Source organism: Corynebacterium variabile (genome assembly GCF_006539825.1).
GTDB lineage: Bacteria > Actinomycetota > Actinomycetes > Mycobacteriales > Mycobacteriaceae > Corynebacterium > Corynebacterium variabile.
In genome coordinates this window covers 1-57,671 of the sequence record NZ_BJNT01000006.1, presented here as the reverse complement: position 1 = coordinate 57,671, position 57,671 = coordinate 1, and the positions used below count along the sequence as shown (strand labels likewise).

General features: G+C 67.3%; 48 protein-coding genes and 1 tRNA gene (1 of these 49 running past the window's edge). 33 read left to right on the top strand and 16 right to left on the bottom strand.

What is annotated here, in order from left to right; translation table 11 throughout:
- On the top strand, positions 1–33 hold the 3' end of the coding sequence (locus CVA01_RS04585; RefSeq protein ID WP_141328990.1) for a patatin-like phospholipase family protein. It extends 891 nt beyond the left edge of the window; only the last 33 of its 924 coding nucleotides appear in the window; its start codon lies beyond the left edge, outside the window; the stop codon is at positions 31–33.
- Here CVA01_RS04585 and CVA01_RS04580 read toward each other — a convergent pair.
- Together CVA01_RS04580 and CVA01_RS04575 are read right to left on the bottom strand one after the other, a co-directional pair.
- Positions 15–1,250, bottom strand: coding sequence for an amidohydrolase (locus tag CVA01_RS04580; protein WP_141328988.1), 1,236 nt, complete (start codon positions 1,248–1,250; stop codon positions 15–17). The two genes, CVA01_RS04585 and CVA01_RS04580, sit on opposite strands and share 19 nt — an antisense overlap.
- Before the next feature lie 21 nt (positions 1,251–1,271).
- Positions 1,272–2,636: a DUF4921 family protein gene (locus tag CVA01_RS04575; protein ID WP_141328986.1), complete on the bottom strand. Its 1,365-nt coding sequence runs from the start codon at positions 2,634–2,636 to the stop codon at positions 1,272–1,274.
- Between the two features lie 73 nt (positions 2,637–2,709).
- Here CVA01_RS04575 and CVA01_RS04570 point away from each other — a divergent pair, with 73 nt between their 5' ends.
- On the top strand, positions 2,710–3,087 hold the full coding sequence (locus CVA01_RS04570; protein WP_141328984.1) for a hypothetical protein: 378 nt from the start codon (positions 2,710–2,712) through the stop codon (positions 3,085–3,087).
- A gap of 200 nt (positions 3,088–3,287) precedes the next feature.
- Here CVA01_RS04570 and ehuA read toward each other — a convergent pair whose 3' ends face one another.
- The 3 genes from ehuA to CVA01_RS04555 are packed head-to-tail and all read right to left on the bottom strand — an operon-like array spanning position 3,288 to position 5,979.
- On the bottom strand, positions 3,288–4,064 hold the full coding sequence (gene ehuA, locus CVA01_RS04565; RefSeq protein WP_280528062.1) for an ectoine/hydroxyectoine ABC transporter ATP-binding protein EhuA: 777 nt from the start codon (positions 4,062–4,064) through the stop codon (positions 3,288–3,290).
- Positions 4,064–5,035 (bottom strand): amino acid ABC transporter permease, encoded by a 972-nt coding sequence (locus tag CVA01_RS04560; protein ID WP_141328982.1) that lies wholly within the window; start codon positions 5,033–5,035, stop codon positions 4,064–4,066. The genes ehuA and CVA01_RS04560 overlap by 1 nt, the downstream gene beginning before the upstream one ends.
- Complete coding sequence (locus CVA01_RS04555; RefSeq protein WP_014009764.1) at positions 5,032–5,979, bottom strand: ABC transporter substrate-binding protein; 948 nt, start codon at positions 5,977–5,979, stop codon at positions 5,032–5,034. Before CVA01_RS04555 ends, CVA01_RS04560 begins: the two co-directional genes overlap by 4 nt.
- A 44-nt stretch (positions 5,980–6,023) precedes the next feature.
- Here CVA01_RS04555 and CVA01_RS04550 point away from each other — a divergent pair, with 44 nt between their 5' ends.
- Positions 6,024–7,286, top strand: a complete 1,263-nt coding sequence (locus tag CVA01_RS04550) for a glutaminase (protein ID WP_141328980.1) — start codon at positions 6,024–6,026, stop codon at positions 7,284–7,286.
- Between the two features lie 12 nt (positions 7,287–7,298).
- Here CVA01_RS04550 and CVA01_RS04545 read toward each other — a convergent pair.
- A tRNA-Leu gene (locus CVA01_RS04545) sits at positions 7,299–7,375 on the bottom strand.
- Positions 7,376–7,403: 28 nt separating this feature from the next.
- The gene (locus tag CVA01_RS04540) at positions 7,404–8,078 is read right to left on the bottom strand and encodes a TetR/AcrR family transcriptional regulator (protein ID WP_244938152.1); all 675 of its coding nucleotides are present in this window, start codon (positions 8,076–8,078) and stop codon (positions 7,404–7,406) included.
- A 109-nt stretch (positions 8,079–8,187) separates the two neighbouring features.
- Here CVA01_RS04540 and polA point away from each other — a divergent pair, with 109 nt between their 5' ends.
- Positions 8,188–10,893, top strand: a complete 2,706-nt coding sequence (gene polA, locus CVA01_RS04535) for a DNA polymerase I (protein ID WP_141328975.1) — start codon at positions 8,188–8,190, stop codon at positions 10,891–10,893.
- A 24-nt stretch (positions 10,894–10,917) separates the two neighbouring features.
- Here the strand turns inward: polA and CVA01_RS04530 are convergent, their stop codons facing one another.
- Together CVA01_RS04530 and CVA01_RS04525 are read right to left on the bottom strand one after the other, a co-directional pair.
- A complete protein-coding gene (locus CVA01_RS04530; RefSeq protein ID WP_141328973.1) occupies positions 10,918–11,625 on the bottom strand; it encodes an MgtC/SapB family protein in 708 nt (235 codons plus the stop codon).
- Between the two features lie 31 nt (positions 11,626–11,656).
- Positions 11,657–12,670, bottom strand: coding sequence for a DUF368 domain-containing protein (locus CVA01_RS04525; protein ID WP_170209699.1), 1,014 nt, complete (start codon positions 12,668–12,670; stop codon positions 11,657–11,659).
- Positions 12,671–12,721: 51 nt separating this feature from the next.
- Here CVA01_RS04525 and CVA01_RS04520 point away from each other — a divergent pair, with 51 nt between their 5' ends.
- Positions 12,722–13,861, top strand: a complete 1,140-nt coding sequence (locus CVA01_RS04520; RefSeq protein WP_244938151.1) for an isocitrate/isopropylmalate family dehydrogenase — start codon at positions 12,722–12,724, stop codon at positions 13,859–13,861.
- A gap of 150 nt (positions 13,862–14,011) precedes the next feature.
- Entirely contained in the window at positions 14,012–15,472 is a 1,461-nt protein-coding gene (rpsA, locus tag CVA01_RS04515; RefSeq protein WP_014009771.1) for a 30S ribosomal protein S1, read from the top strand.
- A 95-nt stretch (positions 15,473–15,567) separates the two neighbouring features.
- On the opposite strand, the gene CVA01_RS04510 is transcribed toward rpsA, so the two are convergent.
- On the bottom strand, positions 15,568–16,344 hold the full coding sequence (locus CVA01_RS04510) for an SDR family NAD(P)-dependent oxidoreductase (protein ID WP_141328969.1): 777 nt from the start codon (positions 16,342–16,344) through the stop codon (positions 15,568–15,570).
- 159 nt (positions 16,345–16,503) lie between these two features.
- On the opposite strand from CVA01_RS04510, the gene CVA01_RS04505 reads away from it, so the two are divergent.
- Positions 16,504–18,531, top strand: a complete 2,028-nt coding sequence (locus CVA01_RS04505) for a glucose PTS transporter subunit IIA (protein ID WP_141328967.1) — start codon at positions 16,504–16,506, stop codon at positions 18,529–18,531.
- Between the two features lie 165 nt (positions 18,532–18,696).
- On the opposite strand, the gene CVA01_RS04500 is transcribed toward CVA01_RS04505, so the two are convergent.
- A complete protein-coding gene (locus CVA01_RS04500) occupies positions 18,697–19,626 on the bottom strand; it encodes a MaoC/PaaZ C-terminal domain-containing protein (RefSeq protein WP_174775603.1) in 930 nt (309 codons plus the stop codon).
- A 9-nt stretch (positions 19,627–19,635) separates the two neighbouring features.
- Positions 19,636–20,970, bottom strand: coding sequence for a 3-oxoacyl-ACP reductase (locus tag CVA01_RS04495; protein ID WP_014009775.1), 1,335 nt, complete (start codon positions 20,968–20,970; stop codon positions 19,636–19,638).
- Between the two features lie 252 nt (positions 20,971–21,222).
- Here CVA01_RS04495 and CVA01_RS04490 point away from each other — a divergent pair, with 252 nt between their 5' ends.
- The 4 genes from CVA01_RS04490 to CVA01_RS04475 are packed head-to-tail and all read left to right on the top strand — an operon-like array spanning position 21,223 to position 25,806.
- On the top strand, positions 21,223–22,539 hold the full coding sequence (locus CVA01_RS04490) for an acetyl-CoA C-acetyltransferase (protein WP_141328965.1): 1,317 nt from the start codon (positions 21,223–21,225) through the stop codon (positions 22,537–22,539).
- Between the two features lie 42 nt (positions 22,540–22,581).
- Positions 22,582–23,178 carry a dephospho-CoA kinase gene (gene coaE / locus CVA01_RS04485; protein ID WP_014009777.1) on the top strand — a complete coding sequence of 199 codons (597 nt, stop codon included), beginning with the start codon at positions 22,582–22,584 and terminating at the stop codon, positions 23,176–23,178.
- Between the two features lie 9 nt (positions 23,179–23,187).
- Entirely contained in the window at positions 23,188–25,353 is a 2,166-nt protein-coding gene (uvrB, locus tag CVA01_RS04480) for an excinuclease ABC subunit UvrB (protein WP_141328963.1), read from the top strand.
- A gap of 18 nt (positions 25,354–25,371) precedes the next feature.
- Positions 25,372–25,806, top strand: coding sequence for a universal stress protein (locus CVA01_RS04475; RefSeq protein ID WP_014009779.1), 435 nt, complete (start codon positions 25,372–25,374; stop codon positions 25,804–25,806).
- A gap of 2 nt (positions 25,807–25,808) precedes the next feature.
- On the opposite strand, the gene CVA01_RS04470 is transcribed toward CVA01_RS04475, so the two are convergent.
- The 3 genes from CVA01_RS04470 to CVA01_RS04460 are packed head-to-tail and all read right to left on the bottom strand — an operon-like array spanning position 25,809 to position 30,569.
- On the bottom strand, positions 25,809–27,389 hold the full coding sequence (locus CVA01_RS04470) for an alpha/beta fold hydrolase (protein WP_170209698.1): 1,581 nt from the start codon (positions 27,387–27,389) through the stop codon (positions 25,809–25,811).
- Positions 27,390–27,438: 49 nt separating this feature from the next.
- Positions 27,439–29,799 (bottom strand): HelD family protein, encoded by a 2,361-nt coding sequence (locus tag CVA01_RS04465; protein ID WP_141328959.1) that lies wholly within the window; start codon positions 29,797–29,799, stop codon positions 27,439–27,441.
- 32 nt (positions 29,800–29,831) lie between these two features.
- On the bottom strand, positions 29,832–30,569 hold the full coding sequence (locus CVA01_RS04460) for an MBL fold metallo-hydrolase (RefSeq protein ID WP_014009782.1): 738 nt from the start codon (positions 30,567–30,569) through the stop codon (positions 29,832–29,834).
- Between the two features lie 123 nt (positions 30,570–30,692).
- Here CVA01_RS04460 and uvrA point away from each other — a divergent pair, with 123 nt between their 5' ends.
- Positions 30,693–33,539 (top strand): excinuclease ABC subunit UvrA, encoded by a 2,847-nt coding sequence (gene uvrA / locus CVA01_RS04455; RefSeq protein ID WP_014009783.1) that lies wholly within the window; start codon positions 30,693–30,695, stop codon positions 33,537–33,539.
- Here uvrA and CVA01_RS04450 read toward each other — a convergent pair.
- Positions 33,536–35,107, bottom strand: coding sequence for a hypothetical protein (locus tag CVA01_RS04450; protein WP_170209697.1), 1,572 nt, complete (start codon positions 35,105–35,107; stop codon positions 33,536–33,538). The genes uvrA and CVA01_RS04450 overlap by 4 nt on opposite strands.
- Positions 35,108–35,807: 700 nt before the next feature.
- Here CVA01_RS04450 and infC point away from each other — a divergent pair.
- The 21 genes from infC (at position 35,808) to galK (ending at position 57,587) form a co-directional block, all read left to right on the top strand.
- Positions 35,808–36,329, top strand: a complete 522-nt coding sequence (gene infC / locus CVA01_RS04445; protein ID WP_073883590.1) for a translation initiation factor IF-3 — start codon at positions 35,808–35,810, stop codon at positions 36,327–36,329.
- A gap of 60 nt (positions 36,330–36,389) precedes the next feature.
- Positions 36,390–36,584 carry a 50S ribosomal protein L35 gene (gene rpmI / locus CVA01_RS04440; protein ID WP_014009786.1) on the top strand — a complete coding sequence of 65 codons (195 nt, stop codon included), beginning with the start codon at positions 36,390–36,392 and terminating at the stop codon, positions 36,582–36,584.
- 57 nt (positions 36,585–36,641) lie between these two features.
- On the top strand, positions 36,642–37,025 hold the full coding sequence (gene rplT / locus CVA01_RS04435) for a 50S ribosomal protein L20 (protein WP_014009787.1): 384 nt from the start codon (positions 36,642–36,644) through the stop codon (positions 37,023–37,025).
- A 147-nt stretch (positions 37,026–37,172) separates the two neighbouring features.
- Complete coding sequence (locus tag CVA01_RS04430) at positions 37,173–38,072, top strand: TrmH family RNA methyltransferase (RefSeq protein ID WP_244938150.1); 900 nt, start codon at positions 37,173–37,175, stop codon at positions 38,070–38,072.
- 100 nt (positions 38,073–38,172) lie between these two features.
- Entirely contained in the window at positions 38,173–39,195 is a 1,023-nt protein-coding gene (pheS, locus tag CVA01_RS04425) for a phenylalanine--tRNA ligase subunit alpha (RefSeq protein WP_141328955.1), read from the top strand.
- A 60-nt stretch (positions 39,196–39,255) separates the two neighbouring features.
- Positions 39,256–41,832 (top strand): phenylalanine--tRNA ligase subunit beta, encoded by a 2,577-nt coding sequence (gene pheT / locus CVA01_RS04420; protein ID WP_141328953.1) that lies wholly within the window; start codon positions 39,256–39,258, stop codon positions 41,830–41,832.
- 144 nt (positions 41,833–41,976) lie between these two features.
- Complete coding sequence (gene argC, locus CVA01_RS04415) at positions 41,977–42,996, top strand: N-acetyl-gamma-glutamyl-phosphate reductase (RefSeq protein ID WP_041629952.1); 1,020 nt, start codon at positions 41,977–41,979, stop codon at positions 42,994–42,996.
- A 51-nt stretch (positions 42,997–43,047) separates the two neighbouring features.
- Positions 43,048–44,226, top strand: coding sequence for a bifunctional glutamate N-acetyltransferase/amino-acid acetyltransferase ArgJ (gene argJ, locus CVA01_RS04410; protein WP_141328951.1), 1,179 nt, complete (start codon positions 43,048–43,050; stop codon positions 44,224–44,226).
- Positions 44,227–44,314: 88 nt separating this feature from the next.
- A complete protein-coding gene (gene argB, locus CVA01_RS04405; protein ID WP_174775605.1) occupies positions 44,315–45,178 on the top strand; it encodes an acetylglutamate kinase in 864 nt (287 codons plus the stop codon).
- Positions 45,171–46,352 carry an acetylornithine transaminase gene (locus CVA01_RS04400; RefSeq protein ID WP_141328947.1) on the top strand — a complete coding sequence of 394 codons (1,182 nt, stop codon included), beginning with the start codon at positions 45,171–45,173 and terminating at the stop codon, positions 46,350–46,352. Before argB ends, CVA01_RS04400 begins: the two co-directional genes overlap by 8 nt.
- A complete protein-coding gene (gene argF, locus CVA01_RS04395; RefSeq protein WP_141328945.1) occupies positions 46,349–47,257 on the top strand; it encodes an ornithine carbamoyltransferase in 909 nt (302 codons plus the stop codon). The genes CVA01_RS04400 and argF overlap by 4 nt, the downstream gene beginning before the upstream one ends.
- Positions 47,233–47,742: an arginine repressor gene (gene argR / locus CVA01_RS04390; RefSeq protein WP_041629955.1), complete on the top strand. Its 510-nt coding sequence runs from the start codon at positions 47,233–47,235 to the stop codon at positions 47,740–47,742. The genes argF and argR overlap by 25 nt, the downstream gene beginning before the upstream one ends.
- Before the next feature lie 41 nt (positions 47,743–47,783).
- The gene (locus CVA01_RS04385; RefSeq protein ID WP_014009797.1) at positions 47,784–48,986 is read left to right on the top strand and encodes an argininosuccinate synthase; all 1,203 of its coding nucleotides are present in this window, start codon (positions 47,784–47,786) and stop codon (positions 48,984–48,986) included.
- Positions 48,987–49,001: 15 nt separating this feature from the next.
- Positions 49,002–50,444, top strand: a complete 1,443-nt coding sequence (argH, locus tag CVA01_RS04380; RefSeq protein WP_141328943.1) for an argininosuccinate lyase — start codon at positions 49,002–49,004, stop codon at positions 50,442–50,444.
- Positions 50,445–50,551: 107 nt separating this feature from the next.
- Positions 50,552–50,719 carry a Trm112 family protein gene (locus CVA01_RS04375; protein WP_041629956.1) on the top strand — a complete coding sequence of 56 codons (168 nt, stop codon included), beginning with the start codon at positions 50,552–50,554 and terminating at the stop codon, positions 50,717–50,719.
- Positions 50,720–50,754: 35 nt separating this feature from the next.
- Positions 50,755–52,014 carry a tyrosine--tRNA ligase gene (gene tyrS / locus CVA01_RS04370; RefSeq protein WP_014009800.1) on the top strand — a complete coding sequence of 420 codons (1,260 nt, stop codon included), beginning with the start codon at positions 50,755–50,757 and terminating at the stop codon, positions 52,012–52,014.
- A 76-nt stretch (positions 52,015–52,090) separates the two neighbouring features.
- Positions 52,091–53,032 carry an aldose epimerase family protein gene (locus tag CVA01_RS04365; protein ID WP_141328941.1) on the top strand — a complete coding sequence of 314 codons (942 nt, stop codon included), beginning with the start codon at positions 52,091–52,093 and terminating at the stop codon, positions 53,030–53,032.
- 65 nt (positions 53,033–53,097) lie between these two features.
- Complete coding sequence (locus CVA01_RS04360; protein WP_141328938.1) at positions 53,098–54,759, top strand: sodium:solute symporter family protein; 1,662 nt, start codon at positions 53,098–53,100, stop codon at positions 54,757–54,759.
- A 28-nt stretch (positions 54,760–54,787) separates the two neighbouring features.
- The gene (locus tag CVA01_RS04355; RefSeq protein WP_014009803.1) at positions 54,788–55,078 is read left to right on the top strand and encodes a hypothetical protein; all 291 of its coding nucleotides are present in this window, start codon (positions 54,788–54,790) and stop codon (positions 55,076–55,078) included.
- Between the two features lie 11 nt (positions 55,079–55,089).
- Positions 55,090–56,250, top strand: a complete 1,161-nt coding sequence (gene galT / locus CVA01_RS04350; RefSeq protein WP_141329115.1) for a galactose-1-phosphate uridylyltransferase — start codon at positions 55,090–55,092, stop codon at positions 56,248–56,250.
- Positions 56,247–57,587, top strand: a complete 1,341-nt coding sequence (gene galK, locus CVA01_RS04345) for a galactokinase (protein WP_373862659.1) — start codon at positions 56,247–56,249, stop codon at positions 57,585–57,587. The genes galT and galK overlap by 4 nt, the downstream gene beginning before the upstream one ends.
- Positions 57,588–57,671 lie beyond the last annotated feature (84 nt).

Genomic DNA, 57,671 nt, shown 5'->3' with positions numbered 1-57,671 from the left:
GCCGAGGCTCCCGCTCACTCCCTCCAGAGGTAGGCCAGCAGCGCGGCGGTGGCGGCGTCCGCGGTGGTGCGCACCGACTCCTTCGTCGGCAGGAAATTGCCGGAGTGGTTGGTGGGGACATCCTGGTTGACCCGGTCGGCCTCCACCGCGGCGTCCCAGACGGCGCGGTCGGTGCAGCCGACGAGCAGGAACTCATAGGGCACTCCGAAGTGCCGGGGGATCTCCGAGAAGTCCTCGGAGGCGGTCCAGCGGGGTGCATCGGCGGAATCCTCGCCGAAGACGGCGTCCAGCACGGGGCGGACCGCGTCATGGACCTCGGCGTCATTGTCGGTGAGTTCGCCGTGGGCAGAGTAGACGATGTCTGCCGGGGCCGGTGTGCCGGAGGCCACGCACTCGGCCTGGACGATGCGCTCGATGGCGGCGTAGGTCCGGTCGCGGACCTTCGTGTCGTAGAACCGGCAGTTGAGTACCAGGGTGGCTACGTCGGGGATGGTGTTGTTCGTGTGGCCGGAGCTCAGCGTCCCCACGGAGACCACGCCGAAGTCCTCTGCGGCGATCTCGCGGCCGACGATACCCTGCAGTCGTACCACGATCATCGCCGCGAGATACGTCGGGTCGATCGAGTTGTGCGGGGAGGAGGCGTGCGCCGAGATGCCGTGGAGGGTGACCGTGATCGTGTCGCAGGCCGCCATCACGGGTCCGGCAGCCGAGTACACCGTGCCCGAAGGACCGGGGTAGACGTGCGCGCCGAGGCAGACATCCGGGGCGGGGATCTTCTCGGCCAGACCGTCGTCGATCATCGACGAGGCACCCCGGGTGACCTCCTCGGCCGGCTGGAACAGGGCGATGAAGGTGCCGGACCAGACGTCCCGGCGGGCATCGAGGATCTCACAGGCGGCCATCAGGCCCGTGGTGTGGACATCATGCCCGCAGGCGTGCATCACTCCCGGCTTCTTCGAGGCGTAGGACGCCCCGGTGGTCTCGGTGACGGGCAGGGCGTCGAAGTCCGCCCGGTAGAGCACCGTGGGGCCCTCGCCGTTGCGCCAGACGGCGGTGATGCCGTGACCACCGATGTCATGGGTGACCTCGCAGTCCATCGTCGCCAGACGGGACAGGATGTGCTTCGCGGTCTGCTCCTCCTGCTCGGACAGTTCAGGATGCTCGTGCATCCAGGTGTAGAAACTGTCCGTCCAGGACTGGTCGACGCCGGGATCGGCGATGAACTCGGCGATATCGGGGAGGGTGCTCATGGCCTCCACTCTATCCCCGGGTCAGCGCACGGCCGGGTTGTACTTCAACGTGTTGCGCTGGAAGACGCACTCATTGCCCAGCCGGAGGTCCGGGGCGAGGCGTCCCTCCTCCCGGGCGGTGAGCAGCGCAGCCAGGACCTGCTCCTTGAGCGCCTTCGGGGAGATCGTGTTGATGAAGATCTTTGTGCCGCCCTCGAAGCCGGCCAGGGTGGAGGTGCGCCACTTGATGACGATGCGCCACGGCATGGGCACGTCGACGTCCAGCGGGCGGTGCAGCCACTCCTCGTTGGACGGTGTCTCTGTCCCGGCGGCGACATGGCAGGCGTGGACCAGGTCGGAGACGGCGTCGCGCTCCTCGTCCTTCATCAGCCACGGCTCGGTGGTCGCCGACTTGGAGAAGACCTCCAGCGTCGGACCACGGTGGCCGAAACCGGCGAAGGCGATGGCGTGGTCGTTCTCCGCGAAGATGAGGTTGTGGTGGCCGGCGTAGTCCACCGCCCACTCGTTGTACATGTTCGGGTTACTGCGGACCTGGGCGATCTCCGTCTCGTTCTGCAGGCCGTGCTCGTCGATGGCGACGAGCTGCTTGTGCAGGTGCTCCACGCTCGCACCCGCCGGTGCCAGCCAGTTCTGGAAGGCCGCGACGTAGCGGACGTAGGGGTTGGCGCGGTAGAGCCGGTCCATGGCGTCCACCGTGAAGGCGATGTAAAGGCGGTGGGTCTCCCAGCCGAGGTCACCGGAACCGCAGAGCTGGTCACTGCTGGTGGCGCCCGGGATGTAGTGGTCGCGGGCGAGGATCACGTCGTGGCCACCGCCGAAGAAGGCGCCGCCCTTCTCGTGGACGGTCTGGAACGTCTTCTCGTCGCTGAAAGCGTCGTCGATCTCCTCCGCGGGGACTCCGGCGCGCTCCATCTTGGTGCGCAGCAGGCCGGCGATGTGCTCCACCCCGGCGTCCTCGGCGAGGTACTCGGCCATGTGGCGGGCGGCGGTGGCGTCCATCCGGTGGCCGTAGTTCACCGTCCAGTAGTTGTAGGTGAGGATCTCGTAGAGGTTGGCCACGCGCCGGAACAACGGGTCGGTCTGCTCCAGTTGCGAGACCGTGAGGCCGCGGAGGATGCGGGGTTCGCCGTTGTCGTCGATGACCAGGCGGGCCTTCTCCGGCGTGGTCTTCAGCTTGTTGCCGATGCCGAAGTCGGTCTGCGTGTCCCGGTTGTCCTCCGTGATGGCGAACGCCGCCGGACCGTGGTGGGGGACCGGGCGGTGTGCGCGACCGGGCACGGTCCAGACCTCGGTGCCCGAGAACGGGTTGACCTGCTTGATCGTGCCGTCGGGCAGCGTGGTGAGCGGTGGGACGGGTGCCGGGTTCATCGGGGAGTGACCAATCACACGTACAGGGTAACCCTTCGATGTTCCGGGTGCTTCTGGCAGGCATAGGTGAGGGGGTGCTTTACTGGGTCTCATGCCACAGATCGTGTTCAGCATCCTCGCGACTCCGGAGCAGCGCTCGGAGATCAGTGAAGACTTCCGCCAACTTCTCGCCGTCAACACCGATGTCCTCACCGCGCACCTGGACGTCCGCACTGACATCGCCACAGATCCCAGTCTGGAAGAGGTGTGGAAGGACTACGGTTTCGTGGACCTCACCCAGGACGCCCCTGAACCCGCTGCCCTGGTCATCGACGTCAAGGAGCACAAGGGCAGCATCAGTGGACTGTCCATGCGCCTGTCGGAGGTGCTCACCGAGCGCGAGAAGCAGCCCTCCGAGGCGTTGTACCAGGAGATCCTCGATGACCCGGGTAAGCCCCGGGTGCCCTGGCACGTCGACGTGCGGCCGTAACCGGTCGTAGAACCGGACTCAGCAGGTACCGCATCCCCGCACACCGGTTGTCGGCGTCATGAGTTCAGACCCGGCGTCATGAGAAAATCGCGGTTCATCCAGGTGAACCGCGATTTTCTCATGACACGGGGGCGGTTGTCATGACGTGATGGGCGATCCGGGGACCCCGCCGTAGTCCGTGGCCCGGTAACAGCCGACGATCAGTCGAGGATGCTCGACAGGAATGCCCGGGTGCGCTCCTCCTTCGGGTTGCTGATGACCTCGCGACCCGGACCGTGCTCCACGATGCGGCCGTCGGCCATGAAGGCCACCTGGTCGGCGACCTCCCGGGCGAAGCCCATCTCGTGGGTGACCACGAGCATCGTCATGCCGTCATCGGCCAGCCGGCGCATGACGGCCAGCACCTCGCCGACCAGCTCCGGGTCCAGCGCGGACGTCGGCTCGTCGAAGAGCATGAGCTTCGGACGCATCGCCAGTGCACGGGCGATCGCCACACGCTGCTGCTGACCACCGGAGAGCTGGACCGGCCAGGCGTCCGCCTTGTCTGCCAGACCGACCTGGTCCAGCAGCTCGCGGGCGTAGGCCTCCGCCTCCGCCCTCGACTCACCCTTGACCTTCACCGGGGCCTCGGTGATGTTGGCCAGCACGGTGCGGTGGGGGAAGAGGTTGAAGGACTGGAAGACCATGCCGATATCGGCGCGCTGCTTCGCGGCGTCCCGCTCGGAGATCTCGTGGAGCCGACCGTCCTTCTCCCGGTAGCCGATGAGGTCGCCCTCGACCTCGATGCGTCCGGCGTCGATCTGCTCCAGGTGGTTCACGCACCGCAGCAGGGTGGACTTGCCCGAACCGGACGGGCCGATGAGGCAGGTCACCGATCCGGCGGGCACGTCGAAGTCGATGCCCTTGAGCACATCGAGGGAACCGAAGCGCTTCCAGACGTCACGGAAGGCGATCATCGGGGTGTCTGTGTTGCTCATCAGCGGTTTCCCTTCTTGTCATCGTCGGAGACGCCCGGGGTGCCGGGGCCCACGATCTTCACGTTGGCCGGGGGGATGCCCTCGGCGTCTGTCATGGCGGCGAGCTGACGGCTGGTCAGCGTGCGAGAGGAACCGCGGGAGTAGTACTTCTCCAGGTAGTGCTGGCCGACCATGAGGATCGAGGTGATCGCCAGGTACCAGGTCGCCGCGACGAGCAGCATCGGCACCGGGTCGAACATGGCGTAGGCGATGTCGGTGGACCGGCCGTAGATCTCCCCGGCGTAGGGCACCGCGATGACCAGCGAGGTGGTCTTCAGCATGCTGATCAGCTCATTGCCTGTCGGCGGGATGATGATCCGCATCGCCTGGGGCAGCACCGTGCGGCGCATGGTCTGCCACCAGGTCATGCCCAGGGCCTTCGAGGCCTCGGTCTGCCCTTCGGGAACGGACTGCAGGCCGGCGCGGACGATCTCGGCCATGTAGGCGGACTCGTTGAGTCCCAGACCGACGAAGGCGAGGACGAAGAAGTTCTTCAGGAAGCCCTCGACGCTCACCTCGGCGAACCCGACGCTGATGCTGTGGTAGATCGACCCGAGCAGACCCCAGAACACCAGCTGGACGTAGACCGGCGTCCCGCGGAAAATCCAGAGGTAGACCCAGGAGAAACCGCGCATCACCGGGTTCGGCGACATCCGCAGTACAGCCATGACCGCACCGAGGATGATGCCTATCGCCATGGCCAGCACGGTGAGGGCGAGGGTGTGCAGTGCCGCTTCGGCGATCCGGCTGTCGAAGAGGTAGTCGACGTAGGTGTCCCAGCCGTAGGCGTCCTTGGTCAGGGCGCCGATGATGAACCAGGCCGCGAGCGCCAGCAGGATCACCGCGGCGACGATGCGCCCCGGATGACGCAGCGGGACGACCTCGTTGTCGACCGGACGGGACCCGGCGGGGCGGGTGTCAGGTGTACTCACTGCTCAATCTCCTTGGTGTTCACGGTGGCGGTGTCGATCATCCCGTCGGTCAGACCCCACGGGTTGAGGATGTCCTCGTAGTCACCCGAGTCCATGAGGTACTGGAGGGCCGCGGCGAAGACCGGGACGAGTTCCGAGTTCTTGGCGAAGGCCCAGCCGAAGGGGGTCGTGTCGAAGGCGTCACCGGCGGGGATGAGCTTGCCCTCGGAACGCTGGATGGCGTAGTCGGTGACCGCCGAGTCCGAGCTCATCGCGTCCGCCCTGCCCAGCGCGGTGGCGGTGGACGCCGCATTCGCCGACTCGTAGACCAGTTTCGTCAGCTCAGGTTTGCCTTCCGCCGCACATTCGTCGGCCTTGACCTGCACATCGTCGGTGTCGGAGTAGGTGCCCTTCTGCACCGCGACGGTGAGCCCGCAGGCGTCCTGCGGATCGACGGTCTTACCCGGGGTCGTCGCCCAGGAGATGCCGGAGGTGTAGAAGTCGACGAAGTCGTAGTTCTTCTGCCGTTCCTCGGTGTCCGAGAAGCCGGAGACACCGATGTCCACGGTGCCGCCGTCGATAGACGGGAGGATGAGGTTGAAGTCCTGCTGACGGAAGGTCACGTCGAGGCCCAGCAGTGCGGCGGTGGCGTTGACCAGGTCGACCTCGAAACCGATGATGTTGCCGTCCGGGTCCTTGAACTGGTTCGGCGGGAAGGTCGGATTCGTGCTGGCCCGCAGGGTGCCGCCGTCGCGGTACTGGTCGGGCAGCAGGGCCTGGAGTTCGGGCACCGGGTCGGGCAGGGTGTCCACCCAGCCGTCGGGGTTCGCGGACTCCGTGTTGGTCACGCAGGCGGTGAGACCTGCGACGGACGCCGTCAGGGCGACCGCCGCGATGACCGATCTGGTGGGTCGGTGTCTCCTCCGCCCCGCACGACTCCGTCGGGAGCTTGTGGGGGTTGTCATGGCCCTGATCTTAGGGGACGCGGGGGTCGGTACCCTCGGTCACCATGGAGATCCCGCTGAGAAGTTACCTCGACGACATCCTCGACGACGTCCGCCCGCACGATGACGGCGCCGTCGCCGACTACATCCCCGAACTCGCAGCCGCCGACCCGGAACCCCTGGCGGTTGCCCTCTGCACCTCGGCGGGGCGGGTCTACAGTGCCGGCGGTCCGCACGCAGACGACGAGCGGGAGTTCACCATCCAGTCGATCTCCAAGCCTTTCGCCTATGCGGTGGCGTTGCAGGAGGTGGGGGTCGAGAAGGTCCTCTCCACGGTCGGCATGGAGCCCTCCGGTGAGGCCTTCAACGAACTCTCCCTCGACGGCGGGACGCACCGACCGGTCAACCCCATGATCAACGCCGGTGCGATTGCGGTGAACCAGCTCATCAACGGTGAGGATTCCTCCGTGGCGGCCCGCGTCGAGGTGCTGCTGGACTACTTCTCCCGCCTGGCCGGCAGGGAACTGCGCATCGACGAGCGCGTCACCGGTTCCGAGCTGGCGACCGCCGACCGCAACCTCGCCCTGGCGCACATGCTGCGCAGTTACGGGGTCATCGGGGATTCCGCGCAGGACGCCGTCACCGGCTACATCCGCCAGTGCTCGATCCTCGTCACGGTGAAGGACCTGGCGGTCATGGGCGCGACACTGGCCCTGGGAGGACGCCAGCCGGTCACCGGTGAGCAGGTGCTCGACCCGCGGGTGTGCCGGCAGGTGCAGGCCGTGATGGCGTCGGCGGGTATGTACGACGGGGCAGGGAAGTGGATGGCCGGTGTCGGTATCCCCGCCAAGTCCGGCGTCGCCGGGGGTCTGATGGGCACCCTGCCCGGGCAGCTCGGCATCGCCACCTTCTCGCCCCGGTTGGATGCCTCGGGCAACAGCGTCCGCGGCACGGAGATCTTCCGGAGGATGTCGGAGGACATGGGGCTGCACCTGATGTCCGCGGTGCCGGCCCGGGGCTCGGCGGTGCGCAGTATCCGGCAGCGCGGGCTGGGTACCGTCATCCGGCTGCAGGGCGGTCTGGGATTCGCCGGGGCAGAGGACTTCCTGGCCACCGTCGCCGGTCATGAACTGAAGACGAACCGGGTGGTGGTCGACATGCGCCGGGTCACCGATGTCGACGGCTTCGGCCGCGCCATGGTGCTGGAGGGGCTGCGGCGTATCCGGGAGGACGGTCACCGGATCGGTGTCATCGACCCGGACGGTCTGCTCGGAGACCGGACGATGGATGACGGTACGAGTGTGGAGACCTCCGACGAGGAGGTCTGAGGTGGACTGATGTGGTCCCCCGGGTCGGACTCGAACCGACACTGAACGGGTTTTGAATCCGTTGCCTCTGCCAATTGGGCTACCGGGGGATGCCGCCGTCAGCGACAGCGGTTGATCCTACTGGACAGAACCGGCCTCGCCGTTCAGCGCCCCCTGGATCACGGAACCGTAGTAGTCGACGAAGGCGTCGACCCGGTCGGACACGAAAAAGTCCTCGGTCACCAGGCGGCGCATCAGCGACAGCCCGGCGAGCATGGACATCGCGGCTTCGGCGCGGGTCTCGGCGTCCATCCCGGAATCCGCGGACTCGGCGTCCGGACTGGGGGATTCCTCCTGGATCTTCTTCACCAGCCAGTCGACGACCTGCTCACGGTAGACCCGACCGATGGCGTCGACGATGTGGCGGTTACCGCCGGAATCGGCGAGCCGGTGCACGATCGAGTTCGGGGAATCCGCCGGGGACGTCACCGCGATGCGTGTGAGGTGCTGGCCGAGCTCACCGAAGGGGACCTCGTTGAGGCGGTCCGCCGTCGCGGAGAAGTCCAGCTGGGACTCGAAGAGATTCTCCTTGGTGCCGAAGTACTTGATGATGAGCGGAGCGCTCACCCCGACATCCGCGGCGATCTCCTTGAGGGAGACCTCCGCGTAGGGGCGCTCAGAGAACACCTTGCGAGCCGAGAGGAGGATCTCCCGCCGGGTGTCCACGGACCGGCGACGTGGCGGCAGCTTGTTCTGGATGCCGACGACATTCGTCTGCCGGGGGCCACCGGCCCTCGAAGTCTGGTCAGTCATGGCGACTAGGATAACCCGCAGACACCCCGGCGACGTGATTGCCGGGGTAATGAAGACCACATTCTGTCGCCCACTCCTACCCCGACATGCCCGCATGCAGGAAGGTTCCATGACTGACGCCGCCCCCTCGACCGCTTCCGGACGCCCCACCCTGCTGCTCCTGGACGGCCATTCCCTGGCGTTCCGGGCCTTCTACGCACTGCCCGCACAGAACTTCTCGACGACCGGCGGCCAGCACACCAATGCGGTCTACGGTTTTCTCGGGATGCTTCTCGGTCTCGTCGAGAACGAACATCCCACCCACATCGCCACCGCCTTCGACCTCTCGGGCCCGACGTTTCGCTCGGAGACCTTCCCGGAGTACAAGGCACAGCGTCCCTCTACTCCGCCGGAGTTCCACGGCCAGGTGGAGCTCATCCAGGAGACCCTGCAGGCCCTCGGCGTCACCACGCTGACCAAGGAGGCCTACGAGGCAGACGACATCATCGCCACGCTCGCCACGCGCGGGGCGGCGGCCGGGATGCGGGTGCTGATCTGCACCGGCGACCGGGACAGCTTCCAGCTCGTCACCGAGGACGTCACCGTGCTCTACACCCTCAAGGGGGTCTCCGAGCTCGACCGGTTCACCCCGGCGCGGGTGGAGGAGAAGTACGGCGTCACCCCGACGCAGTACCCCGATCTCGCCGCGCTGCGCGGAGACACCTCCGACAACATGCCCGGTGTGCCCGGCGTGGGCCCGAAGACCGCGCAGAAGTGGATCACCGGCTACGGCAGTCTCGAGGGCGTCGTCGAGCACAAGGACGAAATCGGCGGCAAGGTCGGCCAGAACCTGCGCGACCACCTCGCCGACGTCCTGCTGGCCCGCAACATCACCGAGATGGTCCGCGACCTCGACCTCGGGGAGGCAGGTCAGCTCGAGGCACTGACGCCCGGTACGCCGGACCCCACAGCGTCCCTCGACATGTTCGAGGCCCTCCAGTTCGGTACGACGCTGCGCAACCGCGCCTTCCGGACCTTCGGTGTGGAGTTCGAGGACGGCGAGGCCGCCGCCCTGACCATGGATGCGCCGGCCACCGGAAAGCTCACCACCTGGTTGACGAAGCACGCCGGGTGGAAGGTGAACCGTCCCGCGGGGGATGCTGCGGTGCACCGTCCGCTCGCCGTCACCGTCACAGGTGTGGGGACGCCTGCGGGAGGACGCGCCGACCGGATCGCCCTGCTCGACCCCGTGGTGGGAGAGGACGGTGCGCTGCATGCCGTGGACATCGACCTCACCGACCAGGACCCCGCCGACGAAGCCACCCTGCGGGCCTGGCTGGCTGACCGGGGTGCGCCGAAGTGGGTCCATGACGCCAAGGCGGAGTGGCACAAGCTCAACGGTTCCGGCCTGGTGCTCGCCGGGGTGGAGCAGGATACGGCCCTGGCCGCCTACCTGCTGCGGCCTGACCTGCGGACCGGAGACCTCGCCGACGTCGTGCAACGTCACGTCGGCCACGAGATCACCGCAGACGCGCCGGGTGCGGTGTGTGCCCAGGCGACCGCCGAACTCGTCGCGGCGCTGACCCCCGAACTGGCGGAGATCGGTGCCATGGAGCTCTACCTCGACCTGGAGGTGCCGTTGGCCACCGTGCTGGCGAAGATGGAGGCGACCGGTATCTCGGTGGACGCGGCGTCCCTGCGGGACCTCTCCGACGAGTACGGCGTGCAGATCGAGGCCGAGATCGCCGAGGCCCGCACCATCGCCGGTGACGACACACTGAACCTGTCGAGTCCGAAGCAGCTGCAGAAGGTCCTCTTCGAGACCCTGGAACTGCCGAAGACGAAGAAGACGAAGACCGGGTACTCCACGGCCGCCGGCGAACTCGAGAAGCTCGCCGCGTCCCACCCGCACCCCTTCCTCGGACACCTCATGGCGCACCGTGAGTACCAGAAGATGAAGTCCACCATCGACGGGCTCATCGAGGCCGTCGCCGACGACGGACGCATCCACACCACCTTCAACCAGCGCGGTGCGGCCACCGGACGCCTGTCCTCGTCAGACCCGAACCTGCAGAACATCCCGGTGCGGACCGAGGCCGGACGCCGCATCCGCGGGGCCTTCCGTGTCGGTACCGGCTACGCCACCCTCATCACCGCCGACTACTCGCAGATCGAGATGCGCGTCATGGCGCACCTGTCCCAGGACCCGGGCCTCATCGAGGCGTACCGGGCGGGGGAGGACCTGCACAACTACGTCGGCTCGAAGGTCTTCGATGTGCCGGTCGAGCATGTCACCCCGGAACTGCGTCGGCGGGTCAAGGCGATGAGTTACGGCCTGGTGTACGGACTCAGCGCCTTCGGCCTGTCCCAGCAGCTGCGGATCTCCGCCGGCGAGGCGAAGCAGATCATGGACAACTACTTCGAGCGCTTCGGCGGGGTGAAGCGCTATCTCGACGAGGTGGTCGCCCACGCCAAGGAGACCGGGTACACCGAGACGCTCTACGGACGTCGCCGCTACCTGCCGGAGCTGAACTCCTCGAACCGGGTCGCCGCCGAGGCCGCCGGTCGTGCCGCACTCAATGCGCCGATCCAGGGCACGGCCGCGGACATCATCAAGCGGGCCATGCTGCGGGTGGACGCGGAGTTCACGCGCCGGGACCTGGCGTCCCGCGTCCTGCTGCAGGTCCATGACGAACTCGTCGTCGAGGTCGTGGACGGGGAGCAGGACGTGGTCACGGAGATCCTGCGTGAACAGATGGACGGCGCCGCGGACCTGCGGGTGCCGCTGGACGTCTCCACCGGCGTCGGGTCCGACTGGGACACCGCGGGGCACTGATCCGGCGACGGGCCGGTTTTCGGCTCAGTCGTCGTCTTCCTCGGTGAGGACACGGACCGACTGCACCCCGGGCATGCCGGACAGGGAGGCGACCAGGTCATCGGGGGAGTGACGGCCGGTGAGACCCAGATGCAGACCGGTCCGGTCGTCGTCGAGGTCGGTGCGTTGGCCGGCCTCCTGTACCGACCAGCCGTGATCGGTGATGGTGGTGAGAATGCCACGCAGCAGTCCACGGCCGTCGTCGTAGACCACGCTGATCTGGACGCGGGTGTCGCCGCCGGGGAGGATGCGGGACAGGGCCCGGAGGCCGTAGGTGATGACGAAGTGCAGCACGGTGACGGTCAGGGCGAGCAGCCAGAGTCCGGCACCGGCGGCGGTACCGATCGCCGCGGTCTCCCACACGCTCGCGGCGGTGGTCAGTCCGAGGACGGTGTTGCGCCGGGTGAGGATCAGTCCGGCGCCGAGGAAGCTGATGCCCGAGACGATGCCGGCGGCGACGCGGGATGGGTCGAAACTGACGTGGTCTCCGATGACGTCGCTGAAGCCGTACTTGCTCACCAGCACGAACAGTGCGGAGGCGGTTCCGACGATCGCCTGGGTGCGCAGGCCGGCGTTGCGTCCGCGGAGGCGTCGTTCCAGCCCGATGAGGGTGCTGAGGACGAACGCCAGCAGGAGCAGGGCGATCTGCTCGGTGCCCTGCCCCGCGAAGGTGTCGGTCGCCAAGTGAACCATGACGACAGGTTACGCGAGAGTCACCGCGTGTTCACCCCTCAGTGACGGTGCTCCGGCCGGCCTGTGCGGCCTCGCGCCGACGCTTCATGACCTGCTCGACGGCGACCATTGCGCCGACGACGGCGGCGCCGAGGAGGAAGAGGAGGATGGCGAGGCCGGCCTGCTCCCCAGGGGCGTGCAGAGTGACAGTCTCGCCTTCCTCACCCTCCTGCCAGGGCCACAGGGCCCGCAGTGAACCGAGCAGCATGCCGGTCATGGTGAACAGGGTGAGGGTGCGGGCGCGGGTCAGCAGGGTCTCCATGACCCGGACGAACAGCACGAGGCCGGTGAGGGCGCCGAGGCCGAAGACGGCGATATAGCCGAGGTCGAGGTCGCTGACGGCGTCCAGTGTGGCAGTGTAGATGCCGATCGCGTAGAGGAAGAAGGAACCTGAGACTCCGGGCAGGATCAGTGCACACACGGCGACGGCGGCGGCGATGAACACCAGCAGCTTGCCGGGGTTGTCGTTGTCGGAGGCGGAGAAGCCGGTGGCGATGAAGGTGAAGGCGGCGCCGATGAGGAACAGGGGGACCGCGACCGGGAGACGTTTTCTCAGGTCCGTCCAGTTGATCATCAGCAGTGGAACGGCGAGGGAGACAGTGACCATGCCGAGGAACAGGGCACGGGAGGGGACCTCATGGTCCTCGACGACGTCGCCGATGATGCCGGCCAGGGCGAAGACCGTGAGGACCATCCCGATGCCCATGGGCAGCAGCATCGTCCAGTCGACGGCCTTTATCCGGCGCATGCCTTCGGCCCGGTCCTTCGGCCAGATCTTCACGCCGTCGAGCAGACGGTTGGCGTTGTAGAGGACTCGTTCGTAGGCACCGGTCACCAGTGCGACGGTGCCGCCGGAGATGCCGGGGACGAGTTCGGCGGAGCCGATGAGGCCACCGCGTACCGCATTGAAGGCGATGTTCCCGGGGGTGCGGGGAGTGGGCGGGAAAGCGGGCTGCGGGGCACCGGAGTGCGCGCCCGGATCGTTACTCTCGTTCACCTGGGTCATGGTACCGGCCATTGTATCCTCCGCCGGAGCCCGACCACTATGCTGGCCACAATGACCGACCTCACACCGCAGCCTGCGTCCTCTGTCCCCTCCGTGACTCCGCAGACCGTTCGTCTGGGGTACTGGGACGGGGAGGGGATCGGGCCCGAGATCACCCCGCCGACCAGGCGGGCGGTCGAGCTGGCGCTCATGCCGGACGCCGTGACCGTCGACTGGGTGCCGTTGCTGCTCGGTGCGGAGGCCTACGCCACGACCGGGCAGATCGTCCCGGACGCCACCGCGACGACGGTGCAGGGTCTCGACGGCTGGGTCCTCGGACCGCATGACAATGTCTCCTACCCGCCCGAGGCCCGGGCGCAGCGCAATCCTTCCGCTGAGCTGCGGCTGTCGGCCGACCTCTGGGCCAATGTCCGGCCGGTGCAGGCACTGCCGGGATCGGTCACCCCGGAGCTGGATGTGGTGGTCGTCCGGGAGAACACCGAGGGCATGTACGCCGACCGGAACATGTACGCCGGTTCCGGTGACCTGCGCGTCACCGAGGACGTCGCCCTGGCCGTGGGCGTGTTCACCCGCCGGAAAATCCGTCAGATCACGGAGTACGCCGCAGCTGTCGCTCTGGGCCGTGGTGGGGTCCTCACCGTGGCTCACAAGTCGAATGTGCTCACCCGGACCTCGGGGATGTACCTGGAGGAGGCGGAGAGCGTTGCGGCGTCCACCGGAGTGGTGCTGCGTCCGGTCCACATCGACGCCCTGTGCGCCGACCTGGTGACCCGACCGTCCATCCACCGCACGATCGTCGCCGAGAACATGTTCGGTGACATCCTCTCCGACCTCACCGCCGCTCTCGGCGGCTCGCTGGGCACCGCCGGCAGCATCAACGCCGGAGGACGCCGCGCCATGGCCCAGGCCGCACACGGGTCAGCCCCCGACATCGCCGGGGCCGGGGTGGCGAATCCGGCAGGTCTGATGAATTCGGCAGCACAGTTGCTTCGTCACCTGGGGTTCACCGGTGCCGGGGAGTGGCTGTCGGTGGCAGTCCGTGAGGCGATGCTGCGCCGCCCGACGGTTGATGTGGCGTCAGTGGTCGGTGGGGCGGGTGAGGTATCTGCCGAGAAGCTCTCCCCGGCAAGTACCACGGAATACGCGGAAGAGGTGTTTGCACTGCTAGCGAGCCCTCGTGTAGGGTACTGAGCGTTACGCGCCTCTGTATGAACTTCTGAGCACGACCCTGGAGGACGCGGAGCCACGTCGGGGAAGTCGTGCAACCGTGTGATGCGGTGCGGTGGAACCGGCGGAGTCCTGTCCACAACGATAACTATCCGTTTCGGAGCACCTTCACCTATGCCCACCAACAACGTTCCTCAGGTTGCCATCAACGACATCGGCACCGCTGAGGATTTCCTCGCCGCCATCGACCAGACCATCAAGTACTTCAACGATGGCGACATCGTCGAGGGCACCGTCGTCAAGGTCGATCACGACGAGGTTCTCCTGGACATCGGCTACAAGACGGAGGGCGTCATCCCCTCCCGTGAGCTGTCCATCAAGCACGACGTCGATCCCGGCGAGGTCGTCGAGATCGGCGACGAGGTCGACGCTCTCGTCCTCACCAAGGAGGACAAGGACGGTCGTCTGATCCTCTCCAAGAAGCGCGCCCAGTACGAGCGTGCCTGGGGCACCATCGAGGAGCTCAAGGAGAAGGACGAGCCGGTCACCGGTACCGTCATCGAGGTCGTCAAGGGTGGCCTCATCCTCGACATCGGCCTGCGCGGCTTCCTGCCCGCCTCCCTCGTCGAGATGCGTCGTGTCCGCGACCTCCAGCCGTACATCGGCCAGGAGCTCGAGGCCAAGATCATCGAGCTGGACAAGCAGCGCAACAACGTTGTCCTGTCCCGCCGTGCATGGCTCGAGCAGACCCAGTCCGAGGTCCGCTCCGAGTTCCTGCACCAGCTCCAGAAGGGCCAGGTCCGCAAGGGCGTCGTGTCCTCCATCGTCAACTTCGGCGCCTTCGTCGATCTCGGCGGTGTCGACGGCCTGGTTCACGTTTCCGAGCTGTCCTGGAAGCACATCGACCACCCGTCCGAGGTTGTCGCCGTGGGTGACGAGGTCACCGTCGAGGTTCTCGACGTCGACCTGGACCGCGAGCGCGTGTCCCTGTCCCTGAAGGCCACCCAGGAGGATCCGTGGCGCGTCTTCGCCCGGACCCACGCGATCGGTCAGATCGTCCCGGGCAAGGTCACCAAGCTCGTCCCGTTCGGCGCCTTCGTCCGCGTCGAGGAGGGCATCGAGGGCCTGGTCCACATCTCGGAGCTGGCCGAGCGCCACATCGATGTCCCGGACCAGATCGTCACCGTCGGCCAGGACCTCATGGTCAAGGTCATCGACATCGACCTCGAGCGTCGCCGGATCTCCCTGTCCCTCAAGCAGGCTGACGAGGACTTCACCGAGGAGTTCGACCCGTCCAAGTACGGTATGGCCGACTCCTACGACGAGCAGGGCAACTACATCTTCCCGGAGGGCTTCGACGCGGAGACCAACGAGTGGATGGAGGGCTTCGACGCCCAGCGCGAGGCCTGGGAGGCCCGCTACGCCGAGTCCGAGCGTCGTCACAAGCTGCACGCCGCCCAGATCGAGCGTCACCGCGCCCAGGCCGCCGAGGCTGCCGAGGCCGGCGAGTCCGGTTACTCCTCCTCCAGCGATGAGGCCGCCGAGGCGCCCGCTGCCGAGGCTGTCTCCGACTCCGGCTCCCTGGCTTCCGACGAGCAGCTCGCTGCTCTGCGCGAGAAGCTGGCCGGCAACTAGTCTGCCGCAGCGCCGCTGTTCCGTTGCTCCGGAACACTGCTGAAAGCCCCCGTGGATCACTCCACGGGGGCTTTTGCGTGCCCTGGTTCGGGCTTCTAGGGCGTGAGCCTGCCCATCAGCGCCGCCATCGCGGACGCCGTCTTCACCGGCATGATCCGCGACAGGGTGTCCATGAGCCGGGCGTCCTTCCCGATGATGACGTGGGCCTTCCCGGTCTCCACCGCCTTCACGATCTTCGACGCCGCGTCCTGCGGTGAGGTGAGGAACTTCGCGGCCTTGGCACGCTTTTCCGGATCATCGGCACCGTCTACGTCGACCCCCGAGTTCGCCGTGATGTCCGTGTTCACCCCGCCGGGGAACACGACGGACACGCTGACGTCTGTCTTCCGCAGCTCGGTGCGTAGCCCTTCGGTGAACAGTTTCACCGCGGCCTTCGAGGCGCCGTAGGCACTCTGTCCCGGGACCGGGACCAGACCACCCATGCTGGAGACATTGACGACCGCGGCTTCCGGTCGGCTGAGTAGGCAGGGAAGGAATGCCTCGACTGTGTTCACCGTGCCCCAGAAGTTGACGTCCATGACCCTGGTGAAGGTCTCCCGGTCCAGGTCGGCGATGTCGACGAAGTCCTGGACGATCCCGGCGACATTCACCACCGCGTCCACCGGGCCGGTCTGTTCGGCGAGCGCACTGAGGGCGTCGCGGTCGGTGATGTTCAGCTGGTGAGGGATGAGGTGGTCGGACGCTTCCAGTGCATCGGTGTGCAGGTCGACGGCATGGACAGTCGCCCCCTTGTCGATGAGCTGGCGGGCGACCTCGCGGCCGATTCCGGCCCCACCTCCGGTGATGACGGCGCTTTTTCCCTTGAGTTCCATGGTGCCGAGTGTGGCAGAGTGCTGGCGGGAACGGGGGCACTCGTGCTCCCGGCAGGTGCGGCGGGGGTAGGTGGTGGGGGATTCCTTCCGGGGGTGGCCGGGCCTACAGTGGCTGAGGAAACCACATTCTCTCCCCCTTTCTGAAAGGCCAGGACCGCGATGCCTTCCTCGACAGACACTTCACGGAGCATCCTCAGGGAGGTGGGCGGTGCGGACAACGTCGCCAACCTCACCTACTGTGCGACCAGACTGAGATTCCAGCTCCATGACCGGTCACAGGCCGATCTCGACGCACTGGAGAACACCCCGCAGGTTCTCGGTGTCGTGCCGCAGGGCGGTGACGGCGTCCAGGTGGTGATGGGAGGTGGCGTCGCCGAGTTCTACAACGCCATCGTCAAGGAGCCGGGGATGGGGGATACGGACTCCACCCCCGCGAAGAAGGAGTACGGGGGAGTCCGGGGGAAGTACGACTGGATCAACTACTGCTTCGAGTTCCTCTCGGACACGTTCCGCCCGGTGCTGTGGGCGCTGCTCGGTGCGTCCCTCATCATCACCATGCTGGTGCTGGCGGACACCTTCGGCTGGCAGGACTTCCGCGCCGACATGGCGGACCAACCGGACGGCTACGTGCTGCTGCACGCCATGTGGCGGTCGGTGTTCTACTTCCTGCCGATCATGATCGGTGCGACCGCCGCCCGGAAGCTCGGCGCGAATGAGTGGGTGGGTGCGGCTATCCCTGCCGCCCTGCTCACCCCGGAGTTCATTTCCTTGGGCGAGCCGGAGGATGTCGTCCACATCTTCGGTCTGCCGCTGGTGCTCAACGACTACTCCTCGCAGGTCTTCCCTCCGCTTATCGCGGCCATCGGCCTGTACTGGGTGGAGAAGGGGCTGAAGAAGATCATCCCCTCTGCGGTGCAGATGGTCTTCGTCCCGTTCTTCTCGCTGCTCATCATGATCCCGCTGACCGCCTTCCTGCTGGGGCCGTTCGGTATCGGTATCGGCAACGGCATCTCCAACTTCCTCGAGTGGACCAACGACCTCTCGCCGTTCATCCTGGCGATCGTCATCCCGCTGCTCTACCCCTTCCTGGTTCCGCTGGGTCTGCACTGGCCGCTCAACGCGATCATGGTGCAGAACCTCGCCACCCTCGGCTACGACTTCATCCAGGGCCCGATGGGTGCCTGGAACTTCGCCTGCTTCGGCGTGGTCACCGGCGTCTTCCTTGTGTCGCTCAAGGAGAAGAACAGGAGTATGCGGCAGGTGTCGCTCGGCGGCATGATGGCAGGCCTGCTCGGCGGCATCTCTGAACCCTCGCTCTACGGTGTGCTGCTGCGCTTCAAGAAGACCTATTTCCGTCTGCTGCCCGGCTGTCTCGTCGGCGGCATCGTCATCGGCATCTTCGACGTCAAGGCCAACGCGTTCGTGTTCACGTCGCTGCTCACAATCCCGGCGATGGATCCGTGGGGCGGCTACGCCCTGGGCATTCTCGCAGCTTTCGTCACCTCGATGCTGCTGGTGGTCTTCTTCGATTACCGCGGTGCGGACGAAAAGGCGCAGGTTCTGGAACAGCTCGACGCTGAGCGTGAAGCCGCCAGCGCCGCAGAGGACGCCCGGATCGAAGAGGCGGCCGTCGCTGCCGGAACCGCGCACATCAAGCCCGCGTTGCGTCCCGGTGCGGTCACCGTCGTCACCGCGCCCGTCGAGGGCAAGGTTCTGCCGTTGTCCGAGACCCCGGATGAGGCCTTTGCAAGCGGAGCCCTGGGCGGTGGCGTGTGCATCGATCCGACCGGTGACACCCTGCTCGCCCCGGCAGACGGGAAGGTCCTCACCGTGCAGAAGACCGGCCATGCGATCGGACTGCGGCTGGACTCGGGCATCGAGCTGCTCATCCACATCGGTATCGACACGGTGAAGATGGAGGGCGACGGCTTCGAGAACCTCGTCGAGAAGAAGCAGCAGGTTGCCGCCGGAACTCCGCTGATCCGCTTCGACCGGGCGAAGATCGAGGCCGCCGGCTACTCGCCGCTGACCCCGGTGGTCGTGGTGAACTCGAAGAAGTTCGCCTCGGTGGAGGGGATGGCCGCCCCCATCGCCGCTCCCGGTGACGACATCATCACCGTCACGGCGAAGGAGGCAGAGACGGAGGCGGCTACGGCGGACGCCGCGGAGGCCGGCGAGCGACCGTAGGTTCACGCCCGGCCCTGCGGCCGGGCGTACTCAATCATGACGTTTCGGGTGTCCCCGTTGTATCGAAGATTCCAAAACGTCCTGATCGTGTACGCAGAACGCCACCTGTGGTGGTGGGGTAGTAGTTCCCACCGACCACAGGTGGCGTAATGCTGAGGTGACCTGCTAGACCGCCTCGATGCGGGCGACAGCGTGCAGGGTCTCCAGCTTGGAGGCCTTGCGCAGCTGGACGTCCCAGGCACCGGAGGAGTCCTTCGCGGTGAACTCGGCGACCTTCGCCGGCAGCGTGACCGGCTTGGCGAACTCGATGGAGAAGCGGGAACCGCCGGTGGGCAGCTCACCCTCCAGGGAAGCGAGGACGGACGCGGCCGACCACATGCCGTGGGCGATGGTGGACGGGAAGCCGAAGGCCTTCGCGCCGAGGCCGGAGACGTGGATCGGGTTCTTGTCGCCCGAAGCGTCCGCGTAGACCTTGATTGACTCGCCGGTGGCGGTGAGGGTGGCGGACGGCGTCGGGTCCGCGGGGATCTCCGGGCGCTCGAACAGCGAGCCGGAATCCTCCTCGCGGGCCTTCACCGCGGCGTCGGCGGAGCCGGAGAGCTTCGCACCCTTGGCGAGGAAGCCGGAGGTCTGGGTCCAGACCGGGGCCTCACCCTCGCCCCCGACGAAGACCTCGGTGACCATGTCGATCAGCAGGCCCTTGCGGTGCGGACGCAGGTTCTCCGCGTGGGTGCGGATGGTGAACTCGTCGTCCACGGTCAGCGGGCGTGTCTGCTCGATGACGTTGGTGAGGTGCACCGCACCGACGGCGTTGAAGGGGTAGTCCGGGGTGGTCATGACCTTCATCGCCAGCGGGAAGGAGAGCACGTAAAGGTACGTGGCGGGCAGCTCGTTGGCCAGGCGCAGTCCGGTGGACGCGCAGTAGGCACCGAGGTGCTTCACGTTGACCTTCACGCCCTTGACCTCGAAACCGGTGGCGGGGTCGGTCTTCGCCGAGCGCTTCGTGCCCACGCCAGGGACGAGGTCCTTGGCGGCGGACTTGTACTCGGTCATCAGCTCCGGGATGGCCGGGAGCTCCTTGTAGGTGACAGTCACGGTGACCTCCTAGGCGCCCATGAGGTGCTGGCCGCAGACGCGGAGGTACTGACCGGTGACCGCGCCGGAGGCGTTGCCGGCGAAGAAGCCGACGCCCTCGGCGACGTCGATCGGCAGTCCACCCTGGTTGAGGGAGTTGAGACGCTTGCCGACCTCACGGGTGCCGGTGGGGATCTCGGCGGTCATCGCGGTGATGATGAAGCCGGGGGCGATGGCGTTGACGGTGATGCCCTTGGCGGCGACCTTCGGGGCCAGTGCCTCGGCGATACCGATCATGCCGGCCTTGGACATGGCGTAGTTGGTCTGACCGCGCTGGCCGGCGAGGCCGTCCATGGAGGACAGGGTGATGACGCGGCCGCCCTCGTTGAGGCCGCCGTTCTCCAGCAGACCCTCGGTGATGCGGATCGGGGCGAGGAAGTTGATGTTCTGGACCAGGTTCCACTTGCCCTCGTCCATGTTGGCGAGCAGCTTGTCGCGGGTGACGCCGGCGTTGTGGACGATGATGTCCACACCCTGGCCCCACTTCTCCTCGGCGTGCGCCTTGATCTTGTCGGCGGCGTCGGGGGCGGTGACGTCCAGCGGCAGGGCGGAACCCTTGACCTCGTTGGTGATCTCCGCGAGGGCCTCACCGGCGGCGGGGACGTCGACGATGATGACCTTGGCGCCGTCACGGGCGAGGACGCGGGCGATGTCGGCGCCGATGCCGCGGGCGGCACCGGTGACGAGGGCGACCTTGCCGGCGGTCGGGGCGTCCCAGGACTCGGGGGCATCGACGTGGGTGGCGTCGACGCGGATGACCTGGCCGTCGACGTAGGCGGACTTGCCGGAGAGGACGAAGCGGACCGGGGCCTCGAGGCCGGACAGATCGTCGCTCACGGCCGGGTCGACGTAGATGAGCTGGGCAGTGGCGCCGCGCAGCAGCTCCTTGGCCAGGGAGCGGACGAAGCCCTCGACGGCGCGCTGGACGATGCGCTCGTCGGCGTCCTCGATGAGCTCGGGGGTGGTGCCGATGACGAGGAAGCGGGCACTCGGGCGCACCTTGCGCATCTGGGGGTGGAAGAACTCGTAGAGCTTCTTGATGTCCTCAGGGGTCTTGATGCCGGTGGCGTCGAAGACGATCGCGGACTTCTTGATGTCGGTGTCGGCCTCGACGAACTGGAAGTCGGCGTCGAGGAACTTCCGGACACCGTCAGCCACGCGGCCCTCGCCGCCGATGACGACCGGGCCGTCGAGGGCGGGTTCACCCTTCTTGTACCGACGCAGCTTCTCGCCCTGGGGGACGCCGAGCTTACCGGCGAAGCTGGAGTTGATGATCTGTTCCAGCAGGCCCTTGTTGGAAGACAATGTACTGATCTCCTTGGTCTGTAGCAGTGTGTGGGTGAAGCAGTTATCCGAAAGCGTACCTTGTGGCCGCCCGAACAATGTATGTTCTCATTCGTACCCTAGCGTGTGACCCGGTACGCTGTCCTGCAAATCAGTGACAGGCACAACAAGGGTTCCACAACCCCGGATACGGCGTCCGGCGCTACCCCCACGGGTAGGCTGGCCGCCAGACACGGTACTGACCAGACAAACGACGACGGAGTGATTACCGACATGACCTCTTCCTCCCCTCGCAAGGTCGCCATTCTCGGCGGCAACCGCATCCCCTTCGCACGGTCCAACAAGGAGTACTCCAGCGCGTCCAACCAGGACATGCTCACCTCCACCATCAACGGCCTGGTCGCCCGCTACGGCCTGCAGGACGAGAAGCTCGGCATGGTTGTCGCCGGCGCCGTGCTCAAGCACGCCCGTGACTTCAACCTGACCCGCGAGGTCGTCCTCGGTTCCGCGCTCGACAATGAGACCCCGGCCTTCGACCTGCAGCAGGCCTGCGGCACCGGCCTCGCCGCCGCCGTCCAGGTCGCCGACGCCATCTCGCTCGGCCGCATCGACGCCGGCATCGCCGGTGGTACCGACACCACCTCGGACGCCCCGCTGGCCGTCAACGACGAGCTGCGCAAGACCCTCATCAAGGTCAACAACGCCAAGTCCACCCCCGAGATGCTGAAGCTGCTCGGTTCGGTGCGTCCCTCCCAGCTCGCCCCGGAGCAGCCGCAGAACGGTGAGCCCCGCACCGGCCTCTCCATGGGTGACCACCAGGCCATCACCACCCGTGAGCTCGGCATCACCCGCGAGGACCAGGACCAGCTCGCCGCCGAGTCCCACCAGAAGCTCGCCGCCGCCTACGACGCCGGCTTCTTCGAGGACCTCGTGACCCCGTACCTCGGCGTCCAGCGCGACACGAACCTGCGTCCGGACTCCTCCGTGGAGAAGCTGTCCAAGCTCAAGCCGGTCTTCGGCAAGAAGGACGCTGCCGCCCACGGCGCCCAGGCCACCATGACCGCCGGTAACTCCACCCCGCTGACCGACGGCGCCTCCGCCGTGCTGCTGGCCTCCGACGAGTGGGCCGCCGAGCACAACCTGCCGGTCAAGGCCTACCTGGTGGACTCCGAGACCGCCTCCGTGGACTTCCTCCACGGCCACGACGGACTCACCCCGGACGGCCTGCTGATGTCCCCGACCTACGCCGTCCCGCGTCTGCTGGAGCGCAACGGTCTGACCCTGCAGGACTTCGACTTCTACGAGATCCACGAGGCCTTCGCCGGCCAGACCCTGGCGACCCTCAAGGCCTGGGAGTCCGAGGACTACTGCAAGGACCGCCTCGGTCTCGACGCCCCGCTCGGCGCCATCGACCGCGCCAAGCTCAACGTCAAGGGCTCCTCGCTCGCCGCCGGTCACCCCTTCGCCGCGACCGGTGGACGCATCATCGCCACCGCCGCGAAGATCCTCGAGGAGAACGGCGGCGGCCGCGTCCTCGTCTCCATCTGTGCCGCCGGCGGCCAGGGCATCACCGCCATCATCGAGCGCTAGTTTCCGGTGTGCGGGCCAGGCTGCAGGGGTAGCCTGGGCCGCATGCACATCATCGGACTCACCGGAGGGATCGGCTCCGGGAAATCGACGGTCTCCGCCCGCCTCGCGGAACTCGGGGCCACCGTCGTGGACGCCGACCTCATCGCCCGCGAGGTCGTCGAACCAGGGGAACCCGCACTGGCGGAACTGGGGGAGGCCTTCACCGGTGTCATCCGCCCTGACGGCACCCTCGACCGCGCGGAGCTCGCCCGGCAGGCCTTCGCCTCGCAGCAGGGGACAGAGACCCTCAATTCCATCACCCACCCCAGGATCCACGAGCGCACCCTCCAGCAGTTCGAGGACGCCCGCGCCGCGGACGTCCCGGTGCTGGTCTACGACATGCCGCTGCTCATCGAGAACGGTCAGACCGACATGGTGGACACTGTCCTCGTCGTCGACGCCCCTGATGAACTGCGGATCCGGCGCCTGGTGGCGTACCGCGGTCTCGACGAGGAGGACGCCCGTCGACGCATCGCCGCGCAGATCAGCCGGGAGACCCGGCTCGCCGCGGCGGACGTGGTGCTCGACAACTCGCAGGACGTGGCGTCCCTGGTGAGTCAGGTCGATGAGTTCTGGGCGAGGTTGACCCACCGGTCCTAGAATGGGTCCATGGCCTTCGCAGCTGAACACCCCGTCCTCTCCGAATCCGAGTTCCGCCCGGTCGGAGAAGTTGAACGTACCGACTCTGCCTTCGATGTCATCAGCGAGTACGAACCCGCCGGTGACCAGCCTGCGGCGATCAAGGAACTCGACGAGCGGCTCAACCGGGGGGAACGCGACATCGTCCTCATGGGTGCCACCGGTACCGGCAAGTCCGCGACCGCGGCGTGGCTGATCGAGAAGCAGCAGCGTCCCACCCTGGTCATGGCCCCGAACAAGACCCTGGCCGCCCAGCTGGCCAATGAGCTGCGCAGTCTGCTGCCGAACAACGCCGTCGAGTACTTCGTCAGCTACTACGACTACTACCAGCCTGAGGCGTACATCGCGCAGACGGACACCTACATCGAGAAGGACTCCTCGATCAACGACGACGTGGAGAGGCTGCGTCACTCGGCGACCTCGAACCTGCTGTCGCGTCGTGATGTCGTCGTGGTCTCCTCGGTCTCCTGCATCTACGGACTGGGCACACCGCAGTCCTATCTGGACCGGTCCGTGGTCCTCAAGGTCGGGGAAGAGGTCGAACGCGACCGGTTCCTGCGGCTGCTCGTCGACATCCAGTACGACCGCAACGACGTCTCCTTCACCCGTGGTGCCTTTCGGGTGAAGGGTGACACGGTCGACGTCATCCCCGCCTACGAGGAGCTGGCGGTGCGCGTCGAGTTCTTCGGCGACGAGATCGACAGCCTCTTCTACATCCACCCGCTGACCGGCGATGTCATCCGGGAGGTCGAGGAGATCCGGATCTTCCCGGCCACCCACTACGTCGCCGGGCCGGAGCGGATGGAGAAGGCGATGGCCGATATCCGTGATGAGTTGGAGCACCGGGTCGCCGACCTGGAGAACCGGGGCAAGCTGCTGGAGGCGCAGCGGCTGCGGATGCGCACCGAGTACGACCTGGAGATGATCCAGCAGGTCGGTTACTGCTCGGGCATCGAGAACTACTCACGCCACATCGACCAGCGGGAGTCCGGGTCCGCCCCGGCGACGCTGATCGACTACTTCCCGGACGACTACCTCACGATCATCGACGAGTCCCACGTGACCGTGCCGCAGATCGGCGGCATGTTCGAGGGCGACATGTCGCGCAAGCGCAACCTGGTCGACTTCGGGTTCCGGCTCCCGAGTGCCCTCGACAACCGCCCGTTGACCTGGGAGGAGTTCGATGACCGCAAAGGGCAGTGCGTCTACATGTCGGCGACTCCGGGTAACTACGAGATCGCCGCGGCCGGTGGAGAGTTCGTCGAGCAGGTGATCCGTCCGACCGGTCTGGTCGACCCGAAGGTCGAGGTGCGACCCACCGACGGGCAGATCGACGACCTCATCGAGCAGATCCGGCAGCGGGTGGAGAAGAAGGAACGCGTCCTGGTCACCACCCTGACCAAGCGGATGGCCGAGGACCTCACTGACTACCTGCTGGAACACGGGGTGAAGGTGCGCTACATGCACTCCGACATCGACACCCTCAAGCGCGTGGAACTGCTGCGCCAGCTGCGGCTGGGGGAGTACGACGTGCTCGTCGGCATCAACCTGCTGCGTGAGGGTCTCGACCTGCCGGAGGTGTCGCTCGTGGCGATCCTCGACGCCGACAAGGAGGGCTTCCTCCGTTCGGAGCGCTCCCTGATCCAGACCATCGGCCGCGCCGCCCGTAACGTCTCCGGCGAGGTGATCATGTACGCGGACAAGATCACCGACTCGATGCAGTACGCCATCGACGAGACGGAACGACGCCGCGCCAAGCAGATCGCCTACAACACCGAGCACGGGATCGATCCGCAGCCGCTGCGCAAGAAGATCGCCGACATCCTCGACCAGGTCTACGAGAACCGTGGCGAGGACGGACCCGATGACGGAGCCACCCGGATGGACGGGGCGGCAGGGTCGACAGGATTCGGCGCCGACGTGGACATCGCGGCCGGCCCGCGGGGGGTCTCGGCGGTCTCCGGACGCGACGCCGGCAACCTGGCGCGTCCCGAGCTGGAGAAACTCATCGCCGACCTCACCTCGCAGATGCAGGACGCGGCCCGGGCGCTGAAGTTCGAGCTCGCCGGGCGGCTGCGCGACGAGATCGCGGACCTGAAAAAGGAGTTGCGTGGCATGGTCGAGGCCGGCCTGTGATGGGGTAATCTGGGCGCCATGAGCTACAGCACCATCGTTGTCGGCACCGACGGTTCAGAGTCTTCTCTTCTCGCTGTGCGACGGGCGGCAGCGCTTGCCGCCGCTTTCGACGCCACGTTGGTCATCGGCTGCGCCTATTACGCTGACCAGGACGCCGCAGTCCAGGCCGTGCGGATGGACTCGAAGACGGTCGTCGGCGATTCCCCGGCACAGCAGAACCTGGAGTCCGCGGTGGCCGCGGCGAAGGAGGAGGGCTGCACGTCCGTCGAAACCGCCATCAAGGCGGGGTCGCCGGTCGAGGCGCTGATGGGGATCGTCACCGACGTGAAGGCGGATCTCCTTGTCGTCGGTAACCGGGGGATCAACTCGCTGACCGGGCGGCTGCTCGGCTCCGTGCCGGCGGACGTCGCGCGTCAGTCCGATTGCGACGTCATGATCGTCCACACGGTGTAGCTTCAGGCGAAGTAGGCGCTGACCTTGTCGGCGAGCTTCTCCGGCTCCACGAGCAGGACGCCGTGGGAGTAGCCGTCGACGGTGACGAGTTCACCACCCATGGCACGGTGCATGCCTGTGGCACCGTCAGCGGTCACGGCGGTGTCCTTCGTGTAGCCGATGTTCAACGGAGCGCGGTCCAGAGCCTGACCCGAGATATCGGTCGGCGTGGTCGTGGCATCCCAGCCGGCGCAGAACGCCCCGGACGCGATGTTGTCCTCGTTGTAGCGCATGAGGTCACCACCGGTGAACCGGGTCTCCAGTGTCGGGAGAATGAGTGAGGTGTCCGGGGCGACGGTGTTCTCGTTGCAGATGACCGCCCGCTCGACGGTGCGCAGCTGGGCTTCGAGCTTGTCCGATGCCGCAGCCTGTTCCTCGGAGGGCTCCTCCATCTCAGAAAGCTCAGCCTCTGTCTCAGCGGCTGCTGCTTCCGGATCCCGCAGTTGCTCGCCGATGACCGGCCAGAGAGTCTGGTCGTAGAGCCCCTGCACGACTCCTGAGAAACTGGACATGACCCCGGTGTAGGCGTCCCCGTCACCGAGCATCATGCGGGTGGTGTCCGCCAGTGTCCCGGCGCGCCATTGCGTCCGCACCAGGGTGTCGGTGAGCTGTGCACCGAGTTCGCCGGGGAGTACCGAGGATCCGGCCGACAGATCGTCGTCCCGTGCAGACGGCGGGGTCACCGGCATCTGGACACCGTACGGGCCGGCGGTGACCTTCGCCCACCGCTGGTAGACCTGCAGCGGAGTGGTGCCGAGATGGTACTCCTCATCGCGCTCGGCGAGCCAGGCGAACATCGCGTTGAGCCCGTCGATACGGGCCTGTTTGCGCGCCGCACCGAGACCGAACCAGCGCTGGTCCGGAGATCCCGACGAGTCCAGCAGGACGCGGTCGGTGTTCTCCGGGAACAGTGTGGCGTAGGTCGCCATGAGCGGACCGCCGTACGAGACGCCGTAGAGGTTCAGCCGGTCCTCACCGAGCGCCTTGCGGGCCTCCTCGAGGTCACGGGCGGTGTTGTCGGTGGTGATGGTGGAAGCGTATCCGGGATCAGTGGACTCGCAGGCCGCCAGAATGTCGCCGGCTGTGCCGAACAGCGACTCCGGTGCCGGGCAGTCCAACGGGGTTCCCCAGGCCAGACCGCGGGGTTCCACCGCCAGCAGGTCATAGTGCTCCCGGACATCGGCGGGCAGGGCGATGCGTCCTTCGGCTTCCGGGGTGCCGGCGTCTGAGGTGGCGAACATACCCAGCGCGTCCCCGCCGGGACCACCGGGGTTGCCGGCGATCGTGCCCTTGCGCTCCCCGGTGGCCGGGACGCGGCTCATGGTCAGGGAGATCGTGGCCCCGTCCGGATCGGAGTAGTCGCGGGGAACCTCGATCTCGGCACACTCCGTCGGAGCCTCGGCACCTGACCCGACAGGACAGGGCCCCCAGTTCAGTGCCGGGCCCTCACCTGCGGGATCAGCACCTGCGGTACCGACCGGGACGACCAGGGCGGTGGAGAGGGTGGCGGTGAGCAGGATGCGGAGTGAGGTCCGGGGCGGCACAGGGTTCCTTTCGGTCAATTGTGCCGCCCAGACTAACATCTTCTGAAAATCACCAGGGCAGGTCGGCGTCGTGGACGAGGGTGAGTCCCTGGGTCGCACGGGTGACCGCCACATAGACGTCATTGAGCCCCTGCGGGGACGCGGCGACGATCTCCGCGGGCTCCACCAGCACGACCTCATCGAACTCGAGTCCCTTGGCGCCGTTGACGTCGGAGACCACGATCTCGCCATGGTCTCCGGGCAGTGCCTCCGACGTCCGCGCAGCGAGGTCCTGCAGTACAGCGAGCCGCTCCGGAGCACCGATGAGTCCGGTGAGACCCTCACCGGCGGCAGCCGCAGCCTGCATCACGGCGTCCTCCAGATCGGCCAGATCACCCTCGCGTACGCCGGTGCCCGTCTCGCGCAGGCAGGAGGGGACCGGCTGGTCCGGGGCGACCTCCGCCTGGATCGCCGTGGCGATCTCGGCGATGTCCGCCGGGGTGCGGTAGTTCACGGTGAGCTCGTGGAGCTTCCACCGGTCCTTGACGAAGGGGGACAGCGCGTCCGACCAGGATTCCACGCCGGCCGGGCTGCCGGTCTGCGCCGGATCGCCGACCAGTGTCATCCACCGGTTCGGGGCGCGGCGGAAGACCATCCGCCAGGCCATCTCCGAGAGTTCCTGGGCTTCGTCGACGATGACGTGGCCGAAAGCCCAGGTGCGGTCCGCGGCGGCGCGCTCGGCGGTGGACATGGTCTCCCGGACACGCTGCCGCTCGGCGAGCTGCTCGGCGTCGATGACGTCATAGGCCATGAGGATCTCGGCGTCCGTCCCGTCATCGAGATCCTGGTAGGCGGAGCCGGTGAGGATGTCGAGGGCCTCCTGCGCCTCGGCGACCTGGGCCTGCCACTTCTTCTGCTCCTCGGCCTCCGCCTCCTCGACGCCGACGATACCGAGGATCTCGGCGAGTTCGTCGAGCAACGGGGCATCCGCCTCGGTCCAGTCGTCAGACTGGACAGAACCGTCAGGACCGTCGCTGCGCAGCAGAGCCTGCCGGGTGAGCTCGTCATAGTCGGACGCGGCGGAGTCCACGGCTCCGCGGGACCCGTAGAGCCCGGCGAGGACCTCCTCGGGGGTCAGCGTCGGCCAGAATCCGTCGAGGGCCTCGAGGACCTGCTCCTCGCTGCCGAGATCCTCACGCAGCTGGGCCCGGTCGGCGGCGGACAGCAGATTCTCCCCGCCGAGCGGATCGGCACCGATCTTGTCGGCCATGGCGTCCCTCAGTCGGTCGAGGGCACTGGCGAAGAACCGCTCCCTGGCCTGGTTGTGCGGACGCCGCGACCGGCGCGCGGTGGTCCGGGCGGCCTTCACCATCGCGGGGGTGAGGTGGATGGTCACTCCGTCGACAAGGAATGTCACTGGACTGTCCGGTACGGTCTGCAGGTCGCGGACGGCGTTGCCGAGGATGCCCACCATCTCCGACGACCCCTTGACCTCCTGGGACAGCAGCGGTTCAGCGCTCATCGGGCGGGTGGTGATACCCGGGTAGAGGGTGCCCGGTGTCGCCAGCACCACACCGGTCTCACCCAGGCTCGGCAGGACCTGGGAGATGTAGTCGAGGAAGCGGGGGTTGGGGCCGACGATGAGGACGCCCGTCCGCTCAAGCTGCTCGCGCCAGGTGTACAGCAGGTAGGCGGTCCGGTGGAGAGCGACGGCGGTCTTGCCGGTGCCCGGGCCACCCTGGACGACAGTCACTCCGCGGTGGTTCTCGCGGATGATCCGGTCCTGCTCCGCGACGATGGTGTCGACGATGTCGGTCATGTGCCGCGAGCGGGCGCGGTTCACCGCATAGAGCAGTGCACCCTCCTGGGCGACGGAGCCCTCACCGCCGTCAGTGGTCACGCCGGTGTAGGAGCTGTCCCCGCTGAGCCGCTCATCGGCGGCCGCGGTGACGGTGCGTCCTGAGGTCCGGATGTGGCGCCGGGTGTGGACGCCCTCCGGGTGCAGGGTGGTGGCGAGGTAGAAGGGACGGGCCAGAGGTGCGCGCCAGTCCATGAGCAGAGTGCGCATCTCGTCGTCGTCGGCGTGCAGTCCGATGCGCCCGATATAGCGGCGGTCCAGGGTGCTGCCGTCGCCGCCGGGACCGTCGTCGGTCACCGGATTCTCCGGGTCGGTGTCCTCCACGTCGATACGTCCGAAGAAGAGACCGATCTCGGCGGCGGAGTACTCGGCGAGGCGCTGGGAGATCTCGTAGGTCTCGTGGTCGCGTTCGAGCAGCGCCTGCGGGTGGTCGATGTCCGCGGTGAGCCGTTGGACAGCGCGGGCCCGGTCGGCGAGGCGTTCGCGGGCGGTGTCGACATGGGCGAGCAGCTCATTGAGCCGGTGCTGTTCCTCGGCGACGGCGGGAAGGGGAGAGTCGGAGTGGTCGGACATGATCTCCAGGTCTGAGTGTGAGCGGGTTACTCTCACCAGCCCCGGTCGCGCCAGGTGTCCAGTGACGGACGCTCGGCACCGAGGGTGGTGTCATCGCCGTGGCCGGGGTGGACCACGGTGGAGTCGGGGTAGCGGAAGCAGCGCGCGGTCACGTCATCGAGAAGGCGGGAGAAGTCCTCCGGAGTGGCGGTGTTGCCCACGCCGCCGGGGAAGAGACTGTCCCCGGTGAACAGGTGGGTCGGGCCGTCATCGGTGGGAAGGGCCAGGGCCAGTCCGCCCGGTGTGTGCCCGCGCAACAGGAGGACAAGCATACCCAGTTCGGCGAGTGCGGGTGATGCCGGGGCGAGTGGTTCGCCGGCGTCCCCCTCCGGTGAACGGTCGTCGCCCCAGGTCCGGTCAGCGGAGGCCGGCAGGCCCGGGGCATCCGGAGCCGGAGCATGGTGACGGGCACCGGTCGCGGTGAGGACCTCCGCCAGGGCCCGGACATGGTCATGGTGCTGGTGGGTGGTGAGTACGTCAGTGATCTGTACGCCCAGTTCCCCGGCCAGCGCCAGGAGATGTTCGGCGTCGTCGGCCGCGTCGATGAGCAGTGCGTCCCCGCCGGTGGCGATGAGGTAACAGTCGTTGTCCATGTCTCCGACGGTGGTCTTCACCACGGTGAGGGGACGACCGGCGCCGGTGGTGGTGATGCTGCGGGCCTCCCGCGGGGCATCGAGGTGGCTGAATACGCCGGTTACTCCGGCGTCGGTGGTGTTCTCCGGGATGATCATGGCACCACCCTAGTGACGTGGCGGGCATGGTGCTGTTGTCGATTACGCGTTCGAGAAAAAGCCGTAGACTGACGTAGACTGCAGGCTGACTGCATCGACCGAGAAGAATCCAGGAGTTCACCGGTGGCTGAGATCCTCACCGTGCGCGGCGCCCGCGAGCACAACCTCAAGGGGGTGGACATTGACCTGCCCCGCGACCGGATGATCGTCTTCACCGGACTGTCCGGCTCCGGCAAGTCCTCCCTCGCCTTCGACACCATCTTCGCGGAAGGCCAGCGACGCTACGTCGAGTCGCTGTCCTCCTACGCGCGCCAGTTCCTCGGCCAGATGGACAAACCGGACGTCGAGCTCATCGAGGGCCTGTCGCCGGCGGTGTCCATCGACCAGAAGTCGACGAACCGGAATCCCCGGTCGACCGTGGGTACCATCACCGAGATCCACGACTACCTGCGACTGCTGTTCGCCCGCACGGGCATCGCCCACTGCCCCGAGTGCGGGGCGCGGATCGAACGTCAGACACCGCAGCAGATCGTCGACCAGGTCCTCGGGATGGAGGAAGGGCTGAAGTTCCAGGTCCTCGCTCCGGTGGTGCGCACCCGCAAAGGTGAGTTCGTCGACCTCTTCGAGGATCTCTCCGCCCAGGGCTACGCCCGCGTCCTCGTCGACGGGGAGGCCTACCGCCTCACCGATCCACCCCAGCTGGAGAAGCAGGTCAAGCACGACATCGACGTCATCGTCGACCGGCTCCAGGTCAAGCCGTCCCAGAAACAGCGGCTGACCGAGTCCGTGGAGACCGCCCTCGGCCTGGCCGACGGTCGCGTGGTCCTCGATTTCGTCGGTCTCGACGATGATGACCCGGACCGTCGTCGTCGGTTCTCCGAGAACATGGCATGCCCCAACGGCCACGCCCTGGCCATCGACGAGCTGGAGCCGCGCAGCTTCTCCTTCAACAGCCCCTACGGCGCCTGCCCGTCCTGCGACGGTCTCGGCACGAAACTCGAGGTCGACGAAGCGCTGATCATCCCGGACGAGGATGCCCCGCTCGTCGGTGCGATCGCACCCTGGGCGTCCTCCCCGAACCACCGCTACTTCGACAAGCTGCTCACCGCGCTCGCGGAGAACCTCGGCGTCGACCCGGACACCCGCTGGTCGGAACTGACGAAGAAGGAGCGCAAGGCGGTGCTCACCGGGCACCCCGAGGAGATCACCGTCCGCTACCGAAACCGCTACGGCCGGTCGCGGCAGTACTCCGCGCCGTTCGAGGGCGTCCTGCACTACCTGCACCGCAAGATCGACCAGGCGGAGAGCGACAACCAGAAGGAGCGCTACCTCGGCTACATGCGCGAAGTGCCGTGTCCGGCCTGTGGCGGTACCCGGCTGCGCCCGGAGATCCTGCAGGTCACCATCGACTCCGAGTCGGGGGAGAAGTCCATCGCCGACGTCTCCGCGATGAGCATCGAGGACGCCAGCAGCTTCCTCGACAGCCTCACCCTCAACTCCCGTGACGAGATGATCGCCGGACGCGTCCTCAAGGAGATCCAGGCGCGACTGCGGTTCCTCATCGACGTCGGCCTGAACTACCTGTCCATGTCCCGCGCCGCCGGCACCCTGTCCGGTGGCGAGGCGCAGCGCATCCGGCTGGCGACACAGATCGGTTCCGGTCTGGCCGGCGTCCTCTACGTCCTCGACGAGCCGTCGATCGGCCTGCACCAGCGCGACAACACCCGCCTCATCGCCACACTCAAGCACCTGCGGGACATCGGTAACACCCTCATCGTCGTCGAGCACGACGAGGAGACCATCCGTACCGCCGACTGGCTGGTGGACATCGGTCCGCGAGCCGGCGAGTTCGGCGGCCACGTCGTCTACCAGGGGGAACCGGAGGGCATTCTCGACTGTGCCGAGTCCATCACCGGCCAGTACCTGTCCGGGCAGCGGATCCTCGCCGTGCCGGAGCAGCGTCGTGAGGTGGACACCGGCCGGGTCATCACCGTCCACGGTGCCACCGAGAACAACCTGAAGAACGTCACCGTCGATTTCCCGCTGGGGGTGCTGACCTGCGTCACCGGTGTCTCCGGATCAGGCAAGTCCAGCCTCGTCAACGGGATCCTGGCCCAGGTGCTGGCGAACCAGCTCAACGGCGCCCGTCAGGTGCCCGGTCACCACCGTAAGGTCACCGGGCTTGACCAGCTGGACAAGCTGGTCCGGGTGGACCAGAGCCCGATCGGCCGGACGCCGCGCTCGAACCCGGCGACGTACACGGGCGTATTCGACAAGATCCGCAACCTCTTCGCCGAGACGGCCGAGGCCAAGGTCCGTGGCTACAAGGCCGGCCGGTTCAGTTTCAACGTCAAGGGCGGACGCTGCGAGGCCTGCCACGGTGACGGCACGCTGAAGATCGAGATGAACTTCCTGCCGGACGTCTACGTCCCCTGCGAGGTCTGCCAGGGTGCCCGGTACAACCGGGAGACCCTGGAGGTCCACTACAAGGGGAAGTCGATCGCCGAGGTCCTCGACATGCCGATCAGCGAGGCCGCGGAATTCTTCGGCCCGGTCACCTCGATCTCCCGCTACCTCAACACCCTGGTCGATGTCGGGCTGGGGTACGTGCGGCTCGGTCAGGCGGCGACGACACTGTCCGGCGGTGAGGCACAGCGCGTGAAGCTGGCCAGTGAGCTGCAGAAGCGGTCCAACGGCCGGACGGTCTACATCCTTGACGAGCCGACCACCGGTCTGCACTTCGAGGACATCCGCAAGCTGATGCTGGTCATCCAGGGCCTCGTCGACAAGGGCAACACCGTCCTGGTCATCGAGCACAACCTGGACGTCATCAAGGCCGCAGACTGGATCATCGACATGGGCCCGGAGGGTGGTGCCGGCGGCGGCACCGTCGTCGCCGAGGGAACGCCGGAAGAGGTGGCCCGTGTGGAGGCCTCCCACACCGGCCGGTACCTCAACGAGATGCTTTAGGCGGTTCCGGGTCCACCTGGGGCGTCGTCCCCGGGGGTGGTCCTGCTGCTGCGGTCACGGAACGCGGCACAGGCCAGCAGTATCAGGCCGCAGATGATGAAAGCCGCCACCTGGACCAGACCGTCGAGCGCGGCGAGGTCGTAGAGCACGAGCTTCGCCGTGGCCAGTAGGGTGATCCCCAGGCCGATGGCGGCGTCCACCCGGAGCAGGAAGAAGACCCCGACCAGCATCCAGAGCACCGAGACGATGAGATGTCCGGTCATGAACGAGTTGTCGGTGTCGGTGATGTCCCGGGCCAGCAGCGGGATCGCGGAGGTTCCGAGAATCAGCAGGACGCCACCGGCGACGATCTTGCCTGGGCGGGTGAGATGCAGGGCGTCCTCCCGGTACAGGACGAGCAGTCCCACGACCAGCAGGAGCAGCGGAGGCAACCACAGTGGGCGGGCGTCCATGTCGATCTCACGGGTCCAGGCCGGGCCGAGGAGATGGAGACACGCCAGGACGGTGAACCCGCCGAAGAGCCAGGGGACCACCGGGGGAAGTGCGGGGGAGAACCACACCAACGCACCGGCGACGATCACCACCGCGCACAGCCACCAGGTCCAGTCGGAATTGACGTACAGACTGGTCATGACGACCCCGAGGGTGGTCAGACCGGTTGCCAGAGCCGCGCGCATCGCATCGGCGACGGACGCGGGGATGACGGGTCGCGGCACCGGGATCACGGGATAACCGGGCGGTCCGTACTGGATCGGTGGCATGGCCGGAGGCGTCTGCGGACGGCGCGGCAGGGCGAGGGACTCCCTGGTGATGATCGACCGCACCCCCGGGACGGTGCAGGTCACCAGTCCGATGACCAGTGCACACCAGCGGGCGGAGGTGTTTCCGGCGTCGTCGTGGTAGCCGGACCAGGCAGCGGTGTTGAGCAGGATCAGTGCCGGCATCAGCACCGCCGGGCCCCACCGGGCGAGCAGATCGATGACCGTGGCTGACGTGGACGAAGGGGCGACGGGGAACAGTCCGAGCCCGGTGAGGACGACAACGGCGACCAGGGATGCGGTAGTCAGTGCCACCGGGGCGTCGCTGTCCGAGACGAGTCCGGCGCCGCTGAGGAAGACGAGGGCGGCCGCGATGTCCACGGGAAGCCAGTATCTGCCGGCCGTCGACGCCCACCCGATGATGCCGAGAGAGAGCAGGCATGCGGCTTCAACGGTCGGGGACCGGTCATCCCAGATAAGCCAGAGTGTGGCCGGTGCCAGGAACAGGCCGCCGGTGACCATGAGCACGAAGGCCAGCCAGACCTGGTCCCACCACCGGGCGATCCCCAGGCCGAGGGCACAGGTCAGGCCGATAAGTACTGCACCCACCCAGGGTTCGATCCACTCCAGGCCGAAGACGGTCACCCAGATGTCCGCGAGGAGCCCGAGTTCGGCGACGGTGAGCAGTGCCGGTGCCACCGGCCCGTCCGGTGACCTCCGTTGTGCCACGAGGGAGTAGGCACCGACCGCAAGACAGATCACGGCGGCCAGGGTGACGGCTGCTTCTGCACCCAGCCAGTTGTGCTCCACAGCTTGGACGGTGAGGAAGATGAGCCCCAGAACGAGAATCGCCGCGCCGAGCCAGGAGATGACGGTGGTGACGGTGTCCCGTGCGTTGCCGGGGCGCGGCGGGGGAGCGCCGTAGCCGGGAGGCGGGCCGACATATCCGGGCGGCGGCCCCGTGTATCCGGGCGGAGGACCGTATCCCGGCGGTGGGCCGTAGCCGGGCGGTGGCGGGTTGACGGGCGGTGCAGGCTGTGCCGGTCGGGTGGGTCCCCACTGGTTCGGACGACCCTGCGGGTTCTGGTTGACTGGGCGTGTGGTGCCAGGGATTGGACGGCTTCCCCACGTCCCCCCGGACTCATGATGAGTGCTCATGACATTAAGTTACATGACGGCAACCACCCCCGGGCCGGACTGTTTCTCCCGGCGGTGGCACGCTCCGCTACCGGGCAGGGTTTGGACTTATCCGCTGCGGGTGCTAGCATCGGTTCCACTACCGCCCGTCGACCTGACGGGCTGCAAGTGGAGTATCTCCCACCTGGAACCGCTTACGAGTTGGGTCCGGGTCACGAAGGTCCGTTCTTCGACGGCGTCTGTGGTGGACACGTACGGAGGGCGGTTTTCATGCGGTGCCTGTGCATCGTGGGGGATCCATGGGGACGGACACCGTCCACACACACTCGCAGTACGCGGTACACGTTTCTACCACTGCTACTGAGGAGTTCTCATCAGCGCTCAAGCTCGCATTAACGACCGGATTCGCGTTCCCGAGGTCCGGCTCGTCGGCCCGGGTGGCGAACAGGTCGGCATCGTCCGCATCGACGATGCACGCAAGCTGGCCTATGACGCCGACCTCGACCTCGTTGAGGTCGCCCCGAACGCCAAGCCGCCCGTGTGCAAGATCATGGACTACGGCAAGTTCAAGTACGAACAGGATCAGAAGGCCCGTGAGGCCCGCAAGAACCAGCAGCAGACCGTGGTCAAGGAGCAGAAGTTCCGCCCGAAGATCAGCGACAACGACTACGAGACCAAAAAGGGTAACGTCGTCCGGTTCCTGGAGAAGGGTTCCAAGGTCAAGGTGACCATCATGTTCCGTGGCCGGGAGCAGTCCCGCCCGGAGCTGGGTTTCCGGCTGCTGGAGCGCCTGGCGGATGACGTCCAGGAGTACGGCGTCGTCGAGACCCGAGCGAAGCAGGACGGACGCAACATGACGATGGTGCTGGGCCCGGTCCGCAAGGGCAAGAAGTAGCCTTCCGCCACGCCACCCGTGCCCACCGGCACGGGAGCAACGAGAATTTAAGGATCCACGATGAAGCAGAAGACCCACAAGGGCACCGCCAAGCGCATCAAGGTCACCGGTTCCGGCAAGCTCCGTCGTGAGCAGGCCAACCGCCGCCACCTCCTCGAGGGCAAGCCCTCCACCCGCACCCGTCGCCTGAAGGGCACCACCGAGGTGTCCGGTGACGACACCAAGCGCATCAAGCGCCTCCTCGGCAAGGCCTAAGAGCGCCTGCACCCCCTGAAACCGACAACCGTCAACAAGTAACAAAGGACGTCAATCATGGCACGTGTCAAGCGCTCTGTGAACGCGAAGAAGAAGCGCCGCGAAATCCTCAACGAGGCTTCCGGCTACCGGGGCCAGCGCTCCCGCCTGTACCGCAAGGCCAAGGAGCAGGTCCTCCACTCGAAGACCTACGCCTTCCGCGACCGCCGCGCCCGCAAGGGTGAGTTCCGTAAGCTCTGGATCCAGCGCATCAATGCCGCTGCCCGGGCCAACGACATCACCTACAACCGTCTGATCCAGGGCCTGCGTCTCGCCGGCATCGAGGTCGACCGCAAGAACCTCGCCGAGATCGCCGTCTCCGATCCGGCCGCGTTCACCGCTCTCGTCGAGGCTGCCAAGGCCGCCCTCCCCGAGGACGTCAACGCCCCGGTCGCCAAGTAAGCGACCGGCGCACCGCGCTGGCCCAGGCCACCGCACATCCACGACTGCCGCACCACCCGGTACAGACCGGGAGGTGCGGTTTTCGTATGTCGTCCCTGTGCTGAGGCCCCGCCGCGCCCCCGTCCGCGGTCCCGATACACTGGCCCCATGACTGACGCCCCTGTCCTCCCCGTCTCCTCGCCGCTGTCCGCCGACTGGCGCAGCAGGATGGGTGACGAACCCTTCACCGAACGCACCCCTCGGATCGTCAACGCCGCCAAGCTGCACCGCGCCGCCGTGCGACGCAAGACCGGACGTTTCCTCGCCGAGGGATCGAATGCGGTGATGTCCGCTCTGCGTCACGGCAGCGTCGTCGACCTCTTCCTCACCGAGGACGCCCTCGACTCCTTCGGCCGGGAACTCGACGGACTCACCGGGGACGACACCCGCGGCGTCCATGTCAGCCTGATCACCGACCGGGCCGCGCACGCTCTCAGCGAGTCTGTGACCTCGACCGGCCTGTTCGCACTGTGCGTTTCCCAGCTGACCGACCTGGACGGCGTCCTCGCGTCTGCGGGTGCAGACACGCCGAGCGTCCTTGCTGTGCCGGTGGAGACCGCCGAGCCGGGCAACGCCGGCGCGCTGATCCGTGTGGCGGACGCGACGGGGGCAGCGGGCGTCATCTTCGCGGGGGAGACCGTGGACCCGCAGGGCGGCAAGGCCGTACGCTCGTCGGCGGGGTCACTGTTCCACCTGCCGGTCAGCCGGCACACCAGCATCCCCGAGGTCGTCGAGCGGCTCCACGAGCAGGGGTACGTGGTGTTGGCGACCTCCGGCGACGGTGATGTCTCCCTCGACGAGGCGTCCGTTGCACCGGCGGGGGAGACGCCGCTGCTCGGACAGCGTGTGGCCTGGCTGTTCGGCAATGAGGCCCACGGTCTCGGCGACTGGCAGGACCTCGCCGATGTGCGTGTCTCCATCCCGATGCAGGGGCTGGCGGAGTCCTTCAACCTGGTGACCGCGGCGGCGGTCTGCCTCTACGAGACCGCGCGGGTCGCCCGGGTGTGATAGCCGCAGCGCAGTATTGCTAAGATGATCAATCGGCTATTGACGATTTTCCGATGATTTCCACGAGTGTGAGGTGCAGCAGGTGGCTGACGGGGTAGACATGAGCGAAGCGGGCCTGACCGCTGCGGCAGAAGCTGCGGAGCAGGCGTTCGCCGCAGCGACGGACCTGGACCAGCTTCCCGAGCTGCGCCGCGCCCACCTGGGGGATGACGCCCCGATTCCGGCCGCCCGTCGCGGCCTCGGCAGCCTGCCGAAGGACCAGCGCAAGGATGCCGGCCGGATCGTGAACCAGGCGCGCGGTCGGGTCGAGAAGGCCTTCAACCTGACGAAGACACGGCTCGAAGAGAAGCGCAACGCCGAGGTCCTCGCCGCCGAGCGTATCGACGTGACCATGCCCGCCACCCGCGGTCAGCGCGGTGGCCAGCACCCGATCACCATCCTCACCGAGCAGATCGCCGACATCTTCGTCGGCATGGGCTGGGAGATCGCCGAGGGGCCCGAGATCGAGGCCGAGTACTTCAACTTCGACGCCCTCAACTTCCTCCCGGACCACCCGGCCCGCACCCTGCAGGACACCTTCCACATCGGCCCGGAGGGGTCGGCGCAGGTCATGCGTACCCACACCTCCCCGGTCCAGGTCCGCACCATGCTCTCCCGCGACGTGCCGATCTACATCGCCTGCCCGGGCCGTGTCTTCCGCACCGACGAGCTCGACGCCACCCACACCCCGGTCTTCCACCAGGTCGAGGGCCTCGCCGTCGACAAGGGTCTGACCATGGCGCACCTCAAGGGCACCCTGGACCACCTCGCCCGGGTCCTGTTCGGTGAGGACGCCAGGACCCGCATCCGCCCGAACTTCTTCCCCTTCACCGAGCCGTCGGCAGAGGTCGACGTCTGGTTCCCGAACAAGAAGGGCGGCGCCGGCTGGATCGAATGGGGCGGCTGCGGCATGGTCAACCCCAACGTCCTCACCGCCGCCGGCATCGACCCGGAGGTCTACTCGGGCTTCGCCTTCGGCATGGGCATCGAGCGCACCCTGCAGTTCCGCAACGGCCTGCCGGACATGCGCGACATGGTGGAGGGCGACGTCCGCTTCACCGAGCCCTTCGGCATCCGCGGCTGACACACCCCGCGCGCACATCCACCTCCTGACCTCTTCACCCCAAGGAACCGAGAACCACCCATGCTGATCTCCCAGGACTGGCTCACCCGCCTTCTCCGGACCTCCAACGCCTCCTTCTCCGCCACCACCGAGGAGATGGACGCCGGATTCGTCCGCGTCGGCTTCGAGACCGAAGGCTACGAGCACATCGCCGAATCCACCGGCGCCATCGTCTTCGGACGCGTCGAGAGCTTCGAGGAGCTCGAAGGCTTCAAGAAGCCGATCCGCTACTGCGAGGTCAACGTCGGCGACGCCAACGGGACCGGCGACCTGCAGCACATCATCTGCGGTGCCCGGAATTTCCGTCAGGGCGACATCGTGATCGTCTCCCTGCCCGGTGCCGTGCTGCCCGGCGGTTTCGAGATCGCCGCCCGTAAGACCTACGGCAAGGTCTCCGAGGGCATGATGTGCTCCGCCGCCGAGCTCGGCCTGGCGTCCGTCCAGACCGCCGGCATTATCGCCCTGCGCGGTAAGGAAGCCGAGGACTCCCGCATCGTCATCGGTGAGGACGCCCGTGGGTTCCTCGGCCTCGACGACACCGTCTTCGAGGTCAACGTCACCCCGGACCGCGGCTACGCCCTGTCCGCCCGTGGTCTGGCCCGCGAGCTCGCCGCGTCCTTCGGCCTGTCCTTCCGCGACCCGGCGACCGACCCCGCGGCTGCGGCACTGCCGACCGACCTGCTGGCCGGCCTGCCGTCCGCCGGTGACGCCTCGAACCTGCCCGCCATCACCGTCGATCCGGAGACCAAGGCGTCCCGCTTCGGTATCCGTCGTGTCTCGGGCATCGACCCGACCGTCGAGTCCCCGTACTGGATGCAGCGCGAGCTGCTGCTGGCCGGTCAGCGTCCGGTGAACGCCGCCACCGACGTCACCAACTACGTCATGTTCCTGCTCGGCCAGCCGATGCACGCCTTCGACGCCGGGAAGATCACCGGTGACCTGCATGTGCACCTCGCCACCGAGGGGGAGAAGCTCACCACCCTCGACGACGTCGAGCGCACCCTGTCCGGTGAAGACGTCGTGATCTCCGATGCCACGGGCATCCAGTCCATGGCGGGTGTCATGGGCGGCTCCACTTCGGAGATCTCCGCAGAGACCACCGACGTCTACTTCGAAGCCGCGCACTTCGACCAGATCACCGTGGCCCGCACCTCCCGCCGTCACAAGCTCTCCTCCGAGGCGTCCCGGCGCTTTGAGCGTGGCGCCGATCCGGCCGCCATCGAGGCCGCCCTCGACTTCGCTGTCGCCCTGCTGACCCGGATCGCCGGCGGCACCGTGGTGCCGGGTGTGTCGATCGTCGGCGAGGTCCCTGCCATGCCGACCATCGCCATGCACACCTCCGCCCCGGGCCGGATGGCCGGCACGATCTACCCCTCGGGTACCACGGTCGGACGCCTCACCGAGGTCGGCTGCAAGGTCACTCCGACCGGTGAGCGTGACGCCAACGGCGCGATGGCCATCGAGGTCGTCCCGCCGACCTGGCGTCCGGACCTGACCATGCCTGCCGAACTCGTCGAGGAGGTTCTGCGTCTCGAGGGTCTGGACAAGATACCCTCGGTCATCCCGACCGCCCCGGCCGGCCGTGGTCTCACCCCGCGCCAGAAGATGCGCCGCGCTGTCGGCCACGCGCTGGCGTGGAACGGCTGGTTCGAGATCCTGCCGAGCCCGTTCATCCCCAATGACACCTTCGACGTCTGGGGTCTCGATGCCGGTGATCCGCGTCGCTCCGCGATCCGGGTCCTGAACCCGCTGGAGAGCGACGCCGCGACCATCGGCACGACACTGCTGCCGTCGATGATCGACTCCCTGCGCCGCAACATCACCCGTGGCCAGAAGGACCTCGGACTCTTCGGCGTCGAGCAGGTCACCCTGCCGACCGAGGCGTCCGGGACCTCCCCGATGCCGTCGACTGCAGGGCGTCCCTCCGATGAGGAGGTCGCCGAGCTGCTGGCGTCGCTGCCGGACCAGCCGCTGCACGTCGCCGTCATCGCCGCCGGCGATCGGGAGCTGCAGGGGACGTGGGGTCCGGCACAGCCGTACACCGCCGCCGACGCCTTCGAGGCCGTCCGCATCATCGCCCGGGCAGCCGGTGTCGAGTTCACGCTGCGTAACGCTGAATACCTGCCGTGGCACCCGGGCCGTTGTGCCGAGGTCCTCGTCGAGGTCGACGGTGCCGAGGTTGTCGTCGGACACGCCGGTGAGCTGCACCCCCAGGTCTGTGAGCGTGCCGACCTGCCGAAGCGGACCATCGCCGTGGAGCTCAACCTCGACGGCCTGCCGCTGGAGGAGTCCTTCCCGCGTCCGGTACTGTCACCGTTCCCGGCTCTGTACCAGGACGTCGCCGTGGTCGTCGACGAGACCACCCCGGCCGCTGACGTCGAGGCTGCACTGGTCTCCGGGGCCGGTGAGCTGCTCGAGGCCATCCGCCTGTTCGACGAGTACCACGCCGAGGCACTGGGTGAGGGCAAGCGGTCGCTGACCTACTCCCTGCGTTTCCGTGCCACCGACCGGACCCTCACCGAAGACGAGGCCTCCGCGGCCCGCGAGGCCGCCGTCGCCGCCGCTGCCGGGAAGGTCGGGGCCACGCTGCGCACGTAGGTTCCCGGTCTCTTTCGAGGACGCCGCCCGGACTGTTCTGGTCCGGGCGGCTTCCGCATGGGGGAGGTCGGAAGGGTGGAGGTGTATAAAAACCACTTTCATGCATAACTTGCGCGGTGGGGTGAGGCGGTGCATACTTGCACAATGATCTCGATCGCAGTGGCAGGTGCCAGTGGATACGCCGGGGGAGAAGCCCTCCGCCTCCTCCTGAACCATCCCGGATACAACCGGGACTTCACCATCGGTGCCCTCACCGGCGCCTCCAACGCCGGACAGCGGTTCGGGGACCTCGTCCCCGGCCTGCCGCAGCTCGCAGACCGTACTGTCGAAGACACCACCGAAGAGGTGCTCGCCGGGCATGATGTCGCGATCCTCGGACTGCCCCACGGTGTGTCCTCGTCTCTCGACCTGGGAGACACCATCGTGCTCGACTGCGGCGCCGACCGGCGTCTGACCAGCCGTGACGACTGGGGCACCTACTACGGCGGCGAGTGGCCCGGCAGCTGGCCCTACGGCATCCCGGAGCTTCCGGGGAACCGCGACATCCTGAAGAGGACCACAGGCGTCGCGGTCCCGGGATGTTTCCCCACCGGCGCCACCCTCGCCCTGCTGCCGGCCATGCACGCCGGCCTCATGGACCCGATGGTCTCCGTCGTCTCCGTCACCGGCGTCACCGGAGCTGGCAAGAAGGCCGCCGTGCCGATGCTCGGCGGTGAGACCATGGACAACCTGCGGGCCTACAAGGTCGGCACCCACCGGCACACCCCGGAGATGGCACAGAACATCCGCCGCGTCCTGCCTGACGGTCACCCCGGCGACGTCCACGTGACCTTCACCCCGGTCCTCGCCCCGCTGCGACGTGGCATCCTCACCACCGTCACCGCCGATGCGCGCGGCACGGCAGAGGAGATCCGCACGGCCTACGAGGACTTCTGTGCCGGTGAGCCCTTCCTCCACCTGCTGCCCGAGGGTGAGCAGCCTGAGGTCAAGAGCGTGGCCGGGACCAACATGTGCCACCTCCAGGTCACGGTCGCCGACGGCGTCATCGTCGCCACCAGTGCCATCGACAACCTCACCAAGGGCACCGCCGGAGCCGCCGTGCAATGCCTCAACATCATCCAGGGCTGGGACGAGACCGCCGGCCTGCCGATGGCCGGTCTGTAGACCACCGACCACATCCCCCGACATCTCAACACACACGAGAAGAGAACACCCATGACCGAGAACACGACCGGCGTGACCGCAGCCGCCGGTTTCCGGGCCGCCGCCACCACCGCAGGCATCAAGCCCTCCGGTAATCCCGACCTCGCCCTTGTCGTCAACGAGGGCCCCGAGTTCACCGCCGCCGCCGTCTTCACCCGTAACCAGGTCTTCGCTGCACCGGTGAAGTACACCCGGGGGAACAACGACGGCACCTTCCATGCCGTCATCCTCAACTCCGGCAACGCGAACGCCTGCAACGGCGTCCAGGGGGAGAAAGACGCCGAAGCCACCGCCGCCGCGGTCGGAGAGGCCCTCGGCATCCCGGCGACCGAGGTCGCCGTGTGCTCCACCGGTCTCATCGGCGACACCCTCCCGATGGACAAGCTGCTCGCCGGCGTCGCCACGGTCACCGACGAGGTGCAGCAGGTGGCGGCGTCCTCCCCGGAGGCAGGTCTTGCCGCCGCCACGGCGATCATGACCACGGACACCGTCGCCAAGCAGGCCGTCTACCACGGCGAGGGCTGGACCCTCGGCGGCATGGCGAAGGGCGTGGGCATGATGGCCCCGTCGCTGGCCACCATGCTCGTGGTGCTCACCACCGATGCCCGTATCGACGATCCGGCGCCGTACCTCAAGGCCTCGGCCGAGGTCTCCTTCGACTGCATCGACATCGACGGTTCGACCTCCACCAATGACACCGTCATTCTCATGGCCAACGGTGCCTCCGGCATCAGCCCGTGCGACAAGGAACTCGCCGCAGCCGTGAACGCCGTGTGCATGGACCTCGCCAAGCAGCTCCAGGCGGACGCCGAGGGCGTCACCAAGCGCGTCGCCATCACCGTCACCGGCACGGAGACTGACGCGGACGCCAAGGTCGCGGCCCGGATCCTCGGCCGCGACAGCCTGTTCAAGTGCGCCATGTTCGGTTCCGACCCGAACTGGGGACGCACCCTCGCCGCCGTCGGCATGGCGCCGGTGACCATGGTCGCCGACAGGATCTCCGTGAGCTTCAACGGCCAGCCGGTGTGCGTCAACGCCACCGGCGCCCCCGGTGCCCGCGATGTCGACCTGTCAGGTGAGGACATCGACGTGCTCGTCGACCTCGGCACCGGCGGCCCCGGCACCGCGACCGTCTGGACCACGGACCTGTCCCACGACTACGTCCACATCAACTCCGCGTACAGCTCCTAGGAAAGGCAGCCACCCCGTGACTGAATTCACGAGCGAGAAGGTCGTCTACCGCGGCGACTCCGGGCTCTCCCCGTCGACCCGGGCGAACGTGCTCGCCGAGGCACTGCCCTGGCTGCTGCACTACCGGGGCAAGATCGTCGTCGTGAAGTACGGCGGAAACGCCATGATCGACGAGGACCTCAAGGCCGCCTTCGCCGCCGACATGGCCTTCCTGCGCACTGTCGGCGCCCACCCCATCGTCGTCCACGGCGGCGGCCCGCAGATCACCGAGATGCTCGACAAGGTCGGCCTGGAGGGCAAGTTCATCGGTGGCCTGCGTTACACCACCCCGGAGACCATGGAGTACGTCCGCATGGTCCTCTTCGGCAAGGTCGGGCGCGAACTCGTCGGTCTGATCAACCAGCACGGACCCTTCGCCGTCGGCACCTCCGGTGAGGACGCCGGCCTGTTCACCGCCGTGAAGAAGAACACCTGGATCGACGGCGAGGAGGTCGATCTCGGCCGCGTCGGCGACATCGCCCAGGTGGACGCCACCGTGCTCATGGACCTCATCGACGCCGGACGCATCCCGGTCGTCGCGCCCTTCGCCCCCGACGAGGACGGCAGGGTCTACAACATCAACGCCGACACCGCCGCCGGTGCGCTGGCCTCCGCACTCGGTGCCGAGCGCCTCGTGGTGCTCACCAACGTCGAGGGTCTGTACACCGACTGGCCGAACAAGGACTCGCTGGTTTCCCGGATCGCCCCGGACGAGCTGGAGAAGATCCTGCCCGACCTCGACGCCGGCATGATCCCCAAGATGGAGGCCTGCCTATCCGCCGTGCGGACCGGTGTCTCCGCCGCCCACGTCATCGACGGACGCGAGCGACACTCCGTGATCCTCGAGCTCATGACCTCCGGCGGTATCGGAACGATGATCGCCCCTGAAGACTGGGAGTCGCCCAATGCCTGACAACACCGCACAGAACTGGAAATCCGACTGGGAGAACGCCGTCATGCCGACGTACGGCACCCCGGCGATCAACCTCGTCTCCGGGAAGGGGAGCCGGGTCACCGACTCTGACGGCAAGGAGTACATCGACCTGCTCGCCGGCATCGCCGTCAACGCCCTCGGCCACGCCCACCCCGCGATCGTGGAGGCGGTCTCCACCCAGATCGCCACCCTGGGACACACCTCGAATATCTTCGCCCATCCCCAGGTCATCGCCCTGGCGAACAAGCTGCGGAACCTCATCTCCCCGGACGCCCACGTGTTCTTCTCGAACTCGGGGGCCGAGGCGAACGAGGCGGCCTTCAAGACCGCCCGCCTGACCGGGAAGTCCCGTATCCTCGCCGCCGAGCACGGCTTCCACGGCCGCACCATGGGGTCGCTGGCGATGACCGGCCAGCCCGGCAAGCGCGCCCCGTTCGAGCCGATGCCCGCCGGCGTGGAGTTCTACCCCTACGGTGACCTCGACGCCCTGCGCGCGCTCATCGGACAGACGCCCGACGACACCGCCGCCGTCATCCTGGAGTCCGTCCAGGGTGAGACAGGGGTCGTCCCCGCACCGGAGGGATTCCTCACCGGTGTGCGCGCCCTGTGCGACGAGTTCGGCGTCCTCATGATCGTCGACGAGGTCCAGGCCGGTATGGGCCGGACCGGACAGTGGTTCGGCTACCAGGCGGATCTTCCCGCAGGTGTCGTGCCGGACCTCATCACCCTGGCCAAGGGGCTCGGCGGCGGCCTGCCGATCGGTGCCTGCGTCGCCGCGACCCGGGCCGGGCAGCTGCTCGCCGCCGGCCAGCACGGGTCGACCTTCGGAGGTAACCCGGTGTCCTGCGCGGCCGGTAACGCCGTCATCGACACCATCGTCGCCGACAACGTCCTCGACAACGTCAACGCGCAGGGGGAGTACCTACGCACCGGACTCGAGGCACTTGACGCCGTGGACCACGTCCGTGGCCGCGGTCTCATGCTCGGCGTCGTCCTGAAGGACGCACACCCGGGCATCGCCGCCGAGGCTCTCGACGCCGGCCTTCTGCTCAACCAGCCTGCCGACGACGTGATCCGCCTCGTCCCGCCGCTGACCATCACCGACACCGACGTCCGCGAGGCCGTCGCGATCCTCAAGGAGCTGCTGAAATGACCCGTCACATTCTCGCCGATGACTCGCTCACCGTCGCCGAGCAGGCCGAGGTTCTCGAGCTCGGCCTCGAGATGAAGAAGAACCCGATCCGGAAGAGCCTCGAGAACAGGTCGGTGGCGATCCTGTTCGACAAGACCTCCACCCGGACCCGGTTCTCCTTCGACGTCGGCGTCTACCAGCTCGGCGGCCACCCCATCGTGGTGGACTCCGGCAAGTCGCAGATGGGCAAGAAGGAGTCCTACCAGGACACCGGTGCCGTCCTGTCCCGCTTCGTCGACGCGGTCGTCTGGCGGACCGGTGCCCACCAGAACCTCCACGACATGGCGGAGACTGCCACCGTGCCGATCGTCAACGCCCTGTGCGATGACTTCCACCCCTGCCAGATCCTCGCCGACCTCCTCACCATCAAGGAGAAGAAGGGGGAGCTCAAGGGACTCAAGGCGGTCTACCTCGGTGACGGTGCCAACAACATGGCGAACTCCTACATGCTCGGCTTCGCCACCGCCGGCGTGGACATCACCATCGCCGCCCCGGAGGGCTTCCAGCCGGAGCAGCGCTTCGTCGACCGGGCGCAGGCCCGCGCCGACGAGACCGGAGCGACGCTCAAGGTCATCGGAACCCCGGACGTCACCGGCGCTGACATCGTCATCACCGACACCTGGGTGTCGATGGGCATGGACGCCGACCGCGACACCTCCGCGCTGACGCCGTTCCAGGTGGACGAGGCTCTCATGGCCACCGCCGACAAGGACGCCATCTTCATGCACTGCCTGCCCGCCTACCGTGGCTTCGAGGTCTCCGCCGGCGTCATCGACGGGCCACAGTCCGTCGTCTTCGACGAGGCCGAGAACCGGCTGCACGCACAGAAGGCCCTGCTGGAATGGCTCTCCCTCAACAACCGCTGACCCGGTCGGCCCGGCAGGACCTCATCGCCCGGCTCATCGAGACCCACCGGATCCCCAGCCAGCGCCACCTGCTGGAGCGGCTGGAGGCCGAGGGAGTGGAGACCACCCAGGCGACCCTGTCACGGGACCTGGTGGACCTCGGGGCCAGGAAGGTGCGTTCGGAGGGACGCGCCTTCTACAGCCTGGGGTCCGCCACTGACGACCTGGCTGCCGACGGGCCGGCGAAGCTCCGTCGCGTCCTCGCCGAACTCCTGGTGGGCACGGACTGGTCGGGCAGCACCGCCGTGCTGCGGACGCCGCCGGGGGCCGCCCAGTACCTCGCCAGTGTCGTCGACCGCTCCGACCTTCCCGACGTCGTCGGTACCATCGCCGGAGACGACACCGTGTTCGTTCTCGCGCGCGAACCGGCGGACGGGCGTGGCCTGGCTGAACGGCTCGCCCGACTCTCACGGCCCGCCGGTGACCAGACCGACCGTGAACTGTAGAATTCACCCGATACATCATCCCCGAAAGGATCATCCAGATCATGACTGACCGCGTCGTACTCGCGTACTCCGGTGGCCTCGACACCACCGTCGCCATCCCTTACCTCAAGCAGATGACCGGCGGCGAGGTCGTCGCCGTCTCCATCGACCTCGGCCAGGGTGGCGAGGACATGGAGTCCGTGCGTCAGCGCGCCCTCGGCGCCGGTGCCGTGGAGTCGATCATCGTCGATGCCAAGGACGAGTTCGCCGACAACTACTGCCTGCCGACCATCAAGGCCAACGGCATGTACATGAAGCAGTACCCGCTGGTCTCCGCGATCTCGCGTCCGCTGATCGTCAAGCACCTCGTCGAGGCGGCCAACGAGCACGGCGGCACCCACGTGGCACACGGCTGCACCGGTAAGGGCAATGACCAGGTCCGCTTCGAGGTGGGCTTCATGAACACCAACCCGGACCTGAAGATCATCGCTCCGGCACGTGACTACGCCTGGACCCGCGACAAGGCCATCGCCTTCGCCGAGGAGAACAACGTGCCGATCGAGCAGTCGGCGTCCTCCCCGTTCTCCATCGACCAGAACGTCTGGGGCCGCGCCATCGAGACCGGTTACCTCGAGGACCTGTGGAACGCCCCGACCAAGGACATCTACGCTTACACCGAGGACCCTTCCCTCGGCCAGGCCCCGGACGAGGTCACCATCTCCTTCAAGGCCGGTAAGCCGGTCGCCATCGACGGCCGCGAGGTCACCGTGCTGCAGGCGATCGAGGAGCTCAACCGCCGCGCCGGTGCCCAGGGCGTCGGTCGTCTCGACATGGTCGAGGACCGCCTCATCGGCATCAAGTCCCGCGAGATCTACGAGGCCCCGGGTGCCGTCACCCTCATCAAGGCCCACGAAGCTCTCGAGGACGTCACCGTCGAGCGCGAGCTCGCCCGCTACAAGCGCGGCATCGAGGCCGAATGGTCCAACCAGGTCTACGACGGCCTGTGGTTCTCCCCGCTGAAGCGCTCCCTCGACGCCTTCGTCGAGTCCACCCAGGAGCACGTCACCGGCGATATCCGCCTCGTGCTGCACAACGGTTCGATCCAGGTCAACGGCCGTCGCTCCGAGGAGTCCCTCTACGACTTCAACCTCGCCACCTACGACACGGGCGACACCTTCGACCAGACCCTGTCCAAGGGCTTCGTCGAGCTGCACGGCCTGTCCTCCAAGATCGCGAACAAGCGCGACCGGCGTTTCAGCAACTAGGGGAGCGGCGCAACAATGACGGAGATCCAGAAGCACGCGACGAATGAGGGCTCCCTGTGGGGCGGCCGGTTCGCCGGTGGCCCGACCGAGGCCATGGCCGCGTTGAGCAAGTCCACCCACTTCGACTGGGTACTGGCACCCTATGACGTTCTCGCCTCCAAGGCCCACGCCAAGGTGCTGCACAATGCCGGCCTGCTCTCGGACGAGGATCTGGCAACCATGCTTGACGGCCTGACCCGTCTGGGCGAGGATGTCGCCTCCGGTGCCTTCGGCCCGGAGCCCCCGGACGAGGACGTCCACGGTGCGATGGAACGCGGTCTGATCGACCGCGTCGGCCCGGTCGTGGGCGGACGCCTGCGCGCCGGCCGGTCCCGTAACGACCAGGTCGCCACGCTGTTCCGCATGTGGGTGCGGGACGCCGTGCGCGAGGTCAGCGCCGGCGTCCTCGACGTCGTCGACGCCCTGGTTCTCCAGTCCCGGTCCCACCCGGAGACCATCATGCCGGGCAAGACCCACTTCCAGGCCGCGCAGCCGGTGCTGCTGGCCCATCAGCTGCTGGCGCACGCCCAGCCGCTGCTGCGGGACGTCCAGCGGTTCCAGGACCTGGACAAGCGTCTGGCCGTGTCCCCGTACGGCTCCGGTGCCCTGGCCGGCTCCTCGCTGGCACTGGACCCCGAGGCCATCGCCGCGGAACTCGGCTTCGACTCCGCCGCCGACAACTCCATCGATGCGACGAGTTCCCGTGACTTCGCCGCCGAGACCTCCTACGTCCTGGCCCAGGTCGCCATCGACCTGTCCCGTCTGGCCGAGGAGATCATCGCCTGGTCGACCCCGGAGTTCGGTTACGTCACCCTGGCCGACGAGTGGTCCACCGGTTCCTCGATCATGCCGCAGAAGAAGAACCCGGACGTCGCCGAGCTCATGCGCGGCAAGACCGGTCGTCTCATCGGTGATCACACGGGTCTGCTCGCCACCCTCAAGGCACTGCCGCTGGCCTACGACCGCGACCTGCAGGAGGACAAGGAGCCGATCCTGGACGCGGTCACGCAGCTCCACCTCCTGCTGCCGGCGATGACCGGTCTGGTCGCCACGCTGACTTTCCACCCGGACCGGCTGCTGGAGCTGGCCCCGGCCGGTTTCACCCTGGCGACCGACCTCGCCGAGTGGATGGTGCGCCAGGGCGTGCCCTTCCGCGACGCCCACGAGGCGTCGGGCCAGTGCGTCCGCATCGCCGAGTCCCGCGGTGTCGGTCTCATCGACCTCACCGACGAGGAACTGGCGGGTGTCCACCCGCAGCTGACCCCCGAGGTCCGCACGGTGCTCACCGTCGAGGGCGCGGTGGCGTCCCGCGCGACCCGCGGCGGTACGGCCGGTGTGCGTGTCGCCGAGCAGCTCGGCCGAGTCGTCGACGCGTCCGGTGCCGGCCGCGAGTGGGCGGAGAGGCCGGTCCGCGGCTGAGCCGCGGTTGATCCACCGCCTGTTCCGCAGCGTCAATGAGGGCGCCCGGGGTCCTACCCGGGCGCCCTCCGGCGTGTGCGGGATGCGCTGCAGTTACACTGTTGACCATGATCGATCCGAGCCTTCTTGAGATTCTCGTGTGCCCGCAGGACAAGCAGCCGCTGGAGGAGCACGGGGACTATCTGGTCAACCCGCGGCTCTCCGTCGCCTATCCGGTGCAGGACGGCATCCCCGTCCTGCTCGCCGATGAAGCGGTCGCCTGGCCGCTGCCCTGAGAACTGACCAGACTTTCCCGAAGGACCCAACACCCATGTCGAACATCCTCGACGAACTGTCCTGGCGCGGCCTTGTCGCGCAGAGCACCGACATCGACGCCCTGCGCACCGAGCTGGACACCCCCACCACCGCCTACGTGGGCTTCGACCCGACCGGGCCGTCACTGCACGCCGGGCACCTTGTCCCGCTGCTCATGCTGGCCCGTCTGCAGCGTGCCGGCCACACCCCGATCCTGCTCGCCGGTGGTGCCACCGGCATGATCGGTGACCCCCGTGACGTCGGCGAGCGCTCCATGATCTCCGAGGAGACCGCCGCCGAAAACGTGGAGCGGATCCGTAAGCAGCTGGCCTCCTTCGTCTCCTTCGAGGGTGAGAACGCCGCGATCATGGCCAACAACATGGACTGGACCGGCTCGATGTCCGTGGTCGACTTCCTCCGTGACGTCGGCAAGAACTTCAGTCTCAACACCATGCTCTCCCGGGACACGGTGAAGCGCCGCCTGGAGTCTGACGGCATCTCCTACACCGAGTTCTCCTACATGCTGCTGCAGGCCAACGATTTCGTGCAGCTGCGCCGCAACCACGACTGCCGGTTGCAGATCGGCGGCTCCGACCAGTGGGGCAACATCGTCTCCGGCGTCGACCTCAACCGTCGTGTCGACGGAGAGGTCGTCCACGGCCTCACCGTGCCGCTGGTCACCGACTCCGAGGGGCGCAAGTTCGGCAAGTCCACCGGCGGCGGCAAGCTCTGGCTCGACCCCGAGATGACGAGCCCCTACAGCTGGTACCAGTACTTCCTCAACGCCGCGGACGCGGACGTCATCCGTTACCTGCGCTGGTTCACCTTCCTTGGCCAGGAGGAGCTGGACCGCCTCGCCGTCGAGGTCGAGGAGCGCCCGTTCAAGCGCGAGGCGCAGCGCACCCTCGCCCGTGAGATGACCACCCTGGTCCACGGGGAGGATGCCGTGGCCAAGGTCGAGAAGGCCGCCGAGGCGCTCTTCGGTAAGGCCGAGCTCGCCGAGCTCGACGAGCAGACCCTGGCGTCCGCCCTGTCGGAGACCGAGGTCGCCGCGGTCGCCGCGGATGCGACGATCCTCGACCTGCTCGTCGGTGCCGGACTGGAGAAGACGAAGGGTGCGGCCCGCCGCACCGTCGGCGAAGGTGGTGCCTACGTCAACAACGAGCGTATCTCCGAGATCGACTGGACGCCGTCCGCCGAGGATCTGCTGCACGGATCCTGGCTTGTCCTGCGTAAGGGTAAGAAGCGGTTCGCCGGAGCGCGTGTGCGGAACTGACGGTGAATGAAGATCACCTGAGTTAACCGGACCGGGTTTTTCTGTACCGGTCAAGCGAGGGTTACACTTGTGCGCCATGGCCCAACCGAGTCAAAGTGTGACCCTCACCGCAGGGGACTGTCGGGCGGTGATCTCGCCCCGCGGCGGGGGACCGCAGCACCTCAGCGTCGGCGGGCGTGACCTGCTCCAGGGGTACGGAGGAGCAGGGGAGCCCGGTCCGGCACCGTTGTCCGCCAATGTGGTGCTCGCCCCCTGGCCCAACCGGACCCGAGACGGCGAGTTCACGGTGGCGGGCAGACGCTACAACCTCGAGATCAATGAACCGGACCGCAGCAACGCGATCCACGGTTTCGTCGACGATGCCGTGTGGACGGTCTCATCCTCCGGCGAAGACGCGGTGACGCTGACCATCGATCCGGGGACGCTCCCCGGGTGGCCGTGGCCTCTGCACCTGGAGGTCGCCTACCGGGCAGCCGTCGACGGACTCAGCGCCGAGTTCCTGCTGCGGAACGACTCACCGGAGCGGATCCCCGCCGCCTGCGGATTCCATCTCTACCCCAGCGCCTTCGGTGCCCCGGTGGACGAGTGCACCTTGGCCGCCCCCGGGCACAGCGTTCTTCCGTTGGATGACCGGAACCTGCCGGTCGGGGAGGAGGTCGATGACACACAGGACGCCGGCCAGGCCGCCGTGCTCTCGGAGCCGGAGACCCCGATGGCCGGACGCCTGCTCGACCACTGTCTGCATGTCCCCGGGACAGGACCGGTGGCCTTCACCCTCCGCGATGCCACGGGGCGTGGCGTCCTCCTAGAGACCTCCCCGGAACTCCGGTGGTTCCAGGTCTTCACCCCGGACGAGGCATGGGGGATGCCCTATCCCGGGCAGCCCGGCGGACGGGCGGTCGCCGTCGAACCGATGACCGCCCCGCCGGACGCACTGAACTCCGGCACCGATCTGACCTGGCTGGTGCCGGGAGAGTCCCTCACCTGCCGCTGGGCGGTCAGGGTACTCGACGGCTGACCGTCGGCCGAACCCCTACCTGACGTATTCATCGATTCCCCCGACCAGAAAGAACAACGCACACCATGGAGACCGCATACACAGCGTCATCCTCCCTGCGGCTTGACGCCAGCTGGATCGATTACGCGCTGGTCGCACTCTTCTTCGCCTTCGTCCTCGGCATCGGCTGGGCTGCGAAGCGGCGAGTGTCCAGCTCCATCGACTTCTTCCTCTCCGGCCGCGGACTGCCCGCCTGGGTCACCGGCCTCGCCTTCGTCTCCGCGAACCTCGGAGCCGTCGAGATCATCGGCATGTCCGCCAACGGCGTCCAGTACGGCATGCAGACGATGCACTACTTCTGGATCGGCGCCATCCCGGCGATGATCTTCCTCGGCATCGTCATGATGCCCTTCTACTACGGCTCGAAGGTCCGATCGGTGCCGGAGTTCATGCGCCGTCGTTTCGGTACCGGCGCACACCTGGTGAACTCGCTGTCCTTCGCGATTGCCCAGCTGCTCATCGCCGGTGTGAACCTCGTTCTGCTGGCCAAGGTGGTCAACGCCCTGCTCGGCTGGCCGCTGTGGGTCACGCTGCTCGTCGCCGCCGCGATCGTGCTCTGCTACATCACCCTCGGCGGCCTGTCCGCCGCGATCTACACCGAGGTGCTCCAGTTCTTCGTCATCGTCGCGGGTCTCGCACCGCTGACGATCATCGGCCTCAACCGCGTCGGTGGCTGGGGCGGACTCCAGGACAAGGTCGACGACTTCCAGACCCACGCCTGGCCGGCCCAGGAGCTCTCCGGTTTCGACAGCCCGGTGCTCTCGGTCATCGGTATCGTCTTCGGTCTCGGCTTCGTGCTGTCCTTCGGTTACTGGACCACGAACTTCGTCGAGGTGCAGCGTGCCATGGCGTCCGAGTCCCTCGGCGCCGCCCGGAAGACACCGATCATCGGTGCCTTCCCGAAGATGTTCGTCCCCTTCATCGTCATCGTCCCCGGCATGATCGCCGGTGTGCTCGTCAGCGCGCTCCAGGAGGGTGGGGACGCCGAGCCGAATGACGCCCTGCTCTACCTGATGCGTGACCTGCTGCCCAACGGTCTGCTCGGTGTCGCGATCGCCGGTCTGCTGGCCGCGTTCATGGCCGGCATGGCGGCGAACATCTCCGCGTTCAACACGGTGTTCAGCTACGACCTGTGGCAGTCCTACGTGGTCAAGGACCGGGAGGACGGCTACTACCTCAAGGTCGGTCGCTGGGCGACGGTCGGAGCGACGGTCATCGCGGTGGGTACCGCCCTGATCGCCAACAACTTCGGCAACATCATGGACTACCTGCAGACGCTGTTCGGCTTCTTCAACGCCCCGCTGTTCGCCACCTTCCTCCTCGGTATGTTCTGGAAGCGGATGACGCCCCACGCCGGTTGGTCCGGCCTGGTCGCAGGTACCGCCGCCGCGATCATCTTCTGGGCGTTCTCCCTGGGTTCCGACCCGCTGGTCGACCTCCCGGGACAGGGCACGGCTTTCGTGGCCGCCGGCCTGGCCTTCGTCGTCGATATCCTGGTCTCCGTCATCGTCACCTCCTTCACCACGCCGAAGCAGGACGAGGAACTGGTCGGCTTCGTCAAGTCCGTGACCCCGAAGGCGCAGCTGGAGGACCCCGAAGAGAAGAACATGCCGTGGTACCGCCGTACCGTGCCGCTGGGCATGCTCTGCCTGATCATGGTCATCGCCCTCAACGTGATCTTCCACTGAGCCGTCGACGGAGACAGAGAGAGAACCAATGTCTGACAACACACAGAACACAGTCCACAAGGCGGGTGCCTTCGACATCCGCAACATCATCGCCGCCCTGCTCGGCATCTACGGCATCGTGCTGCTGATCTGCGCGGCTGTACTCGACCCGGGTGTGAACCCGGACACCGGTGCAGACAAGTCCTCGGCCGACAACCTCTGGACCGGTGTGGTCCTCGTGGTCGTGGCCGCGCTCTTCGTCCTCTGGTCGAGGCTCAACCCGGTCGTCGTCGACGAGAGCCTCATCGACGAGGACGCACTGCCGGAGGGTGACAAGTGACCACCCACCCGCTGAAGATCACCGGAACCCACCTCGCGGACGGTCGTGAACTCATCTACTTCGACGACTCCGCCGATGTGCTGTCCGGTGAGGTCACCCGGGAGCTCACGGATCCCCGGGACCTGCCTGGTTCAGTGACCGAATCCGAGATGCGTCGGGACCCGCTGACGGGTGAGTGGATCACCTACGCCGCGCACCGGAGCAACCGGACCTTCATGCCGCCGGCGAACGAGAACCCGCTGGCCCCGGCCACTCCGGGTCATCTTCCGACGGAGATCCCCTCCACCGACTACGACGTGGTGGTCTTCGAGAACCGGTTCCCGTCGTTCTCCACGCGTATCGCGATGCCGGAGAACCCGGATGACTACGACTGGCAGGTCGACGGCGAGGAGATCTTCCCGCGGCGTCCTGCGAAGGCACGGTGTGAGGTCGTCTGCTTCACCCCGGACTCGTCGAAGTCCTTCCGCGACCTCCCGCTGTCCCGGATCCGCACGGTCATCGAGGCCTGGCGTCATCGGACCGAGGCGCTTTCGGCGATCGACGGTGTGATCCAGGTTGCCCCCTTCGAGAACCGTGGTGAAGAGATCGGGGTGACGCTGCAGCACCCCCACGGACAGATCTACAGCTACCCGTTCGTCCCGCCACGCTCGCAGCGGATCCTCGAGCAGGCCGCAGCCCACCGGACCGCGACCGGGCGTGACCTTTTCGACGACATCCTCGACGCTGAGCGCCGTTCGGGCGAGCGGATCATCACCGAGACCCCGCACTTCACCGTCTTCGTCCCGGCTGCCGCGAAGTGGCCGGTCGAGGTGATGGTCGTGCCGAACCGGGCGGTCGGCGACTTTACCGGGCTGACCGACGAGGAGCTCGACGAACTCCCCGCACTGCTGAAACACCTCTATTCGGCGGTGGACCGCTACTTCGAGGGTGTCGAACGCACCCCGTACATCGCCGCCTGGAACCAGATGCCGGTCCAGGACCGTCTTACCGGGGAGCAGGAGCGGCTGCGTGGTGAAGGAAGGCTCCACCTGCAGTTGTTCTCCCTCATGCGGTCGCCGAACCGGATGAAGTTCCTCGCCGGCTCGGAGTCGGCACTGGGCGCGTGGATCAGTGACACGACACCGGAGCGGATCGCCGGGCGCTTCCGCGAGATCTGGGAGGACGAGCGGTGACCGGACAGCCAGGGGAGAGGCGTCCCCTCGACTGGTGGCAGTCCCGGGACACGGGAGATCTCGCAGCCGACGCACGGACACTGTTCCACACCGCATTCGGTGGGGACACGACCTGCGAAGGCGTGTGGATGGCACCGGGGCGGGTGAACCTCATCGGTGAGCACGTCGACTACGCGGGAGGGGTCTCCCTTCCGTTTGCCCTGCCGCAGTGCACCGCTGCAGCAGTCGGACGCCGGGACGACGGGATCCTCCGACTGGTGTCCCTGATCCCGGGGGCCGATGCCCCTCAGGAGACCAGCATCGCGCTGTCCGAGGTCGGGCCGGGATCCCCGGCAGGCTGGGCGGGGTACGCTGCCGGAGCCGTGTGGGCAGGGATGCAGGACGGGGTCATCCCGACCTGCGACGGTCTCGACATCGCTCTGGTCTCGGATGTACCGCTGGGTGCAGGGCTTTCGAGTTCGGCCGCTCTGGAATGCTCCGTGGCTCTGGCCGCCTGTGAACTGTCGCTGGGCCGCACACCGGAACGTACGGAGATCGCCCACCTCGTGACCTCCTGCATGCGAGCGGAGAATGAGGTCGTGGGCGCTGCCACCGGCGGACTGGACCAGCGCAGTTCCTTCTACGGTGCCGAAGGTGAAGCGCTGGCCGTCGACTTCCTCCGTGACACGGTGGACCTCGTTCCCTGTGACCTGGGGGGAGCAGGTCTTGCACTGCTGATCATCAACACCAACGCTCCGCACCGCCTGGCTGACGGCCAGTACGCCTCGCGGCGTGGCGTGGTGGACGCAGTGGGCGGGGTCGCCGGTTACGGCACGGTCGGCGGCTTCCTGGCGGAACATCCCGGAGAGGAAGGACGCCGTCAACTCGAGCAGATCGTCGATGACTGGGCAGCCTCCGCAGAAGCCGAGAAACTGTTGAAAGGAGCTCTCGGGGTGCGGACAGCCACGGCACACCGGAGAATCCGTCACATCGTCGAGGAGATCCACCGCACAGCTGACGTCACCGTGACGGAACTCAAGGAGAGCGGACGACTGACGATCGAGACTGCCGGACTTCTCGGAGAGATGATGAACGGCAGCCATGAGAGTCTTCGGGACCTGTTCGAAATCACTGTGCCGGAACTCGACTGCGCCCAGGAAGCTGCCCTGGCGGCCGGTGCCCTGGGCTCCCGGATGACCGGAGGAGGATTCGGTGGCAGTGTCATCGCGCTGGTGTCGGCGAAGGACACGGAAAAGGTTGCGACAGCGGTGGCAGATGCTGCCGCGGCACGAGGACTGCCTGATCCGACCTTCTTCACCGCTGTTCCGTCCGCCGGAGCCCGTCGATTCATCGCCTGACCAGGGCAGTTGCCCTGTGTTACGGCGGTGTGTACATTAGGTGAAGTCGCCGCGAGCGACCGGGACACGGTCCTGGTGAGCAGC

Bases quoted from the DNA above. Each gene is read 5' to 3' on its own strand.
- CVA01_RS04520 (WP_244938151.1), top strand. From the start codon at position 12,722: ATGACCGACCTCACACCGCAGCCTGCGTCCTCTGTCCCCTCCGTGACT.
- CVA01_RS04430 (WP_244938150.1), top strand. From the start codon at position 37,173: ATGACTGACGCCCCTGTCCTCCCCGTCTCCTCGCCGCTGTCCGCCGAC.
- argH (WP_141328943.1), top strand. From the start codon at position 49,002: ATGACGGAGATCCAGAAGCACGCGACGAATGAGGGCTCCCTGTGGGGC.
- rplT (WP_014009787.1), top strand. From the start codon at position 36,642: ATGGCACGTGTCAAGCGCTCTGTGAACGCGAAGAAGAAGCGCCGCGAA.
- CVA01_RS04400 (WP_141328947.1), top strand. From the start codon at position 45,171: ATGCCTGACAACACCGCACAGAACTGGAAATCCGACTGGGAGAACGCC.
- CVA01_RS04530 (WP_141328973.1), bottom strand. From the start codon at position 11,625: ATGGTTCACTTGGCGACCGACACCTTCGCGGGGCAGGGCACCGAGCAG.
- CVA01_RS04505 (WP_141328967.1), top strand. From the start codon at position 16,504: ATGCCTTCCTCGACAGACACTTCACGGAGCATCCTCAGGGAGGTGGGC.
- ehuA (WP_280528062.1), bottom strand. From the start codon at position 4,064: ATGAGCAACACAGACACCCCGATGATCGCCTTCCGTGACGTCTGGAAG.
- argC (WP_041629952.1), top strand. From the start codon at position 41,977: ATGATCTCGATCGCAGTGGCAGGTGCCAGTGGATACGCCGGGGGAGAA.
- CVA01_RS04465 (WP_141328959.1), bottom strand. From the start codon at position 29,799: ATGTCCGACCACTCCGACTCTCCCCTTCCCGCCGTCGCCGAGGAACAG.
- pheT (WP_141328953.1), top strand. From the start codon at position 39,256: ATGCTGATCTCCCAGGACTGGCTCACCCGCCTTCTCCGGACCTCCAAC.
- tyrS (WP_014009800.1), top strand. From the start codon at position 50,755: ATGTCGAACATCCTCGACGAACTGTCCTGGCGCGGCCTTGTCGCGCAG.
- rpmI (WP_014009786.1), top strand. From the start codon at position 36,390: ATGAAGCAGAAGACCCACAAGGGCACCGCCAAGCGCATCAAGGTCACC.
- coaE (WP_014009777.1), top strand. From the start codon at position 22,582: ATGCACATCATCGGACTCACCGGAGGGATCGGCTCCGGGAAATCGACG.
- argR (WP_041629955.1), top strand. From the start codon at position 47,233: ATGGCTCTCCCTCAACAACCGCTGACCCGGTCGGCCCGGCAGGACCTC.
- CVA01_RS04365 (WP_141328941.1), top strand. From the start codon at position 52,091: ATGGCCCAACCGAGTCAAAGTGTGACCCTCACCGCAGGGGACTGTCGG.
- CVA01_RS04510 (WP_141328969.1), bottom strand. From the start codon at position 16,344: ATGGAACTCAAGGGAAAAAGCGCCGTCATCACCGGAGGTGGGGCCGGA.
- CVA01_RS04555 (WP_014009764.1), bottom strand. From the start codon at position 5,979: ATGACAACCCCCACAAGCTCCCGACGGAGTCGTGCGGGGCGGAGGAGA.
- CVA01_RS04580 (WP_141328988.1), bottom strand. From the start codon at position 1,250: ATGAGCACCCTCCCCGATATCGCCGAGTTCATCGCCGATCCCGGCGTC.
- CVA01_RS04360 (WP_141328938.1), top strand. From the start codon at position 53,098: ATGGAGACCGCATACACAGCGTCATCCTCCCTGCGGCTTGACGCCAGC.
- CVA01_RS04385 (WP_014009797.1), top strand. From the start codon at position 47,784: ATGACTGACCGCGTCGTACTCGCGTACTCCGGTGGCCTCGACACCACC.
- argF (WP_141328945.1), top strand. From the start codon at position 46,349: ATGACCCGTCACATTCTCGCCGATGACTCGCTCACCGTCGCCGAGCAG.
- rpsA (WP_014009771.1), top strand. From the start codon at position 14,012: ATGCCCACCAACAACGTTCCTCAGGTTGCCATCAACGACATCGGCACC.
- CVA01_RS04490 (WP_141328965.1), top strand. From the start codon at position 21,223: ATGACCTCTTCCTCCCCTCGCAAGGTCGCCATTCTCGGCGGCAACCGC.
- polA (WP_141328975.1), top strand. From the start codon at position 8,188: ATGACTGACGCCGCCCCCTCGACCGCTTCCGGACGCCCCACCCTGCTG.
- argJ (WP_141328951.1), top strand. From the start codon at position 43,048: ATGACCGAGAACACGACCGGCGTGACCGCAGCCGCCGGTTTCCGGGCC.
- pheS (WP_141328955.1), top strand. From the start codon at position 38,173: ATGAGCGAAGCGGGCCTGACCGCTGCGGCAGAAGCTGCGGAGCAGGCG.
- CVA01_RS04460 (WP_014009782.1), bottom strand. From the start codon at position 30,569: ATGATCATCCCGGAGAACACCACCGACGCCGGAGTAACCGGCGTATTC.
- CVA01_RS04375 (WP_041629956.1), top strand. From the start codon at position 50,552: ATGATCGATCCGAGCCTTCTTGAGATTCTCGTGTGCCCGCAGGACAAG.
- CVA01_RS04525 (WP_170209699.1), bottom strand. From the start codon at position 12,670: ATGACCCAGGTGAACGAGAGTAACGATCCGGGCGCGCACTCCGGTGCC.
- CVA01_RS04550 (WP_141328980.1), top strand. From the start codon at position 6,024: ATGGAGATCCCGCTGAGAAGTTACCTCGACGACATCCTCGACGACGTC.
- CVA01_RS04540 (WP_244938152.1), bottom strand. From the start codon at position 8,078: ATGACTGACCAGACTTCGAGGGCCGGTGGCCCCCGGCAGACGAATGTC.
- CVA01_RS04570 (WP_141328984.1), top strand. From the start codon at position 2,710: ATGCCACAGATCGTGTTCAGCATCCTCGCGACTCCGGAGCAGCGCTCG.
- CVA01_RS04475 (WP_014009779.1), top strand. From the start codon at position 25,372: ATGAGCTACAGCACCATCGTTGTCGGCACCGACGGTTCAGAGTCTTCT.
- uvrB (WP_141328963.1), top strand. From the start codon at position 23,188: ATGGCCTTCGCAGCTGAACACCCCGTCCTCTCCGAATCCGAGTTCCGC.
- CVA01_RS04355 (WP_014009803.1), top strand. From the start codon at position 54,788: ATGTCTGACAACACACAGAACACAGTCCACAAGGCGGGTGCCTTCGAC.